At 62.5% G+C, this 54,811-nt stretch carries 65 protein-coding genes and 2 pseudogenes (2 of these 67 only partly in view); 62 read left to right on the top strand and 5 right to left on the bottom strand.

What is annotated here, in order from left to right; translation table 11 throughout:
- The 22 genes and pseudogenes from nifA to DCY11_RS03355 all read left to right on the top strand — a co-directional run.
- Positions 1-33 carry the final stretch of a nif-specific transcriptional activator NifA gene (nifA, locus tag DCY11_RS03460; RefSeq protein ID WP_371515027.1) on the top strand. Its footprint begins 1,662 nt before the window's first position, so 33 of the gene's 1,695 nt are visible here — the last part of the coding sequence; the start codon falls outside the window, past its left edge; its stop codon occupies positions 31-33.
- A gap of 278 nt (positions 34-311) precedes the next feature.
- On the top strand, positions 312-506 hold the full coding sequence (locus DCY11_RS03455) for a 4Fe-4S binding protein (protein ID WP_108681270.1): 195 nt from the start codon (positions 312-314) through the stop codon (positions 504-506).
- Between the two features lie 12 nt (positions 507-518).
- Entirely contained in the window at positions 519-1,280 is a 762-nt protein-coding gene (locus DCY11_RS03450) for a 4Fe4S-binding leucine-rich repeat protein (RefSeq protein ID WP_108681269.1), read from the top strand.
- A 12-nt stretch (positions 1,281-1,292) separates the two neighbouring features.
- On the top strand, positions 1,293-2,804 hold the full coding sequence (gene sufB, locus DCY11_RS03445; RefSeq protein ID WP_108681268.1) for a Fe-S cluster assembly protein SufB: 1,512 nt from the start codon (positions 1,293-1,295) through the stop codon (positions 2,802-2,804).
- 64 nt (positions 2,805-2,868) lie between these two features.
- Positions 2,869-3,627 (top strand): Fe-S cluster assembly ATPase SufC, encoded by a 759-nt coding sequence (gene sufC / locus DCY11_RS03440; protein ID WP_108681267.1) that lies wholly within the window; start codon positions 2,869-2,871, stop codon positions 3,625-3,627.
- 4 nt (positions 3,628-3,631) lie between these two features.
- Positions 3,632-4,966, top strand: coding sequence for a Fe-S cluster assembly protein SufD (gene sufD / locus DCY11_RS03435; RefSeq protein WP_108681266.1), 1,335 nt, complete (start codon positions 3,632-3,634; stop codon positions 4,964-4,966).
- Between the two features lies 1 nt (position 4,967).
- A pseudogene (locus DCY11_RS03430) lies at positions 4,968-6,208 on the top strand (cysteine desulfurase).
- Positions 6,209-6,526: 318 nt separating this feature from the next.
- The gene (gene nifB, locus DCY11_RS03425) at positions 6,527-8,035 is read left to right on the top strand and encodes a nitrogenase cofactor biosynthesis protein NifB (protein WP_174202156.1); all 1,509 of its coding nucleotides are present in this window, start codon (positions 6,527-6,529) and stop codon (positions 8,033-8,035) included.
- A gap of 105 nt (positions 8,036-8,140) precedes the next feature.
- Positions 8,141-8,359 (top strand): annotated as a pseudogene (locus DCY11_RS03420) (4Fe-4S binding protein); the annotation flags it as partial.
- 16 nt (positions 8,360-8,375) lie between these two features.
- Positions 8,376-8,714 (top strand): iron-sulfur cluster assembly accessory protein, encoded by a 339-nt coding sequence (locus tag DCY11_RS03415; RefSeq protein WP_108681263.1) that lies wholly within the window; start codon positions 8,376-8,378, stop codon positions 8,712-8,714.
- Positions 8,715-8,730: 16 nt separating this feature from the next.
- Entirely contained in the window at positions 8,731-9,267 is a 537-nt protein-coding gene (locus tag DCY11_RS03410) for a hypothetical protein (protein WP_108681262.1), read from the top strand.
- On the top strand, positions 9,257-10,087 hold the full coding sequence (locus DCY11_RS03405) for a 4Fe4S-binding leucine-rich repeat protein (protein WP_108681261.1): 831 nt from the start codon (positions 9,257-9,259) through the stop codon (positions 10,085-10,087). The genes DCY11_RS03410 and DCY11_RS03405 overlap by 11 nt, the downstream gene beginning before the upstream one ends.
- Positions 10,084-10,416 (top strand): nitrogen fixation protein NifZ, encoded by a 333-nt coding sequence (locus DCY11_RS03400; RefSeq protein WP_108681260.1) that lies wholly within the window; start codon positions 10,084-10,086, stop codon positions 10,414-10,416. Before DCY11_RS03405 ends, DCY11_RS03400 begins: the two co-directional genes overlap by 4 nt.
- A 59-nt stretch (positions 10,417-10,475) precedes the next feature.
- A complete protein-coding gene (locus DCY11_RS03395) occupies positions 10,476-10,721 on the top strand; it encodes a nitrogen fixation protein NifZ (protein ID WP_069444628.1) in 246 nt (81 codons plus the stop codon).
- Between the two features lie 34 nt (positions 10,722-10,755).
- Positions 10,756-10,965 (top strand): putative nitrogen fixation protein NifT, encoded by a 210-nt coding sequence (gene nifT / locus DCY11_RS03390; RefSeq protein WP_108681259.1) that lies wholly within the window; start codon positions 10,756-10,758, stop codon positions 10,963-10,965.
- A gap of 2 nt (positions 10,966-10,967) precedes the next feature.
- A complete protein-coding gene (locus DCY11_RS03385; RefSeq protein WP_108681258.1) occupies positions 10,968-11,240 on the top strand; it encodes a hypothetical protein in 273 nt (90 codons plus the stop codon).
- Positions 11,237-12,388: a DegT/DnrJ/EryC1/StrS aminotransferase family protein gene (locus DCY11_RS03380; RefSeq protein WP_108681257.1), complete on the top strand. Its 1,152-nt coding sequence runs from the start codon at positions 11,237-11,239 to the stop codon at positions 12,386-12,388. The genes DCY11_RS03385 and DCY11_RS03380 overlap by 4 nt, the downstream gene beginning before the upstream one ends.
- A 15-nt stretch (positions 12,389-12,403) precedes the next feature.
- Entirely contained in the window at positions 12,404-12,709 is a 306-nt protein-coding gene (locus tag DCY11_RS03375) for a 2Fe-2S iron-sulfur cluster-binding protein (protein WP_108681256.1), read from the top strand.
- Between the two features lie 20 nt (positions 12,710-12,729).
- Entirely contained in the window at positions 12,730-12,996 is a 267-nt protein-coding gene (locus tag DCY11_RS03370; RefSeq protein ID WP_371515026.1) for a hypothetical protein, read from the top strand.
- A 13-nt stretch (positions 12,997-13,009) separates the two neighbouring features.
- Positions 13,010-13,936: an SIR2 family protein gene (locus tag DCY11_RS03365; RefSeq protein WP_108681255.1), complete on the top strand. Its 927-nt coding sequence runs from the start codon at positions 13,010-13,012 to the stop codon at positions 13,934-13,936.
- An 18-nt stretch (positions 13,937-13,954) separates the two neighbouring features.
- Positions 13,955-14,446: a hypothetical protein gene (locus DCY11_RS03360; protein WP_108681254.1), complete on the top strand. Its 492-nt coding sequence runs from the start codon at positions 13,955-13,957 to the stop codon at positions 14,444-14,446.
- Positions 14,447-14,481: 35 nt separating this feature from the next.
- On the top strand, positions 14,482-14,727 hold the full coding sequence (locus tag DCY11_RS03355) for a hypothetical protein (RefSeq protein ID WP_108683646.1): 246 nt from the start codon (positions 14,482-14,484) through the stop codon (positions 14,725-14,727).
- Between the two features lie 12 nt (positions 14,728-14,739).
- Here DCY11_RS03355 and DCY11_RS03350 read toward each other — a convergent pair whose 3' ends face one another.
- Both DCY11_RS03350 and DCY11_RS03345 read right to left on the bottom strand, forming a co-directional pair.
- Positions 14,740-15,225 (bottom strand): hypothetical protein, encoded by a 486-nt coding sequence (locus tag DCY11_RS03350; RefSeq protein WP_108681253.1) that lies wholly within the window; start codon positions 15,223-15,225, stop codon positions 14,740-14,742.
- Entirely contained in the window at positions 15,222-15,650 is a 429-nt protein-coding gene (locus DCY11_RS03345; RefSeq protein WP_108683645.1) for a response regulator, read from the bottom strand. The genes DCY11_RS03350 and DCY11_RS03345 overlap by 4 nt, the downstream gene beginning before the upstream one ends.
- 453 nt (positions 15,651-16,103) lie before the next feature.
- On the opposite strand from DCY11_RS03345, the gene nifH reads away from it, so the two are divergent.
- The 24 genes from nifH to modC all read left to right on the top strand — a co-directional run bounded on the left by nifH (position 16,104) and on the right by modC (position 38,044).
- A complete protein-coding gene (gene nifH / locus DCY11_RS03340) occupies positions 16,104-16,991 on the top strand; it encodes a nitrogenase iron protein (RefSeq protein WP_108681252.1) in 888 nt (295 codons plus the stop codon).
- Between the two features lie 82 nt (positions 16,992-17,073).
- On the top strand, positions 17,074-18,540 hold the full coding sequence (nifD, locus tag DCY11_RS03335) for a nitrogenase molybdenum-iron protein alpha chain (RefSeq protein ID WP_069444368.1): 1,467 nt from the start codon (positions 17,074-17,076) through the stop codon (positions 18,538-18,540).
- A 75-nt stretch (positions 18,541-18,615) separates the two neighbouring features.
- Positions 18,616-20,175, top strand: a complete 1,560-nt coding sequence (nifK, locus tag DCY11_RS03330) for a nitrogenase molybdenum-iron protein subunit beta (RefSeq protein ID WP_108681251.1) — start codon at positions 18,616-18,618, stop codon at positions 20,173-20,175.
- A 41-nt stretch (positions 20,176-20,216) separates the two neighbouring features.
- The gene (gene nifE / locus DCY11_RS03325) at positions 20,217-21,881 is read left to right on the top strand and encodes a nitrogenase iron-molybdenum cofactor biosynthesis protein NifE (protein WP_108681250.1); all 1,665 of its coding nucleotides are present in this window, start codon (positions 20,217-20,219) and stop codon (positions 21,879-21,881) included.
- A gap of 6 nt (positions 21,882-21,887) precedes the next feature.
- Positions 21,888-23,261 (top strand): nitrogenase iron-molybdenum cofactor biosynthesis protein NifN, encoded by a 1,374-nt coding sequence (gene nifN, locus DCY11_RS03320; RefSeq protein WP_108681249.1) that lies wholly within the window; start codon positions 21,888-21,890, stop codon positions 23,259-23,261.
- Positions 23,262-23,307: 46 nt separating this feature from the next.
- A complete protein-coding gene (gene nifX / locus DCY11_RS03315) occupies positions 23,308-23,718 on the top strand; it encodes a nitrogen fixation protein NifX (RefSeq protein WP_069444631.1) in 411 nt (136 codons plus the stop codon).
- Entirely contained in the window at positions 23,711-24,211 is a 501-nt protein-coding gene (locus tag DCY11_RS03310; RefSeq protein ID WP_108681248.1) for a NifX-associated nitrogen fixation protein, read from the top strand. The genes nifX and DCY11_RS03310 overlap by 8 nt, the downstream gene beginning before the upstream one ends.
- 34 nt (positions 24,212-24,245) lie before the next feature.
- Positions 24,246-24,452, top strand: a complete 207-nt coding sequence (locus tag DCY11_RS03305) for a CCE_0567 family metalloprotein (protein WP_108681247.1) — start codon at positions 24,246-24,248, stop codon at positions 24,450-24,452.
- Positions 24,453-24,493: 41 nt separating this feature from the next.
- Complete coding sequence (gene fdxB / locus DCY11_RS03300; protein ID WP_069444374.1) at positions 24,494-24,805, top strand: ferredoxin III, nif-specific; 312 nt, start codon at positions 24,494-24,496, stop codon at positions 24,803-24,805.
- A gap of 11 nt (positions 24,806-24,816) precedes the next feature.
- Entirely contained in the window at positions 24,817-25,533 is a 717-nt protein-coding gene (locus tag DCY11_RS03295) for a nitrogen fixation protein NifQ (protein ID WP_245409431.1), read from the top strand.
- 27 nt (positions 25,534-25,560) lie between these two features.
- Entirely contained in the window at positions 25,561-26,076 is a 516-nt protein-coding gene (gene irrA / locus DCY11_RS03290) for an iron response transcriptional regulator IrrA (RefSeq protein ID WP_108681246.1), read from the top strand.
- Positions 26,077-26,236: 160 nt separating this feature from the next.
- Entirely contained in the window at positions 26,237-26,557 is a 321-nt protein-coding gene (locus tag DCY11_RS03285; protein WP_108681245.1) for an iron-sulfur cluster assembly accessory protein, read from the top strand.
- Between the two features lie 27 nt (positions 26,558-26,584).
- Positions 26,585-27,610 (top strand): iron-sulfur cluster assembly scaffold protein, encoded by a 1,026-nt coding sequence (locus DCY11_RS03280; protein WP_108681244.1) that lies wholly within the window; start codon positions 26,585-26,587, stop codon positions 27,608-27,610.
- On the top strand, positions 27,607-28,797 hold the full coding sequence (gene nifS, locus DCY11_RS03275) for a cysteine desulfurase NifS (protein ID WP_108681243.1): 1,191 nt from the start codon (positions 27,607-27,609) through the stop codon (positions 28,795-28,797). Before DCY11_RS03280 ends, nifS begins: the two co-directional genes overlap by 4 nt.
- Positions 28,790-29,953, top strand: a complete 1,164-nt coding sequence (gene nifV / locus DCY11_RS03270) for a homocitrate synthase (protein ID WP_108681242.1) — start codon at positions 28,790-28,792, stop codon at positions 29,951-29,953. The genes nifS and nifV overlap by 8 nt, the downstream gene beginning before the upstream one ends.
- Positions 29,954-30,000: 47 nt before the next feature.
- Positions 30,001-30,750 (top strand): serine O-acetyltransferase, encoded by a 750-nt coding sequence (gene cysE / locus DCY11_RS03265; RefSeq protein WP_108683643.1) that lies wholly within the window; start codon positions 30,001-30,003, stop codon positions 30,748-30,750.
- On the top strand, positions 30,747-31,091 hold the full coding sequence (gene nifW, locus DCY11_RS03260) for a nitrogenase stabilizing/protective protein NifW (RefSeq protein WP_108681241.1): 345 nt from the start codon (positions 30,747-30,749) through the stop codon (positions 31,089-31,091). The genes cysE and nifW overlap by 4 nt, the downstream gene beginning before the upstream one ends.
- Positions 31,092-31,314: 223 nt before the next feature.
- Positions 31,315-32,160 carry an electron transfer flavoprotein subunit beta/FixA family protein gene (locus DCY11_RS03255; protein ID WP_108681240.1) on the top strand — a complete coding sequence of 282 codons (846 nt, stop codon included), beginning with the start codon at positions 31,315-31,317 and terminating at the stop codon, positions 32,158-32,160.
- Between the two features lie 18 nt (positions 32,161-32,178).
- Positions 32,179-33,294 (top strand): electron transfer flavoprotein subunit alpha/FixB family protein, encoded by a 1,116-nt coding sequence (locus DCY11_RS03250; protein WP_108681239.1) that lies wholly within the window; start codon positions 32,179-32,181, stop codon positions 33,292-33,294.
- 9 nt (positions 33,295-33,303) lie between these two features.
- Entirely contained in the window at positions 33,304-34,611 is a 1,308-nt protein-coding gene (locus tag DCY11_RS03245) for an FAD-dependent oxidoreductase (protein ID WP_108681238.1), read from the top strand.
- Between the two features lie 49 nt (positions 34,612-34,660).
- Complete coding sequence (locus DCY11_RS03240; protein ID WP_108683642.1) at positions 34,661-34,954, top strand: ferredoxin family protein; 294 nt, start codon at positions 34,661-34,663, stop codon at positions 34,952-34,954.
- Positions 34,955-35,504: 550 nt separating this feature from the next.
- Positions 35,505-36,266: a molybdate ABC transporter substrate-binding protein gene (gene modA, locus DCY11_RS03230; RefSeq protein ID WP_108681236.1), complete on the top strand. Its 762-nt coding sequence runs from the start codon at positions 35,505-35,507 to the stop codon at positions 36,264-36,266.
- A gap of 24 nt (positions 36,267-36,290) precedes the next feature.
- Positions 36,291-36,959, top strand: coding sequence for a molybdate ABC transporter permease subunit (gene modB / locus DCY11_RS03225; protein WP_108681235.1), 669 nt, complete (start codon positions 36,291-36,293; stop codon positions 36,957-36,959).
- Positions 36,956-38,044: a molybdenum ABC transporter ATP-binding protein gene (gene modC / locus DCY11_RS03220; RefSeq protein ID WP_108681234.1), complete on the top strand. Its 1,089-nt coding sequence runs from the start codon at positions 36,956-36,958 to the stop codon at positions 38,042-38,044. Before modB ends, modC begins: the two co-directional genes overlap by 4 nt.
- 24 nt (positions 38,045-38,068) lie before the next feature.
- Here the strand turns inward: modC and DCY11_RS03215 are convergent, their stop codons facing one another.
- Positions 38,069-39,628, bottom strand: a complete 1,560-nt coding sequence (locus DCY11_RS03215; RefSeq protein ID WP_108681233.1) for an MFS transporter — start codon at positions 39,626-39,628, stop codon at positions 38,069-38,071.
- A gap of 243 nt (positions 39,629-39,871) precedes the next feature.
- On the opposite strand from DCY11_RS03215, the gene DCY11_RS03210 reads away from it, so the two are divergent.
- The 15 genes from DCY11_RS03210 (at position 39,872) to ccoS (ending at position 52,465) form a co-directional block, all read left to right on the top strand.
- On the top strand, positions 39,872-40,147 hold the full coding sequence (locus tag DCY11_RS03210; protein ID WP_159079768.1) for a hypothetical protein: 276 nt from the start codon (positions 39,872-39,874) through the stop codon (positions 40,145-40,147).
- Positions 40,148-40,188: 41 nt separating this feature from the next.
- On the top strand, positions 40,189-40,542 hold the full coding sequence (locus tag DCY11_RS03205) for a hypothetical protein (RefSeq protein WP_108681231.1): 354 nt from the start codon (positions 40,189-40,191) through the stop codon (positions 40,540-40,542).
- Positions 40,543-40,603: 61 nt separating this feature from the next.
- Positions 40,604-42,145: a PAS domain-containing sensor histidine kinase gene (locus DCY11_RS03200; RefSeq protein ID WP_108681230.1), complete on the top strand. Its 1,542-nt coding sequence runs from the start codon at positions 40,604-40,606 to the stop codon at positions 42,143-42,145.
- On the top strand, positions 42,145-42,771 hold the full coding sequence (fixJ, locus tag DCY11_RS03195) for a response regulator FixJ (RefSeq protein ID WP_108681229.1): 627 nt from the start codon (positions 42,145-42,147) through the stop codon (positions 42,769-42,771). Before DCY11_RS03200 ends, fixJ begins: the two co-directional genes overlap by 1 nt.
- A gap of 135 nt (positions 42,772-42,906) precedes the next feature.
- Entirely contained in the window at positions 42,907-43,308 is a 402-nt protein-coding gene (locus DCY11_RS03190; protein ID WP_108681228.1) for a hypothetical protein, read from the top strand.
- Between the two features lie 106 nt (positions 43,309-43,414).
- The gene (locus DCY11_RS03185; protein ID WP_108681227.1) at positions 43,415-44,095 is read left to right on the top strand and encodes a helix-turn-helix domain-containing protein; all 681 of its coding nucleotides are present in this window, start codon (positions 43,415-43,417) and stop codon (positions 44,093-44,095) included.
- Positions 44,092-44,451: a c-type cytochrome gene (locus tag DCY11_RS03180; RefSeq protein ID WP_108681226.1), complete on the top strand. Its 360-nt coding sequence runs from the start codon at positions 44,092-44,094 to the stop codon at positions 44,449-44,451. Before DCY11_RS03185 ends, DCY11_RS03180 begins: the two co-directional genes overlap by 4 nt.
- 310 nt (positions 44,452-44,761) lie before the next feature.
- Complete coding sequence (ccoN, locus tag DCY11_RS03175; protein ID WP_108683641.1) at positions 44,762-46,315, top strand: cytochrome-c oxidase, cbb3-type subunit I; 1,554 nt, start codon at positions 44,762-44,764, stop codon at positions 46,313-46,315.
- A 10-nt stretch (positions 46,316-46,325) separates the two neighbouring features.
- Positions 46,326-47,060 carry a cytochrome-c oxidase, cbb3-type subunit II gene (gene ccoO, locus DCY11_RS03170; protein WP_069444389.1) on the top strand — a complete coding sequence of 245 codons (735 nt, stop codon included), beginning with the start codon at positions 46,326-46,328 and terminating at the stop codon, positions 47,058-47,060.
- A gap of 10 nt (positions 47,061-47,070) precedes the next feature.
- Positions 47,071-47,247, top strand: a complete 177-nt coding sequence (locus DCY11_RS03165) for a cbb3-type cytochrome c oxidase subunit 3 (protein WP_108681225.1) — start codon at positions 47,071-47,073, stop codon at positions 47,245-47,247.
- Positions 47,248-47,250: 3 nt separating this feature from the next.
- On the top strand, positions 47,251-48,117 hold the full coding sequence (gene ccoP, locus DCY11_RS03160; RefSeq protein ID WP_108681224.1) for a cytochrome-c oxidase, cbb3-type subunit III: 867 nt from the start codon (positions 47,251-47,253) through the stop codon (positions 48,115-48,117).
- A gap of 19 nt (positions 48,118-48,136) precedes the next feature.
- Entirely contained in the window at positions 48,137-49,609 is a 1,473-nt protein-coding gene (gene ccoG, locus DCY11_RS03155) for a cytochrome c oxidase accessory protein CcoG (protein ID WP_108681223.1), read from the top strand.
- On the top strand, positions 49,606-50,109 hold the full coding sequence (locus DCY11_RS03150; RefSeq protein ID WP_108681222.1) for a FixH family protein: 504 nt from the start codon (positions 49,606-49,608) through the stop codon (positions 50,107-50,109). Before ccoG ends, DCY11_RS03150 begins: the two co-directional genes overlap by 4 nt.
- Positions 50,106-52,301, top strand: a complete 2,196-nt coding sequence (locus DCY11_RS03145) for a heavy metal translocating P-type ATPase (protein ID WP_108681221.1) — start codon at positions 50,106-50,108, stop codon at positions 52,299-52,301. Before DCY11_RS03150 ends, DCY11_RS03145 begins: the two co-directional genes overlap by 4 nt.
- Entirely contained in the window at positions 52,298-52,465 is a 168-nt protein-coding gene (gene ccoS, locus DCY11_RS03140) for a cbb3-type cytochrome oxidase assembly protein CcoS (RefSeq protein ID WP_069444393.1), read from the top strand. Before DCY11_RS03145 ends, ccoS begins: the two co-directional genes overlap by 4 nt.
- Before the next feature lie 36 nt (positions 52,466-52,501).
- Here ccoS and DCY11_RS03135 read toward each other — a convergent pair whose 3' ends face one another.
- Positions 52,502-53,656 (bottom strand): fatty acid desaturase, encoded by a 1,155-nt coding sequence (locus DCY11_RS03135; protein WP_108681220.1) that lies wholly within the window; start codon positions 53,654-53,656, stop codon positions 52,502-52,504.
- 191 nt (positions 53,657-53,847) lie between these two features.
- Here DCY11_RS03135 and DCY11_RS03130 point away from each other — a divergent pair, with 191 nt between their 5' ends.
- Positions 53,848-54,693 carry an SDR family oxidoreductase gene (locus tag DCY11_RS03130; protein WP_108681219.1) on the top strand — a complete coding sequence of 282 codons (846 nt, stop codon included), beginning with the start codon at positions 53,848-53,850 and terminating at the stop codon, positions 54,691-54,693.
- 2 nt (positions 54,694-54,695) lie between these two features.
- On the opposite strand, the gene DCY11_RS03125 is transcribed toward DCY11_RS03130, so the two are convergent.
- On the bottom strand, positions 54,696-54,811 hold the 3' end of the coding sequence (locus DCY11_RS03125) for an RND family transporter (protein ID WP_108681218.1). Its footprint extends 2,239 nt past the window's final position; 116 of the gene's 2,355 nt are visible here — the last part of the coding sequence; the start codon falls outside the window, past its right edge — the gene reads right to left on this strand; its stop codon occupies positions 54,696-54,698.

The following is a 54,811-nucleotide window of genomic DNA, read 5'->3' as shown; positions in this document are numbered from 1 at the left end:
AAGAAGCACGGCATCGAAATCAAACGCTTCTGATCGAGCCTGTCGGGGTTCCGACATTGTCTGGGGTCTGACAGGCAGCGCGCGTTCAGCGTCACAATAAAACTGTTCTAATTCAACGAATTATCGACTGGCATGGCGCTTGAAAGACGCTTCATGTCCGGTTCGCGTGCGAGCCATGGTCGCTGGATGTCGTGCTGTCCCTGCATGCCCGCGACCGCCCCCTCGTTCCGAGCCGGACTCGTCCTGCAGCCGGTGCTTCGACGGTTGGCGTCGCTAGACCGGGCTGGAAGGGAAGGAAGGAGCCACGAGCCATGGCCTATAAGATTGTCGCCTCGCAATGCACCGTGTGCAGCGCCTGCGAATTCGAATGCCCGAACGCCGCGATCTCGCTGAAGAACGACATGTACGTGATCAATCCTGATCTGTGCACCGAGTGCGAAGGTCAGTACGACACGCCGCAATGCGCCGCGGTGTGCCCGGTCGAAGACACCTGCATACCGGCCTAGGACCTCCCTGACGTGGTCTCGGCAAGCAGCAATACGGCGGAAACCGATCCGGTCGACTGGGAAGGTCACCCCGTCTCCTGCCGCGATTGCCCGCACGACCTGATCCGTGCGGAGGAGCGTTGCGATTTGGGCCGCATCTGCGTACGTGACAGGCGCGCCCGCCGCATTGATCGCTTCTTTGCCCAGAACCCGAAAGAGGCCGACAACTACCTCGACCACCCCTATTTCGAAGCGCGTGTCCTCGCGGCCAAATACGCCAGCATCTTTCTGCTGCCGCGGCTACTGCACGACCCGGAACCGGATGTCCGTGCAATGGTCGCCCATCGGTTGCCGGCCAATCGCGTTCTTCAGTTGCGGCACGATCCCGACCGCAAAGTGCGGATGGTCGTGACCCAGCGAGTCGAAGGCGAGGCGCTCGTATCGATGTTTCAAGACCCGGACTATTGGATCCGGGTCGTCGCCGCCCGGCGCGTGACCCCAGACGTTCTTCCCATCGCGATAAACGACAAGGACCCCCAGGTACGCCGCGAAGTCGCCCGGCGCATCAAGCCGGAGTTTCTTACCGGCATGATGCGCGATGCGGACTCGCTCGTGCGCGTGACGGTTGCCGAGCGGCTGGAGCCGGACCAGCTGACACCGCTGGTGGACGACGAGGATTTGCGCGTGCGCTTCGCAGTAGCCGAGCGCGGCACGCGGGAAGCGTTATCGAAACTCATCGACGATCCCGATCCCGAGGTGCGCCGCATCGCACGGGAACGATACGAGCAGACCTAAGCGGAGGCCAACATGGCGGCAGTACAAGAGACCGTAGAACAAGTTCGAAAGATCGACGTCGATCAGTACAAGTACGGTTTCGTCACCGACATCGAATCCGAGAAGGCCCCGAAGGGCCTGTCGGAAGACGTCATTCGCTACATTTCCGCGAAGAAGAAAGAACCGGAATGGATGCTCGAATGGCGGCTTGAGGCATACAAGCGTTGGAAGACGATGCAGGAGCCCACATGGGCGCGTGTCGACTATCCCCCGGTCGATTTTCAGGATCTCTACTACTATTCGGAGCCCAAGAAGAAGCCGGCCCTGAAGTCGCTCGATGAGGTCGATCCCGAGATTCTCGCGACCTACGAAAAGCTGGGTATCCCGCTGAAAGAGCAGAAGATGCTCGCCGGCGTGGTCAGTGATGAGGGCGACGAGGAAGACGGTGCGCCGGCTCAGCCGCGCACCAGGGTCGCCGTCGATGCCGTGTTCGACAGCGTGTCGGTTGCCACCACGTTCAAAGAGGAGCTGGCCAAGGCCGGCGTCATTTTCTGCCCCATCTCCGAAGCGCTGCGCGAACACCCCGATCTGGTGCGGAAATATCTAGGGACGGTGGTGCCGACCTCCGACAACTTCTATGCGACGTTGAACTCTGCGGTGTTCTCCGACGGCTCGTTCGTCTATGTGCCCGAGGGCGTTCGGTGCCCCATGGAGCTGTCCACCTATTTCCGCATCAACGAGGCCCAGACGGGTCAGTTCGAACGGACCCTCATCATCGCCGACAAGGGCTCCTACGTGAGCTACCTCGAAGGCTGCACCGCGCCCATGCGTGACGAGAACCAGCTCCATGCCGCGGTCGTGGAACTGGTCGCGCTCGACGATGCCGAAATCAAATACTCGACGGTGCAAAACTGGTATCCGGGCGACGCGGACGGCAAGGGCGGAATCTACAACTTCGTCACCAAGCGCGGCGACTGTCGCGGCAAGAACGCGAAGATCTCCTGGACGCAGGTTGAGACCGGTTCCGCCATCACCTGGAAATATCCGTCCTGCGTTCTGCGTGGAGAGAACAGCCGCGGCGAGTTCTACTCGATCGCGATCTCCAACGGGCGCCAGCAGGTCGATAGCGGTACCAAGATGATCCATCTCGGCAAGAACACGTCGAGCCGTATCATCTCGAAAGGCATTTCGGCGGGCCGGTCCCAGAACACTTATCGCGGGCTTGTCTCGGCGCATCGCAAGGCCTCGGGCGCGCGGAACTTCACCTGCTGCGACTCGCTCCTCATCGGGAATGAATGCGGGGCGCACACGGTCCCCTATATCGAGGCGAAGAATTCGTCCGCGATGTTCGAGCACGAAGCGACGACCTCGAAAATTTCCGACGACCAGCTGTTCTATTGCCTGCAACGGGGCCTCTCCGAAGAGGAGGCCGTTGCCCTGATCGTCAACGGTTTCGTCCGCGACGTCCTTCAGCAACTGCCGATGGAGTTCGCGGTCGAGGCGCAAAAGCTGATTTCAATCAGTCTTGAAGGGAGCGTCGGCTAGGGGGGACTTCCCGCGCCGCGATGGATGCTGAGATGAAACATTCGCTGAGAAAAGGACGCGCACGATGACACCCCTTTTGGAAGTCAAGAATCTCCACGCGGAGATCGACGGCAAGAAGATCCTGAACGGTCTCGATCTCGTCGTGAACCCGGGCGAGGTCCACGCGATCATGGGTCCCAACGGCGCCGGCAAGTCGACGCTCTCCTATGTCCTGTCGGGCCGGGACGGTTATGAGGTCACGGAAGGTGACATTCTCCTCAACGGGGAGAGCATGCTCGACATGGAACCGTCGGAGCGCGCCTGCGCAGGTGTATTCCTCGCGTTCCAGTACCCGATGGAAATTCCCGGCGTGGCGACGATGACATTCCTGCGGGCGGCGCTTAATGCCCAGCGCAAGGCGCGCGGCGAACCGGAACTCTCCTCTCCCGATGTCATCCGCAAGGTGAAGGAGGTCGCCGCCCAACTCGGCATCAATATGGAGATGCTCAAGCGTCCCGTGAATGTGGGCTTCTCCGGCGGCGAGAAGAAGCGGGCCGAGACCATGCAGATGGCCTTGCTCGAGCCGAAGCTGTGCCTCCTCGACGAAACGGACTCGGGGCTCGACATCGATGCCCTCAAGGTCGTGTCAGAAGGCGTGAACCGCTTGCGCTCTCCGGAGCGAGGCTTCGTGGTCATCACGCACTACCAGCGCCTTCTCGACTACATCGTGCCCGACATCGTGCATGTGCTGTCGGCCGGAAAGATCGTGCGGACAGGCGGCAAGGAGCTTGCCCTCGAACTCGAAGCCTCGGGCTATGCCCAGTATCAGCAGGAGGCCGCGTAGTCCGATGGGCGAGAACGTGACCGCGAACAGGACGGTGGCCGAGTTGGGCCTCGCCGAGGCCTTCGCCTCGGTCGGCTCGAAACTGCCAGGCGACAGTGGCGTCAGAGCCAAGCGTGAAGACGCCTTTGCGCGCTTCGGCACCGAAGGGTTGCCTCATCGCCGGGTGGAGGCGTGGCGCTATACCGACCTCAAGTCGCTGCTGCGCGAGGCAAGGCCGCTCGCGGCGCCGCCATCGGCGGAAGCGAAGACGGCCGCCTGGAACGCGGAGTCCATCTTCGCCGGCATCGGCGCGCGGCGCATCGTCATTGTGGACGGCTCGGTTGTCCCCGAACTGTCCGATCTCGATGGGCTGGAAACGGGACTGAGTATCGCCACGATGGCGAAGGCACTGGCAGATGGCGACCCGCTCGTTGCCGGGTATCTCGGCACCGTCGCGCCCGTCGAGGATGCGGCCGTCGAACTCAACACCGCGTTCATGGGCGATGGCGTCGTCATCCATGTTGAAGAGGGCGCCCGGATCGAACGCCCCATTCATCTTGCCTTCGTGGCGACAGGAGCCGTACCGGCGTCCGCCTTCGTCCGCTCCCTGGTCGTTGTCGAGAATGGCGCGGCGCTGACGCTCATCGAGAGTCACCAGGCGCTGGACGATGCCGAATACCAGCCCAATATCGGGCTCGAACTCGTCATCGGTGACGGGGCACGCGTCGACCACGTGAAGTGCCTGCAGGAGGAGCGGACGTCTCTGCACCTGGCAAGCCTCATGGCATCGCTCGGCGCGCACGCGACCTTCAATCATTTCGCGCTGACGACCGGCGGAGCCGTCGTGCGCAATCAGCTCTTCCTCGAGATGAAAGGCGAGGGTTCCTCGACCGACATTCGTGGCGCCAGCCTTCTGCGCGGAAACCAGCACGCCGATACGACACTCGTCGCCAATCACATCGCGCCCGGCTGCGTGGCCCGCGAGGTCTTCAAGTCCGTCCTGGCCGACGAGAGCCGCGGCATTTTCCAGGGCAAAATTTCCGTCGCGCCGGACGCACAGAAGACGGATGCCAAGATGATGGCCCAGGCGCTGCTCCTGTCCGAAACCGCGGAGTTCGATTCCAAACCCGAACTCGAGATCTTTGCCGACGACGTTCAGTGCGGTCACGGCACCACGGCGGGCGCACTCGACGAGGATCTGCGCTTCTATCTCATGGCGCGCGGGATCGCTGCGGACGATGCGGAGTCCTTGCTGATCCAGGCTTTTGCCGGAGAGACGCTCGAGAACATCGCCCATGAGGGCTTGAAGACGCTTCTGATGGACGCCGTGGCCGATTGGCTGCAAGCCGGAGACGAGTAAGATGCATGAGGCCGTGCAGAATGGCGCCTATGACGTGGCGCGTGTTCGAAAAGACTTTCCGATCCTCGACCTCGAAGTCGAAGGAAAGCCGCTGATCTATTTCGACAACGCGGCGTCCGCGCAGAAACCGACGGCGGTGCTCGACCGGCTGAACACGGCCTACACCACCGAATACGCCAACGTGCATCGCGGCCTGCATCACCTCTCCAATGTCGCGACGGAAGCCTATGAGGCCGCGCGCGGCCGGGTGGCGACGTTTCTAAATGCCAAGCGGAACGAGGAGATCGTCTTCACGCGCAGCGCCACCGAAGCGATCAATCTCGTTGCATCGACCTTTGGCCGCGACTGCATCATGCCCGGCGACGAGATCGTGCTCTCGATCATGGAGCACCATGCCAACATCGTTCCCTGGCATTTCCTGCGGGAGCACTACGGCGCCGTCATCAAATGGGCACCGGTCGACGACGAGGGCAACTTCCTCATCGACGAGTTCGAGAAGCTCCTTACCGATCGCACGAAGATGGTCGCCATCACGCAGATGTCGAACGTTCTGGCTCGGTCGTTCCCGTCAAGGAAGTGACCCGCATCGCGCATGCCCGCGGCATCCCGGTGCTTGTCGACGGTGCGCAGGGCTCCGTCCATCTCGATGTGGATGTGCAGGATATTGACTGCGATTTCTATGTGATCACCGGGCACAAGCTGTATGGCCCGACGGGCATCGGTGCGCTCTACGGCAAATACGAGCACCTCGCGGCGATGGCGCCGTTCAACGGCGGCGGTGAGATGATCCGCGAAGTCTTCCAGGACACCGTCACCTATGGCGAGCCGCCGCATAAGTTCGAGGCCGGCACGCCGCCGATCGTGCAGGCCATCGGTCTGCACGCGGCGCTCGACTACATCGACTCGATCGGTAAGCCCCGCATCCGGGCACACGAAGCAGAGCTCATGGCCTACGCGCAGGAGCGCCTCCGCGAGATCAATTCCTTGCGCATCATCGGCAATGCCGAAGACAAGGGCGCCATCATCTCCTTCGAGATGAAGGAGGGGCACCCGCACGACTACGCGACCCTGATCAACAAGTCCGGAGTTGCCGTGCGGGCGGGGACGCATTGTGCCATGCCGCTGCTCGAACGCTTCGGCGTCTCAGCCACCTGCCGTGCCTCGTTCGGCCTCTACAACACGAAGGCGGAAGTCGACGCCTTCGTGACGGCGCTCGGCAAGGTGCAGGCGCTCCTTGCCTGACGCTGCCGCTCACGTCGATCAGTCCTCGTCCAAAGCCTTGTGATGCCTACGACAATGTCGCTTTTCGCACAGCTACAGCTTCGGCGCCGACCAGCGATGTCGGCATCGCGACAGCACGGACGCTCGAAAAACTTGATCTCGATCAATGGTCTAGGGGGCGCGGGAACGCTGGCACGCGAGTTGCGTAGAGTCTTTCTAAGACGTGCGCGGCGCGCCGTGTGGGGCACGAGGCCCTAGGTCACCCGGATCAGCGAGGACCCGAACATGGACGGATTGATTGAGCAGCCTGAGACCGAAACGGCGGAAGCCGTATCGGACATGGACGACATCATGCAGAAGATTGCCGAGCACAAAGGCTGCGGCACCAGCGGCGGCGACGGAAAGGCCAGTTGCGGCACGGGCGCCGGCGAAACGGACCTGCCGCCGGAAATCTGGGAGAAGGTCAAGAACCATCCCTGCTACTCAGAAGAGGCGCATCATCACTATGCGCGCATGCATGTGGCGGTCGCGCCTGCCTGCAACATTCAATGCAATTACTGCAATCGCAAATACGATTGTGCGAACGAGTCGCGCCCGGGCGTGGTGAGCGAACGCCTGACCCCGGAGCAAGCGACCAAGAAGGTCCTGGCCGTCGCCTCGACCATTCCGCAGATGACGGTGCTCGGCATCGCCGGCCCCGGAGATGCGCTGGCAAACCCCGCCAAGACCTTCAAGACGTTCGAAATGATCATGGAGACGGCACCTGACATCAAGCTGTGCCTGTCGACGAATGGTTTAGCGCTGCCCGACTATGTCGACGAGATCGCGAAGTACAATGTCGACCACGTCACGATCACCATCAACATGGTCGATCCCGAGGTCGGCGCGAAGATCTATCCCTGGATCTTTTGGGAGCACAAGCGCGTCACCGGCGTCGAGGCGTCGCGGATCTTGAGCGAACGCCAGCTCAAGGGCCTCGAAATGCTCTCTGAGCGGGGCATTCTCTGCAAGGTCAACTCGGTGATGATCCCGGGCATCAACGACGAGCATCTCGTCGAGGTGAACAAGGCCGTGAAGTCGCGCGGCGCCTTCCTGCACAACATCATGCCGCTCATCTCCGCACCGGAGCATGGCACCGTCTTTGGTCTGAACGGCCAGCGCGGACCCTCGGCCCAGGAGCTGAAGGCCCTTCAGGATGCCTGTGAAGGCGAAATGAACATGATGCGGCACTGCCGTCAGTGCCGGGCCGATGCCGTCGGTCTTCTCGGTGAAGACCGCAGCGCCGAGTTCACCACCGAGAAGATCATGGAGATGGACGTCGAATACGATCTCTCCTCGCGTCAGGCCTATCAGGCCAAGGTGGAAGAAGAGCGCCAGGCAACAGTCTCGGCGAAGAAGGACGAGCTCGAGTCGCTCGCCGGCGAGCATAGCGACATCAATATCCTCATCGCCGTCGCCACGAAGGGCGGCGGCCGGATAAACGAGCATTTCGGCCACGCCAAGGAGTTCCAGATCTACGAGGTGTCGACCGCGGGCGCCAAATTCGTCGGTCACCGCCGCGTCGATCTGTACTGCCAGGGCGGCTATGGCGAGGAAGACGCGCTCGAAACGGTGATCCGCGCGATCCAAGACTGCACGGCGGTGTTCGTGTCGAAGATCGGCGGCTGCCCCAAGAACGATCTCAAGGAAGCGGGCATCGATCCAGTCGACGAATACGCCCTCGAGTTCATCGAGAAGTCGGCCATCGCCTACTTCAAGGACTATCTCGCGAAGGTGAAGAGCGGCGAGATCGAGCACACCCAACGTGACGACGCCACCATTCGCCAGGGAGCCTATATCGCCGCCTGACCACGGGACGATGAGGCGCGGGGCGGCGTTGTTTGTACGGAGCCCGCCGCCCCGCAAATCGTCCAACGCCAAGGCGGTATTTGCTGAGAGAGGAACCCAAGAACAATGTCCTACAAAATCGTCGCTTCGCAATGCACGGGCTGTTCGGCTTGCGAACCCGAGTGTCCCAACGTCGCCATCTACGAAAAGGGCGGCACGTTCATCATCGATCCCAAGAAGTGCACCGAGTGCATCGGCTATTTCGACACGCCGCAATGCGTCGCGGTGTGCCCCGTCGACGACACCTGCGTCATCGACAATTCGGTCCCGCGCTATCAGCCCCCGCCTAAGGAGGAAAGGCATGAGTTTCACCGTTACACCGGCCGCCGAGAAGTTTATCCGCCGACTGCTTATGTTTGACGGCGGTCCCGGAAGTGCCCTTCGTCTCGCCGTGAGCCCTGGCGGATGTTCCGGGCTTTCGGCCGAGTTCGATGTCGAAAGCGCGCCCCGCGAAGGCGACAAGCTCGTTGAGGTCGGGGATCTTCGCTTCTTCCTGCCTGCCGAAAGCCGCCTGCTTCTGGAAGGCGTGACCATCGACTTCGCCGAGACGCCGACGTCCAGCGGCTTCGTCTTCCTCGATCCCAATGCCGCATCTTGCGGTTGTTCGACGGAAGATGCGGCCGAAAGCGTAGCAGGCTGACGGGCAGGGCAGGGCGATGTCGGCGGTTCAGACCGGAGATTTGGCGGATTTCGCCCTCGACGTCACGGCGGCCGAGGCCGTTCTGGGCGGCGGGTTGCCCGCGGAAGCCGAGCAGCACCTGAACCTCGCCGGCCTCGCCTACCAAGACGACGCCCTGGCGGAGCAGCATTTGCGCGAGGCGCAATCGCTGGCGCCGGAGCACGTCGCTGTGCTGATCGGGCTCTATCGGTTCTACTTCTACAAGGGCCGTTTGGCCGATGCGCTGGGGATCGCCGAGATCTGTCTCGACAAGGCCGCCCGCGCCAACGAGCTGCCGCTCGACTGGAGGGCCGTGCGTCCCGGCGATGCGGACTTTTCCAGCTTCGAGGCGATCCTGCCGCGCTTCTATCTCTTCACGCTCAAGGGCTGTGCCTATCTGCACATGCGCCTTGGCGACACGGACGCGGGGCGGGAGATCGTCGACAAACTGCTTGAACTCGATCCGAGCGACAAGCTCGGCGCGCACGTCTTGCTGGGTGTGCTCGAGCGGATGGGGCAGGGCGATGACGACTGACATCCAAGAGACTCTCGATTGGCAGGGCCAAGAGATCGACTGCGGCGCTTGCGCTCATGAGGCCCTTCGCAGCGAAGACAAGTGCGAGCCTCGGAAGGCCTGCGTCCAAGACCGCTATGCGCGCCGGATCGACCGCTTCTTCGATCAGAACCCGTCGCTCGCGGACGGCTACCTCGCCCATCCCTATTTCGAACTTCGGGCCGTGGCCGCGAAACACGCAACGGTCTTCAGACTGCCCCCGCTGCTGAAGGATTCCGAGGAAACCGTGCGCTGGAGCGCCGTGCGGCGTTTGCCGTACCGCTACCTGCTCGATCTTCGGGCCGATCCCCATCGCGAGGTCCGCATTCGGATCGCCCTGACGCTGAACGACGACGATCTGCCCTCGATGATGTACGACCCGGACTACTACGTTCGCACGGTCGTGGCCCGGCGCATCTCGCCGAAACACCTCACCTCGATGATGCACGACAGCGAGGCGGCCGTCCGTCGCGTCGTCGTCAGCCGCGTCGAGGAACGGTTCTTGATGCAGATGGCCAACGATGCGGAACCGAGCGTGCGGCTCGAGGCCGCGCGGCGGCTGACACCCCGTCAGCTCGTTCTCCTTCGCCGGGATCCGGATTGGCGCGTTCGCTTCCACGTGGCGAGCAATATCGAGGGAGAAGCGCTCGCGGCGATGCAGGACGACAGCGATCCCGTGGTGCGGCAGCTCGTCTATGCCCGTCTCACGCGCCCGGACAATGGTGCGGTCACGGAGGATGAGGCAACCGAAATACTGAATGCCGAAAGTCCGGAGGACGAAATGCTGGAGCGTACCTCATGACGAATATCAGCCGTGACAGCAGCGTAGTCGAGATCAACGACCCACCGACATTCAGCTACGGCGAACGTGTGCGCTCCAGACGGACGATCCGCAACGACGGGACGTTTCCGGGAAAAGACATTGGCGAAATTCTCGCGAAGAAGGGCGAGGAGGGTTACGTCACCTCGATCGGAACCTTCCTCCAGCAGTTCTACATCTACGGCGTCGAATTCATGGAAACGGGCTACCGGGTCGGCATGAAGCGCAAGGAGCTCGAGTCCGTCGACAATCCGATCGAGCCGCAAAAGCCCAAGACCGCGACCAAGACGAAATCGGAGGACGTGACGTGAGCGACCAGGACGCGACCGAACAAGCAGAAAAGGCCGCCGCGCCCGAAGCGCGTGCGCCGATGATCGAACCGCGCCTCCCCAAATACGACTGGGGGCAGCGTGTTCAGGCGACGGAGAATCTCGTCAATGACGGCAGCTATCCGGACAAGGCGCCCGATGCGCTCCTGGTGAGCGCCGGCGAGAACGGTGAAATCGTTCAGGTCGGTCGGCATGAGGAATCGAACACGCCTGTCTATCTCGTCGAGTTTTCACCCGACCGCGTAGTCGGCTGCCTCGAAGAAGAAATCGTGCCGGTCGAGGCATGACGGAAACAACCAAACCAAATAGGAGCGCCAACCCGTGAAGGTCATGATCCGCAAGGACTACGAAGGCAAACTCTCAGCCTACGTTGCGAAGAAGGATCTCGAAGAGCCAATCGTCGCCATGGAGAAGCCCGACATGTGGGGCGGCACGGTGACGCTCGCCAATGGCTGGGAGCTCGAACTGCCCGCCATGGCGCCGGACACATCCCTGCCGATCACGGTGAACGCAAGGCGGCTTAGTCAATAACCATGGTCCTCGCCCCCGACGATATCGCGGCGATTGAAGGCTTGCTTGGCCAGGCGGAAGGCGAACTTGGCGCGGTGGATGCCGTGCGCGCGCAATTCCCCGACCTGTCCATGACACGCTGCGATCAGTCCGACGTCGATGCGGAGGATCCTTTCCGGGAGTATCCGGCCTTCAACCTCTATCTCGTCGACGGCACGGACCATTGCTGGCGCCTGACGGCGGATGCGTCGGCGGCGACCGGGATCGTCATTGCGAAGAAGAGGGGGCAGTCGTGAAGCCAACCGACATTCCTCTGTCCGATCCCGACATCACCACGGCGGAACTCGAAGCGCTCAACGCTGTCTTGTCGTCGCCGCGGCTCTCTTCGGGTCCTGCTGTCGAGGCCTTCGAGGCGGCTTTCGCCGAATATACGGGCCGCAAATACGCCGTCGCCACCGCAAGCGGACGGCTCGCCATGATCCTGGCGCTCTACGCCCATGGCGTCGGGCCCGGCCAGGAGGTGATTGCCTCGCCATTTTCCTGGCGGGAGACTGCAGCGGCGATCGTGCACACGGGCGCCAACACGGTCTTTGCCGACATCGACTATTGGTCGGGAACCATCGTTCCGGACAAGGTATCCAAGGCAGTCAATGCCAGCACCTACGCGATTGTCGCCGCGAACACGAACGGTCACCCGGCCGCGTGGACCGAACTGCGGGAGATCGCGAACGAGTACGGCCTCGTACTCATCGAGGATTCCACCGAAGCCATCGGCTCCGTCTACAAGGGCGAGAAGGTCGGCAGCTTCGGCGATTGCGCGGTGTTCGATTTCTCTCAGCCCGGTCCGCTCATTTGCGGCGAGGGCGGGATGGTCGTGACGGACGATCCTGACATCGCTTCCGCCCTGCGGCGCTACCGCTCCCATGCACCCGACGAGCGAAGCTCCGTGGTGATCGGCGGCACGCCGGCGCTCGGTGCAGGGATGAGCGATTTGGCCGCGGCGCTCGGGCTCGCGCAACTCAATCGCATCGAGGAGATCCTCGAACGGCGCAAGCGCATCGAGCATTGGTATGCGAAGTCCGTGCAGACCTTCGAGGGAATCAAGCCGCCTTATGTGGGCCCTGACGTGGACGAGGTGCACTGGTTCCTGTTTCTTGTCCACCTCGGCACGCGGTTCACGCGTTCAAGCTGCGAGGCCATTGTCGAGGACCTCCGTACCGAGAACGTCGAAGCGGCGATCTACAGCAGTCCGCTGCATCTGCAGCGCTACTATCTCGACAAGGGCTACCGCAAGGGCGACTTCTTCGTGACGGAGAAAGTCGCAGACCGTGCCGTAGCCCTGCCGTTCCATATCCACTTAACCGAAGAGCAGATCACCTTCCTCGTTTCGACGATGAAGGACGCGTCCATCAATGTGGGCGCGGGTGCTGCGATTTACCTCTGAGAGAAGGGCTGGGCAATGCCAACACTGACCATCATGCCGTCAGGCAAGACTATCGAAGCAAATGAAGGCGCGAACGTTCTCGAAGTGCTGCTCGGAGCGGGCGAGCCGATCAACCACAAATGCGAGGGCAAGGCCGAATGCGGCTCCTGCCACATCTTCGTGCAGGAAGGCCGCAAAGGCATTTCCCGGATGACCCCTGAAGAGAACGCCAAGCTCGATACGATTATCGGTGTCGGCTCCAAGTCGCGACTGGCCTGCCAGATCACGCTGGGGACCGAGCCGGTGACCGTAGAGCTGCTTGGCGAGTTTTCGGGATTCTAAAAGAAGAGGAGCGTAGAGCCATGGCTAAGGAAGAGAAGACAGAGACGGACGAGGCCGCGGAAGCGGCGCCGGCCAAACCGGCTGTCACGATGATCCACGTGCGGTTCTCGGCCGACGGCAGCGTGAACGAAATCGGCGAGCGGCCCACCAGTCTGACGCCGCAGGACTGGTTCAACCGGTTGAGCGACAAGGCGGGTACGAAATTCCAGCCGCTCTCAGGCGGACGGGGAATCTTCCGTCTTCCGCCGGAAGAGGTCGAAGCGCTCAAGACCATGACTGCGAACTAGAAAGGCGGACGAAATGTCGGCTGAACTGATCGATGAAATCCGCGCGGCTTTCGATGAAGGCCTTGCGATCCCGTATCTCGGACCCGGCGTGCTGGAACTGGCGGGAGACGCCTGCACCGTTCCAGCCTCACCGGCCGCGCTCGTCGCGCGGCTCACCGAGAAGGCCAGCGTGCCGCACAAGATCCGCGACAATCTGACGGCAGCGGCGCAGTTCATCGAAAACTTCAAGCACCGCAACACGGTGAAGGCCGCGATGACCGAAGCCTTCACCAACGAGATGGAGCCGACGGATTTCCATCGCTACCTGGCGGCGCTACCGAAGCTGCCGCTGCTGGTTCATGCCTGGTACGACGATCTCCCTAACAAGGCGCTGGCAAGCCGCTCCGAGCCTTGGGGCGTTGCCCAGGGGATCAGCCAGACGGAGCACTACGGCCATTGGATTCACTATTTCGAATCGGACGCTACGCTCTTGCCGAATCCACCGGAAAGTAAGTTCAGCGTGGAGAGTTGCGCCCCGGCGATGGCGCCGGACGAAGTGAAGCGCTGGGCGACACTGCTTTACGAACCGCTGGGATCGATTGCGCCGGCACAGAACTATCTCGTCTCGGATACGGACTTTGTCGAAGTGCTGACGGAGATCGATATTCAGACGCCGGTGCCTGAGCCCGTGCGCGACATCCGGAAGGGTAGGCATTTCCTATTCCTCGGATGCCGTTTCGGCAAACAGCTCGACCGGCTTTGGGCCCGGCAAGTCTCCAAGCGGTCGTCCGACTTCCATTGGGCGGTGCTCCCGGGCGAGTTGACGAAGAACGAACTGCGCTTCCTCGAAGAGAAGAACATCAAGCGCATCGACATGACGCTTGAGGCCTTCGCAGAAGCCCTCATGGGAAGCGGCGCGAAGGTGGAAACCCAACAACCCGAAATGGCGCTTGGCGCCTAATCGTCCGGAGATGAGATCATGAGACTGGCTGAAGGTTTTGCGTCGGCGTCGCTCGACGAGTTGAAGGCGGCCCTCGACGGAGGATCGCTCGTTATCTATTCCACGGGGCGCCCCCCGCTCCCCGACCACGATGTCACCCGCAGCGGCGTGCTGGCGACCTTCACCTTTGCGTCGCCCGCATTCGGTGCGGAACCGAGCGGCGAGGACGACGACGGCGCCGTCGCGCCGGCCTTCGCAGAAGATTCCGTGGAGGCCGTGAATGTGGGCACGCCGAGTTTCGCGCGGGCACTGAAGGCCGACGGCACCGTCGTGGCCGACTTCTCGGTCGGCCCCGGCAAGACCGAGGTCAAGCTCTCGGAAGTGTCCGCCACGGGGGGTCACCCGATAGCCGTCACCAGCATGCGCATGCCACTGCCGGCCGAAGAGGTCAGCTGGGAGAAGACCGGGTTCGGCCATGTCTACATGACCAGCGGCGACGACCCCCGCAGAAAGATGTCTGTCCGCGGCTAGTGCCAATAACAAGGTCAAGCCAAAGGAGAGTGGACGTGTCCAGCGCGCTCGGGTTCTTCGTGGATTGGGACGGCAACCTCCGCAGTACGGCGGATCCCGGCGGCGGCTATCTGTGCGATGTCGATGGCGTCGCGCGCTATGTCGCCGTCACGACGAAGACCGGAACGCTGGTTCACGAGGCAACGCTATACAGAACATTGGATGCCGTCGCCAAAGCCGGGATCACCGCGAGCTTGGTCGACGGCTCCGTTCCTTGGGGCAAGAAATCCGAAGGCATTTAAGTGCGACGGCTTCTAGAGCCCGTCGGCAAGGTCCGCGATGACGGGCCAGCCGACGGTGCCGGTGGGATCGAGTATCGCCAGATGCTCGAGGATGGCGCGCGCCCCGTCGCTCTCGCCGCGCCGGAGATAGATGAACGCAAGCGCCTTGAGCGTGTAGAGGGCGAAACGCCCGGCACCATCGGGAATTGGGTTCTGCGGCGTCCACATGCACCAGGCTTCGGGCCAGCCGGCTTGGCGTGCCGCTTCTCGCGTGCCGCGTTCCGCGATGGCCTTCGCTTCGTCGAGACTGCCTTGATAGGTGTGGATCTTGTAGAGGCAGTAATAGACGGGGAGCGAGTCCGGCGCTGTCTCCAGGGCTTGGCGGAATACACGGTCCGCAGCCGGCTTGTCGTGGCGATAGGCAACGACACCTTCCTGCAGAAGCGCATCGATCGTTTCGGGCAGGGGCCCGAAATCGATCCCATCCCCGCCGCCGAGAACCTCCGCAGCCGCGCTCACTTCAGCATGTCCAGTGGAACCATCGGCAATTCGCGCCGCCCCAGGACCACATCGACCTTGAAGCGCACACCCTCGATGGTGAGTGGCTTGGGGATGATGCCGGCGGCGCCGGCGTCCAGTGTGGCCTTGGCCGTCGGATTGTCGGCGCTTTCCGCGATCAGCACGACTTGGGCGCCGGGGACCTTGTCCTTGATGTCGCCCAGCACATCCGCGCCCTGTTGCTCGACAATGTCCTGACCGAGAAGGATCAGGTCCGGCCTCCAGTCACAGGCCTTTTCATAGGCCTGGTCGAGAGTTGCGAGCTCATGCGTCTCGTTCTCGTCATGCAGCATGAACTGCAGGGCTGCGCGAACGATCTCGTCGTCGACGACAACGAAGATCCTCTTGTTCTCGACCGACCGGGCCGTCTCAACACCGATTTGCATGTTGTCTCCCACACCTTTGTTGGCGGGGAGAAAGAAGCAATTTCCGTACCGCTGTAGCGGTCAATCGCGAGCGTGAACGGATTTGCTTGCAAGGCTGGGACTTCCGGCTCAGCGCCTGCCCAGGGCTCGAATTTCAGTTGTTCCAATCCCGACAGACCAAGAGGGGGATGTCCGGCGATCCGGCCCCGATGTCGGGTTCGGTACACGCCTCCGATCGGGGGCGGAACTTCAGGCATGACCCTGATTTAGAACGATTATTGGCGCCCGAAAGCGTTTGGCACACCCGTTGCACCAGTGATCGGTGCAAGGCGAGTGGTTGCTGGCAAAGCGGCCCGGAGCAAAGTCCGCAAGCTGCGCGCCGCGCGACAGAGTCAATGGAGACGACAGGCTACCCCGCGACCGGTGCAGGTGCATCGGTCCAACGGCAAACGCTTACGAAGGAGATTATCGACCATGTCACTGCGGCAAATCGCATTCTACGGCAAAGGTGGTATCGGCAAGTCCACGACTTCCCAGAACACCCTCGCCGCTCTGGCCGAGATGGGCCATCGCATTCTGATTGTTGGTTGCGACCCCAAGGCCGACTCGACGCGCCTGATGCTTCACGCCAAGGCGCAAGACACGATCCTGAGCCTCGCAGCCCAAGAGGGCAGCGTCGAGGACCTCGAGATCGAGGACGTGATGAAGATCGGTTACAAGGACATCAAGTGTGTTGAGTCCGGTGGCCCGGAGCCGGGCGTCGGCTGCGCCGGCCGTGGCGTCATCACCTCGATCAACTTCCTGGAAGAGAACGGCGCTTACGAGGACATCGACTATGTGTCCTACGACGTGCTGGGCGACGTGGTGTGCGGCGGTTTCGCCATGCCCATTCGCGAGAACAAGGCCCAGGAAATCTACATCGTCATGTCCGGCGAGATGATGGCCATGTACGCGGCCAACAACATCTCGAAGGGCATTCTCAAATACGCCAACTCCGGCGGCGTCCGTCTCGGCGGCCTCGTTTGCAACGAGCGTCAGACCGACAAGGAGCTGGAACTGGCCGAGACCCTGGCCAAGCGGCTCGGTACCGAGCTGATCTACTTCGTGCCACGCGACAACATCGTGCAGCACGCTGAGCTGCGGCGCATGACCGTCATCGAGTATGCGCCCGAATCTGGGCAGGCACAGCACTATCGTAACCTCGCGAAGAAGATCGACGCCAATGCGGGCAAGGGCATCATCCCGACCCCGATCACGATGGACGAGCTCGAGGACATCCTCATGGAGCACGGCATCATGAAGACGGTCGACGAGAGCCAGGTCGGCCTGACCGCCGCCGAACTCGAAGCAGCGAGCGCCTAACCAGCAGACCAACCAACCGGTCCCTCCATTCGCGGAGGGACCGGTGCCCCGATCAACTTTCTAGACGAGATGAGGTAGCGCCATGAGCTTGGCGACAGCTGAGAAGCTTGAAGACATCAAAGCGAGAAACAAGGAACTGGTCGACGAGGTCTTGGAGGCTTACCCCGCGAAAGCGAAGAAGAAGCGCGCCAAGCACCTCAACCAGTTCGATGAAGGCAAACCCGACTGCGGCGTGAAGTCGAACGTCAAGTCGATCCCCGGCGTCATGACCATTCGCGGTTGCGCCTATGCCGGGTCCAAGGGTGTGGTGTGGGGTCCGATCAAGGACATGATCCACATCAGCCACGGTCCGGTCGGCTGCGGCCAGTACTCCTGGGCGGCCCGCCGCAACTACTATATCGGCACGACCGGCATCGACACGTTCGTGACGATGCAGTTCACCTCCGACTTCCAGGAAAAGGACATCGTCTTCGGCGGCGACAAAAAGCTCGCCAAGATCATGGACGAAATCCAGGAACTGTTCCCCCTCAACAAGGGCATCACGGTTCAGTCCGAATGCCCGATCGGTCTGATCGGCGACGACATCGAGGCCGTCTCGAAGTCAAAGTCCAAGGAGTATGACGGCAAGACCATCGTCCCCGTCCGCTGCGAGGGCTTCCGGGGCGTGTCCCAGTCGCTCGGTCACCACATTGCCAACGATGCCGTTCGCGATTGGGTGTTCGACAAGGCAGGCGACAAGCCGGCCAAGTTCGAATCGACCCCTTACGATGTTGCGATCATCGGCGACTACAATATCGGCGGCGATGCGTGGTCCTCGCGCATCCTTCTCGAAGAAATGGGCCTGCGGGTGATCGCTCAGTGGTCCGGCGACGGTTCGATCGCCGAACTGGAAGCCACGCCCAAGGCCAAGCTGAACGTCCTGCACTGCTACCGGTCGATGAACTACATCTCCCGGCACATGGAAGAGAAGTTCGGCATTCCGTGGGTCGAGTACAACTTCTTCGGCCCGTCCAAGATCGCCGAAAGCCTGCGCAAGATCGCCAGCCATTTCGACGACAAGATCAAGGAAGGCGCCGAGCGCGTCATCGCCAAGTACCAGGCGCTGATGGACGACGTCATCGCCAAGTACCGCCCGCGCCTCGAAGGCAAGAAGGTCATGCTGTTCGTCGGCGGCTTACGCCCCCGGCACGTGATCGGCGCTTACGAGGATCTCGGCATGGAAGTCGTCGGCACGGGCTACGAGTTCGGCCACAACGACGACTATCAGCGTACCACGCACTACGTGAAGGACGGCACGCTGATCTACGACGACGTCACGGGCTACGAGTTCGAGAAGTTCGTCGAGAAGATCGAGCCTGACCTTGTCGGGTCCGGCATCAAGGAAAAGTACGTCTTCCAGAAGATGGGTGTGCCGTTCCGGCAGATGCACTCTTGGGACTATTCCGGCCCGTATCACGGCTATGACGGCTTCGCCATCTTCGCCCGCGATATGGACATGGCGATCAACGCGCCCGTCTGGAAGCTGGCCCAAACCCCTTGGAAGAACTGAACCGATGAGCCTCTCCCGCTTCGGCACGGCCGGAGCGGGAGACCCTAACAGCGCACCCGCGCAAGGACAGATGTCATGACCCAGAACGCTGAAAACGTCCTTGACCACTTCGACCTGTTCCGGCAGCCCGAATACAAGGAGATGCTGAAGAACAAGAAGGAGAAGTTCGAGGATCCCCATCCCGAGGCGGAAGTCGAGAAGATCCGCGAGTGGACGAAGACCCCTGAGTACCAGGAGAAGAACTTTGCCCGCGAGGCCCTGACGGTCAATCCGGCCAAGGCCTGCCAGCCGCTCGGCGCGGTGTTCGCCGCCGTGGGCTTCGAAGGAACCATCCCCTTCGTGCACGGCAGCCAAGGCTGCGTCGCCTACTACCGCAGCCATTTCTCGCGCCACTTCAAGGAGCCGAGTTCCTGCGTGTCGTCATCCATGACGGAAGACGCGGCGGTCTTCGGTGGCCTCAACAACATGGTCGATGGACTCGCGAATACCTATTCGCTCTACGAGCCGAAGATGATTTCGGTGTCCACGACCTGCATGGCCGAGGTGATCGGTGACGACCTCAACGCGTTCATCAAGAACGCGAAGGAGAAGGGCTCCGTTCCCCAAGAGTTCGACGTGCCGTTCGCACACACGCCGGCCTTCGTCGGCAGCCACATCACCGGCTACGACAACGTCATGAAGGGCATTTTCGAGCACTTCTGGGACGGCAAAGCCGGCACCACGGAGAAGCTCGAGCGCAAGCCCAACGACAGCATCAACTTCATCGGCGGCTTCGACGGCTACACGGTCGGCAATTTGCGCGAGATCAAGCGCATCTTCGACGTGATGGGTGTCGAGTACACCATCCTTGGTGACAACAGCGACGTCTGGGACACCCCGACCGACGGTGAGTTCCGCATGTATGACGGCGGCACCACGCTCGAGGAAGCAGCCGAGTCCCTTCATGCAAAGGCGACAATCTCCATGCAGGAATACTGCACGGAGAAGACGCTGCCTTTCATCAAGGGTCACGGCCAAGAAGTCGCGTCCTTCAACCATCCGGTTGGCGTCTCGGCCACGGACAAGTTCCTGATGGAAGTCTCCCGCCTGACGGGCAAGGAGATTCCGGAAGAGCTGGCCAAGGAGCGCGGCCGCCTGGTGGATGCCATCGGCGATTCCTCGGCGCATATCCACGGCAAGAAGTTCGCGATCTACGGCGATCCGGACCTGTGCCTCGGCCTTGCGGGCTTCCTCTTGGAACTCGGCGCGGAGCCGACCCACATCCTTGCCACCAACGGCAGCAAGGGCTGGGCGAAGAAGGTACAGGAACTGCTGGACAGCTCGCCATACGGTGCGAACTGCCATGTCTATGCCGGCAAGGATCTGTGGCACATGCGGTCGCTGCTCTTTACCGAGCCGGTCGACTTCCTGATCGGCAACACCTACGGCAAGTATCTCGAGCGCGATACGGGCACACCCCTGATCCGCATCGGCTTCCCGGTGTTCGATCGTCACCACCACCATCGCCGTCCCGTCTGGGGCTACCAGGGTGGCATGAATGTTCTGATCACGATTCTCGACAAGATCTTCGACGAGATCGACCAGAACACGAATGTTCCCGCCAAGTCCGACTTCAGTTTCGACATCATCCGCTAGCGGAACGATCCACTCTTAACTGAAACGGCGAGGGAAGAACGATGAGCTCATTGGCAGACAAGGTACAGGACGTCTTCAACGAACCTGGCTGTGCCAAGAATCAGGGCAAGTCGGATAAGGAACGCAAAAAGGGCTGCACCAAGCAGCTCCAGCCTGGAGGCGCAGCCGGCGGCTGCGCCTTCGACGGCGCCAAGATTGCACTCCAGCCCATCACCGATGTCGCGCATTTGGTGCATGGGCCCATCGCCTGCGAAGGCAACTCATGGGACAATAGAGGTGCGAAATCGTCCGGGTCGCGCCTCTACCGCACCAGTTTCACCACCGACATCAACGAGACCGACGTGGTCTTCGGCGGCGAGAAGCATCTGTTCAAATCCATCAAGGAAATTCTCGACAAATACGACCCGCCGGCCGTGTTCGTGTATCAGACCTGCGTACCCGCCATGATCGGGGACGACATCGGCGCCGTTTGCAAGGCGGCGACCGAAAAGTTCGGCAAGCCGATTGTGCCTGTGATCTCGCCGGGCTTCGTTGGGCCGAAAAACCTTGGCAACAAGCTTGCGGGCGAAGCGTTGCTTGACCACGTGATCGGCACGGAAGAGCCCGAATACACCACCCCTTACGACATCAACATTATCGGCGAGTACAACCTTGCGGGCGAGCTCTGGCAGGTGAAGCCGCTGCTCGATGAACTCGGCATCCGCATCCTCTCGTGCATTTCGGGAGACGCGAAGTATCACGAGGTCGCCAGCTCCCACCGTGCGAAGGCCGCGATGATGGTCTGCTCGAAGGCCATGATCAATATCGCCCGCAAGATGGAAGAGCGTTACGACATCCCGTTCTTCGAGGGTTCGTTCTACGGCATTGGCGACATGAGCGACTCGCTGCGCGAGATTGCGCGGCTTCTGATCGAAAAGGGCGCCGATCCGGAACTCATGGATCGCACCGAGGCTGTGATCGAGCGCGAAGAGGCGCGCGCCTGGCAGCGCATCGCACCCTACAAAGAGCGTCTCACCGGCAAGAAAGTTCTGCTCATCACGGGTGGGGTCAAATCGTGGTCCGTCGTCGCAGCCCTGCAGGAAGCCGGGTTGGAACTAGTCGGCACCTCGGTGAAGAAGTCCACCAAGGAGGACAAGGAGAAGATCAAGGAACTCATGGGGCAGGACGCCCACATGATCGAAGACATGACGCCGCGCGAGATGTTCAAGATGCTGAGCGACGCACAGGCCGACATCATGCTCTCCGGCGGCCGCTCCCAGTTCATCGCGCTCAAGGCGAAGATGCCGTGGCTCGATATCAACCAGGAACGCCATCATGCGTTTGCCGGCTACGAAGGCATGGTCGATCTGGTCAGTGAGATCGACAAGGCGCTGTACAATCCCATTTGGGACCAGGTGCGCAGGGCCGCGCCCTGGGACGACGGCGAGGAGAGCTGGGAGAGCCGCGCGCTGGCCGAAGCCGAAGCGGAAGCCGCCGCTATTGCCGCCGACCCGGTACTCGCCGAGGAGAAGCGGCGCGGCACCCAAATCTGCAACTGCAAGACCGTTGATACGGGAACGATCGAAGACGCCATCAAGGCGGATCACCTGACGACCATCGACGAGGTCACAGCGGCCACCAATGCCGGCGGCGGTTGCGGCGGCTGCCACGAACGGATTGCCGGAATTCTCGCGGGGCTGACCGCGGACAAGGCGGAGGCCGCGTAGAGCGTCATGGCTGAGGTCCGCAATTCCAAGAAGGCCTGTACGGTCAATTCGCTAAAGATGAGCCAGCCCATTGGCGGTGCACTCGCCTTCATGGGCCTCAATGGGGCCATGCCGCTGCTGCACGGTAGCCAGGGGTGTACCTCGTTCGGCCTGGTGCTGTTCGTGCGCCATTTCCGCGAAGCCATCCCCATGCAAACGACGGCGATGAGCGAGGTGGCGACGGTGTTGGGCGGGCTCGACAATGTCGAGCAAGCCATCGTCAATATCGCCAAGCGCACCAAGCCCGCAATCATCGGTATCTGCTCGACGGGTGTCACCGAGACCAAGGGCGACGATGTCGACGGCTACATCAAGCTCATTCGCGACAAGCACCCGGAGCTCGACGACATCGCGATCGTCTATGTCTCGACTCCCGACTTCAAGGACGCGTTCCAGGATGGCTGGGCGCGCACCGTCACGCGGATCATCGACGAGATCGTCGAGACCGCGGCGCCCGAAGCACAGCGTTCCGACAGGCGCATCAATGTGCTGCCGGGCTGCCATTTGACCCCCGGGGACCTCTACGAAATTCGCGACATCATCGAGTCCTTCGGGCTGGAGCCGATGTTCCTGCCGGACCTGTCGGGTTCGGTCGATGGACGCATCCCGGACGAATTTACGCCGACAACTCTTGGCGGGATCACGGTCAAGGACGTCGCAAAGCTGGGATCCTCGGCCTGGACGATCGCGATCGGCGAACAGATGCGTGCCGCCGCCGAAGCCCTCGAGGAGAAGTCCGGCGTCCCGTTCACGCTCTACGACAGGCTGACCGGGCTCGCGCCCAACGACGATCTCATCGCCTTGCTGTCGCGGCTGAGCGGGAAGCCCGTGCCGCAGAAATGGCGGCGCCAACGCAGCCAGCTCGTCGACGCGATGCTGGACGGGCACTTCTTCTTCGGCAACAAGCAGATCGCTATCGGCGCCGAGCCGGATCTGCTCTGGGCCGTCTCGTCCTTCCTGACCGAGATGGGTTGTGACATCGAAGCGGCGGTGACGACGACGCACGGTCCGCTGCTCGAACAGATCGAGACGGACGAAGTCCTGATCGGCGACCTCGAAGATCTCGAAGAGCGTGCCCAAGGCTGCGATCTGCTCATAACCCATAGCCATGGGCGGCAGGCCGCCGAGCGTTTGGACATTCCGTTCTTCCGCATGGGGCTTCCCATGTTCGATCGGCTGGGCGCCGCGCATCTAACCACGGTCGGATATCGCGGCACGCGCGATCTCGTCTTCGACATTGGCAACATCTTCATAGCGAACGCGCACGAGCCCAATACGGAAACGTGGCGCCACACCGCAGAGGTTTCGGATGACACAAGTGAGGCGTTTGCGGCTCATTGAGAGGAGGTCGAGACTAGCCATGGAAGCGACGAAAGAGACCGGTACGTTGAAGGTTGCGTTCTCGACGCAAGACCTGAAGCACGTCGATGCGCATTTCGGCTGGGCGAAGAATCTCGCCATCCACGAGATCTCTGCGGATGGCCATCGCTTCATCGAGGCGATCCAGTTCGACGGCGACCTTCAGGAAGACGGGAACGAGGACAAGCTCCTTCCCAAGATCGAGGCCATCAAGGACTGCGCAATTCTGTACGTCGCCGCCATCGGCGGGTCGGGCGCGGCGCGGGTGGTCGCGAACAACATTCACCCCATCAAGGTCACGCAGTCCGAGGAGATCGACATGCTCCTCGACAAGCTCTGCGGCGTTCTTCAGGGCACGCCGCCGCCCTGGCTGCGCAAGGCGCTGCTCAAGGGCAAGGAACGGACATTCGATTTCGAAGACGAGGTGCAACATGGCTGAAGCCGCAGAAGCAATCGCTGAAACCGACGAGAGCGCGCCCGCGCCCGAACAGACGATCCCGACGGACTCGCCGTTCTTCCAGGAACTCATCAAGCAGTGGCGGGCGCAGGACACCCATGGCGTCTGGGAAAGCAAGAGCGATCTCGAACTGCTCGAGCCCTATGTGCTCGACAAGGAAAAGCGCAAGCAGATCCCGATCATGGGCGATCCGGATCCGGAGACGTTGTGGCGGCTCGAGCTTTATTACAACGCCATCGGCCTCGCCATCGAGCGCGAGACCGGGATCATGGTCTCGCCGATGATGAAGATGCATCACGAAGGTTTCGGTCGGATGATCCTGGCCGCCGGCCGCCTGATCGTCATCAACAAACATTTGCGGGACGTACACCGCTTCGGGTTCCCGAGCTTCGAGAAGCTCGCCTCGGAAGGCGACAAGGCCGTGGCCTCCGCCGTGGAAATGATCGGCAAGTTTCCCGAGGTCGCGAACTACTAGGGACCGAACACGCACAAGGAGAAAGGAAGTCGTTATGTCCGATGTCGAGGAACTTAAGACCAAGATCAAGAAGCTGTCGTCGCGTGCCGTGACCCAGAAAATGAACCTGCACGACCTCGCCGAGGATCTGCCGATCGACTGGACGAACATCATGTCCGTGGCGCAGCAGGCCTACGACGCCTACGAGGCTCTCGAGGCGGCTCGTAAGGAACTGAAGGAGCAGGAAGCGCTCGCCTCGTAGCGGGGGAAGCCTCTCTCCAGACCCAAGGAAGGGACGAAGCAATGTTCACAAGGCGAGACGGGAAGCCCTGGGAGCCCACCTATCTCACGGCGATCAATTCGGAAACCTGCATTGGGTGTGGGCGCTGTCACAAGGTTTGTGGCCGGGACGTCATGAATCTTCAGGGCATGACCGAAGACGGCGACCTCGTTCCCTTCGACCCGGAAGACGATGACGGTGACGATTACGATCGTCTCGTCATGGTGATGGAGAATCCGGGCAACTGCATCGGTTGCTCCGCCTGCAATCGCGTGTGTCCGAAGGATTGTCAGAGCTTCACGCCTGCGAGCGAGCTCGAATCCGCCGCGGCCTAGGGACAAGCACCGTGACAAAGCCTGTTATTCTCCCCGAGGGATTCGAAGTTGCAGCGGATGGACCGTGGCCCCCGCTGAAGGGCAAGGACTCCAACGCGGCCGGGCTCGGTATTGCGACCTATCGCATGTTGACGCGGCGCGATCCGAGCGACCTCTGGACGGTCGACGACGAAAACTTCGACGCGCATGTCTTCGCCTCCATTCTGGCCGTGTCTGCGACCGAAGACGGCAAGGTCGCGGGTCAGGCCGGGTTGACCGCGTCCGACCTCGATCTTCTGCTCTGGCGCTGGTTCTCCCACGCCGTACCGCTGGCGACCGCGTGGTACCCGGATGGCGCAACGGAAGACGAAGACGAGATCGCGATGGTGCGCGAGCTTCTGCTGGCGAACCGCTCGAGCGAGGGAGAGGCCGGCCGCCTGCTGGCGCATATGATTGCGCGGCGCTGCATGGAGCCGAGCCATCTATGGGAAGATCTCGGCCTGCGCGATCGCAAGGAGCTTGTGCGCCTTCTGGAACGTCACTTCGCACCACTGGCCGCAGGCAATACCCAAAACATGCGCTGGAAGCGCTTCTTCTACCGCAAGCTCTGCGAAGGCGAGGGCTTCACCCTGTGCAGCACGCCGGTGTGCTCCGACTGCAACGAATTCGACCTGTGCTTCGGCGAGGAGACCGGCGAGAGCCGTCTGGCCGCCGCCCGCCGGGCTGAAGACCTCGACGAAGCGACGTAAGAAAAGACCCGAAGGGCGGAAACGACGATGCAACCAGACTTCAAAAAGTTCTCTGTCGATGAAACCTCGGCGGAGGAGTCGCGTCCAGGGGCGGCCTTGCGCGCCGGGCTGTCTGGCTGCCCCTGGCGCGATTATGAAGAGATGCTGCGTGCCGTCAATCTCAGGCCGACCCGCCAGCGCATGGCGCTCGGCTGGTTGCTGTTCTCGAAGGGTGGCCGGCACATCACCGCAGAGCTTCTGCGTGAAGAGGCCGTCAGGGCGAAGATCAACGTATCGCTGGCCACGGTCTACAACACGCTGAACCAGTTCACCGAGGTCGGCCTGTTGCGGCAGGTCGGCGTCGATGGTGCCAAGTCCTACTTCGATACCAACCCTACCGACCACGACCACTTCTTCGTCAGCGGCGAAGAAGTGCTGTTCGACATCCCGGACGGTGACGTCGAGTTCGGCAAGCTGCCGGTCGCGCCCGATGGGTTCGAAATCGACCGGGTCGACGTGGTGGTGCGCTTGCGCCGGAAGAAGGACGCGCCCGAGACCGCGTGACCCGACATCGTCGCGTATCCGACGCATGTCACGAACCCGACAATCGAGCGCCGGAATAACTCACGTAAATTCAACAAGTTAACGGATGGCACGCGGATTGCTCCGTCAAGGGTCAAGAGACACGACTTGTGTCTGAGGACATGACCTGGAGGTGCCGTCGATGATTAACCTGACGCCGGAAGCCGCGACCGCCGTGAAAGGCGCGATGGAGCGTGCTGGCAAGGTGGGTGCGGGCTTCCGCATCATGGTGGAGACCGGTGGCTGCGCCGGCCACAAATATCTGGTGGGCCTCGACACCGAGCCTCGCGAGGACGACGCGGTGTTCGAGTCCTCGGGCGTCAAAGTCTTCGTCGATCCCGACTCCCAGCCGCTCCTTTCGGGCATGACCGTCGGCTTCGTCGACAGTCTGCAGGGGTCTGGCTTCGTTTTCGAGAATCCGAACGCGGCGTCGCAGTGCTCCTGCGGCAAGTCGTTCGGCTGACCGTTCGGCCCGGCAAGGAGAGCGTGCATGTGGCAGTGCTCCGATAAAGTCCAAGATCACTTTCTCAACCCGCGCAATGTCGGCGTCCTCGAGCAGGCCGACGCGGAAGGGCAGGCGGGTACGATCGCCTTCGGAGATGCCCTGAAGATCGCCATCAAGGTCGACCCGGACTCGGGCGTCATAACGGACGCGCGCTTCAAGTCGTTCGGCTGCGGCGTGTCGATTGCCGCCGCCTCCGCGCTGACGGAGATTGTCATCGGCAAGACGATCGACGACGCGAGCGCTGTCTCGGACGCCGACATCGTCGACTATCTCGGCGGACTGCCGGACGACAAGATGTACTGCGCCGTGCTGGGCCAGGAAGCGCTGCAAACGGCCATTGCGCATTATCGCGGCCAGAACGGCGCGGATGACTCGGAGACGATCTGCAAGTGCTTCCCAGCGCGCAAGGCGTTTCTCGAGCGCATCATCCGCGCCAACAAGCTGACACTGCCGGGCCAAGTCACGAACTACACCAAGGTCAGCGGCGGCTGCCAGAGCTGCAAGAAGCCGATTGAGGCGCTGCTCGCCGAAGTCAACGCCGACATGGTGGAAGAGGGCATCCTCGCCGCGGCCGACGCCTACCAGGCACCGGTGAAGGCCTCGCACTTCATGCCGGCGAAGTTCCAGATGAACGGCAATGGCGCGCCGGCGAAGCCAAACGGTGTGACCGAGGCCAACGGGAAGTCGATCGGTCCGGGGATTGCGAGACCGAATGCGGCGCCGACCAGCGGCCAGGAGGCGCAGCCGACACCCCAAGGCATGGCCGCGTTCGCCAAACTCAATCAGGAAGAGCGGATCGAGGTCGTCAGTAAGGCCATCGATGAGCTCCGTCCGCACCTCAAAGCGGACGGCGGGGATTGCGAGCTCGTCGAGGTCAAGGAGAACACGGCCTATGTGAGGCTCACCGGCGCCTGCATGGGATGTCAGATGGCCTCGGTGACCTTGAGCGGGGTGCAACAGCGGCTCATCGAGAAGACCGGCATGCCGCTGCGCGTGGTGCCTGTGCAATGACCATTTATCTCGACCATAACGCGACGACCAGCGTCGATCCCGATGTGCTCGCCGCCATGCTGCCGTTCTTCACCGAGACCTTCGGCAATCCGTCCTCGAAACACGGTCCCGGCGAAGCGGCCGCCATGGCCGTGCAGAAGGCGCGCACGCAGGTGCAGTCTCTGCTTGGTGCGGACTATCCCCACGAGATCATGTTCAACTCCGGCGGAACCGAGAGCGTCAATTCGGCGATCGTCTCGGCGCTGGAAAGCGCGCCACTTCGCCGCGAAATGATCATCAGCGCGATCGAACATTCCGCGGTGCGGACGCTCGCCGACTGGCTTGCGAAGAACAAAGGCATTCGCGTTCACACGATCCCCGTCGACAAGAATGGCCGCATCGATGTCGTCGCCTACAAGGAAGCCTTGTCAGAGCGGGTCGCGGTCGTCTCCATGATGTGGGCGAACAATGAGACCGGCACGATCCTGCCGGTCGTGGAGCTTGCGGAGATGGCCAAGGAAGTGGGCGCCGTCTTCCATACGGACGCCGTTCAGGCCGTCGGTAAGATTCCGATCGACCTGAAAGCTACGCAGATCGACATGCTCTCGCTCTCGGGTCACAAGCTGCATGGGCCGAAAGGCGTGGGCGCCCTCTACTTGCGGAAGGGCTTGCGGTTCCGCCCGCAGATCAAAGGCGGCCACCAGGAGCGCGGGCGCCGCGCCGGAACGGAAAACGTGCCGGGCATTGTGGGGCTGGGCAAAGCCGCGGAACTCGCGGGCGAACGCATGGCCGCCGATGCCGACTACCTGAAGCCGTTGAGAGCAAAGCTGGAGGCAGGCCTTCGCGATATCCCGAACGCTTACATCGTTGCCGCAGACAACGACCGCCTGCCGAACACGACGAGCGTGGCTTTCGACTACATCGAGAGCGAAAGCATCCTCTTGCTGCTCGACAAGGAAGGCATCGCCGCCTCATCCGGCTCGGCGTGTTCGTCCGGCTCCTTCGAACCGTCGCACGTGCTTCAGGCGATGAGTGTTCCCGAGACGGCCGTGCGCGGCGCCGTGCGCTTTTCCCTGTCGCGAGACAACACCGAAGCCGAGATCGATCGCGTGCTCGACGTGTTGCCGGGCATCATCGCGAAGCTGCGGGAAATCTCTCCTTACGGGGAGGCAAGCGATACGGCTACCCAGGAGACCGCTTATGCTTGACCGTCCGACGACACCGCTGCCGGTCGTGCTCAACGACACAACCCTGCGCGATGGCGAACAGGCGCCGGGCGTCGCCTTCAGCCTTGAGGAAAAACTGGCAATCGCCTCGGCCCTCGCCGACGCAGGCGTTCCGGAGATCGAGGTCGGCACGCCGGCCATGGGCGCACAGGAGATTGCCGCCATTCGTGCGGTCGTCGAGGCGGGCTTGCCCGCGACGCCGATCGCCTGGTGCCGCATGAGCTGCGACGACGTCGATGCGGCGTTGGCGTCGGCCGTGCCGATGGTCAATCTGTCGCTTCCCGTTTCCGACGTTCAGATCGCCGCGAAACTTCATGGCGGCCGGCAGCAGGCGCTCGATAGGCTCGTGCACGTCGTTGGCTATGCGCGCGAGCGCGGCCTCGACGTCGCGGTCGGCGGGGAGGACTCATCGCGCGCCGATCCGGCCTTTTTGATTGAGGTGGTCAAGGCAGCCGAACAGGCCGGAGCGCGACGGTTCCGGGTCGCTGATACCTTAAGTGTGTTGGAGCCCTTCGCAGCCTACAGCCTTGTCGCGGCGTTGCGCGCCGAAACCGCGCTGGAACTCGAGATTCATGCCCATGACGATCTGGGGCTTGCGACCGCAAATACGCTGGCGGCGATCCGTGCCGGCGCCACCCACGCCTCGGTCACGGTCATCGGGCTCGGCGAACGGGCAGGCAATGCGCCGCTGGAAGAAGTGGCTGTCAGCCTTCACCATCTCTACGGTTGCGATACGGCCGTCGATATGACGGCGTTGGGTTCCATCGCGTTCCTGGTTTCGGCCGCCGCCGCGCGTCCGATCCCACTCAACAAGGCGATCGTCGGCGATCATGTGTTCACCCATGAGTCGGGTATTCACGTCGATGGCCTGCTGAAGGATGCGCGGACGTACCAGTCGTTGGACCCGTCCACCCTCGGACGGTCCCATTCCATCGTCTTGGGCAAGCATTCCGGCTTCGCGGCGCTCGCCGCCTCCCTGTCCAACCTCAACCTGTCCGCCAACGGACTTGAGTTGCGTGCGATCCTCGAGCGCGTGCGCGAGCAAGCTGCCACCACCAAGAATCCCGTCACCGCCGAGGACCTCACCGAGATCTGGGAAGAGGTCCATCGTGAGTCGGTGCTCGAAGTTGCGATGTGAGGCCGGCCGTGACCGATAGCGTGAACATCACCGAGAGCGATGCGGATGTGCCGATCGAGGATTCTTCGACCTCCGGCGAGGCGGCTGAGCAACTGTCCCTGCTGCGCCTGCTCCGCGAAGACCTTCGCTGCGTGAAGCTGCGCGATCCGGCCGCGCGGGGCGAGCTCGAAAGCCTGCTCACCTATCCCGGCGTCCACGCCGTGATCTGGCACCGCCTCTCCAATAGGCTTTGGCGGCGAGGATGGCGCTTCCCGGCCCGGTTCCTGTCCTGGCTCGGACGGTTCCTCACCAATGTGGATATTCATCCGGGCGCGACGATCGGGCGGCGCTTCTTCATCGATCACGGTGCCGGCGTCGTCATCGGCGAAACAGCCGAGATCGGTGACGACGTGACGCTCTATCACGGCGTGACGCTGGGCGGAACGACCTGGTCGCCGGGGAAACGGCACCCGAGCCTCGAAGACGATGTGGTGGTCGGCGCGGGCGCCAAGATACTCGGCCCCATAACCGTCGGCCGCGGAACCCGCGTCGGCGCCAACTCCGTCGTCGTGAACGACGTGCCCGCGGATGTGACCGTGGTCGGCATCCCGGCGAAGGTCGTTTATCCGGACGGCGCGGGCAAGAAGGTCGGCCGCATCGATCTCAATCACCACTTCATGCCCGACCCTGTCAGCGCGGCGCTGTCGCACATCATCGACCGGGTTGATTTCGTCGAGGCGAGGCTTGGGCTTCTGCAACGGCATGTGCGCGAAGAGCGGTCTGACGAAAAGCACGATCAAGAGGAGCCCTGCTCATGACGACCTCCGATGGAAACATTCTCGCCAAACTGAACGATGCGTCAGCGGCGGAAGAGTTCTTCGACATTCTCGGCGTCGGGTACGACCCCAAGGTCGTGAACGTGGCGCGGCTCCATATCCTGAGAAGGATGGGGGAGTACCTCGCAAGCGAGGACCTCGACGGCGTGTCGGATGCGGACGTCGAAGCGCGCTGCAAGGCGGTTCTCGAACGCGCTTACGAGGATTTCGTGAAGTCCTCGCCGATCGATGAGCGCGTTTTCAAGGTGCACAAAGAGGCCATCGCGCCGAAGGCCGAGCCCGAAGCGCCGGCGAACTTCGTCTCTTTAGACTCGCTCAAATAAGGCGCGGCATTCGCAGTCGCCCGCTTCCCATCGCGCGACTGTCGCGTTCCCGACAAGCCCGTTCGAATGCATGCGCAGCCGGACCTGTCGGGTTTCGAACGGTTCGGTCGGGGTTCAGTATAAAGCATTGGAATTGAATGATTATTTTGAGCGGAGAGACCTTGGCACGCCGTTTGCTCATCTATTCTCCAAGGCCGCGTGGCCTCGCTAGGAGAAGATCCCGATGCATATCGTCGTTTGCATAAAACAGGTTCCGGACTCGGCGCAGATCCGCGTTCACCCCGTGACCAATACGATCATGCGCCAGGGCGTGCCCACGATCATCAATCCCTACGACCTGTTCGCCGTTGAAGAAGCGCTGCGTCTCCGCGACACGCATGGCGGCGAGGTCACGGTGCTGACCATGGGGCCGCCATCGGCCGAGGACTCCTTGCGCCGCGTGCTCTCGTTCGGCGTCGACCGCGCGGTCCTTCTCACGGACCGATTCTTCGCAGGCTCCGACACGCTGGCCACGACCTATGCGCTGGCCACAGCCATCAAGAAGATCGGTGAAACGTTCGGTGCGCCCGACATCGTCTTCACCGGCAAGCAGACGATTGACGGCGACACGGCCCAGGTCGGACCGGGCATCGCCAAGCGCCTCGACCTCCGGCAGCTGACCTACATTTCCAAGATCGATTCCGTCGACACGGACGCCAAGGAGATCGTGGTCGAGCGCCGTTCCGAGGCCGGCGTTCAGGTGCTGAAGAGCCAGCTGCCCGTTCTCGTCGCCATGCTGGAAGGCACGAACGACTTGCGGCGCGGCACGCTGGAAGAAGCCATCGCGGCGGCGCGTGCGGAGGTCGTCCGCTGGAGCGCGGCGGATGCCGGTATCGAGGACATGCAGAAATGCGGCCTTCGCGGTTCGCCGACGATCGTCAAGAAGGTGTTCGCGCCGAGCGCACGCTCGGAGAAGGCGGCTTTCATCGAGACCGAGGACCAAGTGCCGGCCGAAGCGCTGATTGACGAGATCTTCAAGCGGCAGCCCGCCCTTGAGGACGATCTCTCCGCGCTCGCGAGCGGTTATTGAGGGGAAGAAGGACGACGCATGGCTGACGCTCCCAAAACACCTCCTGCCAAGCCTCAAGCCGGCGGCCGCGCGGCTTCGAAGAAAGAATTGCCGGACCACTTCAAGCCCTACAAGCACGTCTGGGTTTTCGTCGAGCAAGAGCGTGGCCAGGTGCATCCTGTTTCCTGGGAGCTGCTGGGTGAAGGCCGCAAGCTCGCGGACAAGCTGGATGTGGACCTCGCCGCAGTCGTTCTGGGGCCCGAAGGCGCGGAAACCCAGCACGTGGTGGCCGAGGCGTTCAACTACGGCGCCGATCTCGCCTATCTCGTCGCGGACCCGCTGCTCAGGGACTACCGTAACGAGCCTTACACCAAGGCGATGACCGATCTGGTCAACACCTACCAGCCCGAGATCCTGCTTCTCGGCGCGACCACGCTCGGCCGCGATCTGGCGGGCTCGGTCGCGACCACGCTGAAGACCGGACTGACCGCTGACAGCACCGAGCTCGACGTGGACGACGACAAGTCGCTTGCGGCGACGCGGCCGACCTTCGGCGGTTCCCTTCTGTGCACGATCTATACGCTCAACTATCGGCCGCAGATGGCGACGGTGCGCCCCCGCGTGATGCCGATGCCCGAGCGCGTCGAGCGGCCCGTCGGAAAAGTCATCACCCACCCGCTGGGGCTGGTCGAGGACGACATCGTCACCAAGGTGCTGGATTTTCTTCCGGCCCGCGACGCGGCCACGTCGAACCTTGCCTATGCGGACGTGGTGGTCGCGGGGGGAATGGGTCTGGGGTCGCCGGAGAACTTCCAGCTGGTCAAGCAGCTCGCGACGACGCTCGGCGCCGAATACGGCTGTTCCCGTCCCCTCGTGCAGAAGGGTTGGGTGCCGAGCGATCGGCAGATCGGGCAGACCGGAAAGACCATCCGACCCAAGCTCTATATCGCCGCTGGCATATCAGGCGCGATTCAGCACCGGGTGGGAGTCGAAGGGTCCGATCTCATCGTTGCGATCAATACGGATAAGAACGCGCCCATTTTCGACTTCGCCCATGTCGGCCTCGTCGCGGACGCCATCAAGCTACTGCCGGCGTTGACCGAGGCGTTCCGCCGGCGGTTGTCGCCCCACAACCGCGACAAGCTGGCGAGCTAGGAGAGCGAGATGATCGACGAAAGATTCGATGCAATCGTTGTCGGAGCCGGCATGGCCGGAAACGCCGCGGCTTACACCTTGGCCGAGCGTGGACTTAAAGTCCTGCAGCTCGAGCGCGGCGAGTACGCCGGCGCTAAGAACGTCCAAGGCGCCATTCTCTATGCGGACATGCTGGAGAAGATCATCCCGAACTTCCGCGAGGATGCACCGCTCGAGCGGCACCTTGTCGAGCAGCGCTTCTGGATGATGGACGACCGCTCCCACACGGGCATGCAGTACCGGTCCGATGACTTCAACGAGGAGAAGCCGAACCGCTACACCATCATCCGCACCCAGTTCGACAAATGGTTCTCTCAGAAGGTGCGCGACGCCGGTGCGCTGGTGATCTGCGAGACGACTGTCACCGGGCTTGTGCAGAACGGAGAGGGCCGGGTCATCGGCGTGAAGACCGACCGCGCCGATGGCGAGGTGCATGCTGATGTCGTGGTGCTGGCGGAAGGCGTCAGCGGTCTGCTCGGCTCGCGCGCGGGACTCCGCGACCGGCCGGAGGCCGACAAGGTGGCGCTTGCCGTGAAGGAAATGCACTTTCTGCCCAGCGAGACGATCGAGGCGCGCTTCAACCTCAAGGGCGACGAAGGTGTCGTCATCGAAGCCGCCGGTACGATCTCGCAGGGCATGACCGGCATGGGCTTCATCTACACGAACAAGGAGTGCATCTCGCTTGGGATCGGTTGCCTCGTTTCGGACTTCCAGAGCACGGGCGAGACACCTTACGACCTCATCGAGCGCTTCAAGAAACATCCGTCCGTGGCGCCTCTCATCGAGGGCTCCGAGGTGAAGGAATACTCCGCCCACCTCATTCCCGAAGGCGGCTACAAGGCCATTCCCCAACTCTTCGGCGACGGCTGGGTCATGGTCGGCGACGCCGCGCAGCTTAACAACGCGATCCATCGCGAAGGCTCGAACCTCGCCATGACCTCAGGGCGCCTCGCGGCAGAGGCGATCTTCCAGGTGAAGTCGCGCCGCGAGCCCATGACTGCGGAGAACTTGTCGCTTTACAAGACGATGATCGACGACTCGTTCGTGATGAAGGATCTGAAGAAGTACAAGGATATGCCCGCATTGCTGCATACGCAGTCCAAGAACTTCTTCCTCACCTATCCGCAGCTTGTTTCGAAAGCGATGCAGGACTTCCTGCGTGTCGACGGCACGCCGAAGGCCCAGAAGGAAAAAGCGACTCTGAAGTCTTTTGTGTCCGCGCGTTCATGGTGGGGACTGGCCGGCGATGCCGTCCGCCTTGCCCGCGCGTGGCGCTGAGTTGATCTGATGATGTGTGTGGCCACAACCCAAACCGGAGGTGCCGGAAATGACTGATCTCTCCGTTCGAGTGGAAGACAAGCTTTACCAGAACCGCTACCAGGTCGACGCGGGCAAGGTGCATATCAAGGTGCGCGAACACGATACGCCCACCGAGCCGCTCCGCGCGCTGCTCACCGCCTGTCCGGCCCGCTGCTACGAGCTGAATGACAAGGGGCAGGTGGAACTCACCGCCGATGGCTGCATCGAGTGCGGAACCTGCCGGATTATCGGTGAGGCGTCGGGCGACATAGAGTGGAACTATCCGCGCGGGGGCTACGGCATCTCGTTCAAGTTCGGCTAGGCTCGAAGTAGTCGGGGGCTGCGATGTCGCGCCACACAAGGCTCGTGCCACCGCACACGGGCTACTCGGACAGCCGCTTGATCGCCAAACTCTCTGGAGTGGAGGCGCGGCAAGCCGATTTTGAGCGGCCCTCGCGTCTCGCCGGCGCCGGCAGGAGCATGATGGTCTGTTCCTGTCAGCAGATCTGCGAGAGGGACATCCATGATGCTGTCGCGTCGCTGCGAACGCTCGACCCAGGAGTGGTGCTGACGGCGGGGCTGATCTGCCGGGCTCTCGGCAAACGCACGGACTGCGGTAGTTGCCTCCCACAAATGATCAAGATCATACTTGGCCTCAATGATGACGAAGAAAGTCATGATTCTTTGATCTCGTGCAGAGCATCTTGCGACGAAGCCTGCACATTGGACTGATCGGGCGCACGGCCCGGAACCAACCAACAAGCCAATACCGCAAAGTATTGTGCGTAAGGCTGCGGCACTGACGGCTCTTGTCACGTCCGATGACGCCTGCCAATGCTGCGGCCATCGGCTTTCCTGTGCGACGGAGTACAATGACACACACACTGCTGAGATTCTGTTTTGGTCTCGTCGTGGCGACGCTGGCGTGCCTGCCGGTAACGACTGTCCGTGCCGCGGACGCGACTATTGCCGTTGCCGCTAATTTCACATCGGCCGCGAAGGAACTCGGTTCGGCCTTCGAGGAGTCGACCGGCCACCACGTCGAATTCAGCTTCGGCTCGACCGGGCAACTCTTCACCCAGATCGCGCACGGCGCCCCGTTCGATGCCTTCTTGGCGGCGGATGAAGCGCGGCCCGAGCGGGCGGAAACAGAAGGGCTCGGCGTTGCGGGAACGCGTTTCACTTATGCAATCGGTGTTCTCGTTCTTTGGAGCGCGGATCCGGATCGGATCGACGGCACCCCGGCGGTTCTGTCCGACCCGACCCTGCGCCATGTCGCGATCGCCAATCCGGCCACCGCACCCTATGGCGCTGCTGCTGTCGAGACCATGAAGGCACTCGGCGTTCTCGAGGCGCTTGAACCGCGCCTCGTTGAGGGAAAGAATGTCAGTCAGACCTACCAGTTCGTGTTTACCGGTAATGCGCAGGTGGGCTTTGTTGCGGCCTCGCAGGTCAAGGACAACGACACGGGTTCGAGTTGGACCGTGCCCGACGACATGTATCGCCCCTTGCGGCAAGACGCGGTTCTCTTGGCGCATGGCAGTGAGAATGAGGCCGCCAAGGCCTTTCTGGAGTTCCTGAAAGGCCCCGAAGCCGTCAAAGTGATTGAGGGGTTCGGTTACAAGATGCCGTGAGAGGACTAACGGGGGAGAACGGACATGTTCGATGCAGCGCTGATCGAGACAATCCTGCTCACGCTGCAGCTCGCGGTGGTCACCACGTTCGTTCTTCTCATCCTCGGCATCCCGCTCGCGTGGTGGCTCGCGCGCAGCAAGGCACGGGGCAAGGAGATCGTGGCGGTTCTGGTCGCGCTCCCCATCGTGTTGCCGCCGACCGTCCTCGGATTCTACCTGCTCATCGCCATGGGGCCGAATAGCCCCATCACAGCGCTGATCGGCCGGTCGCTCCCCTTCACCTTCGAGGGGCTCGTGGTGGGCTCCGTACTTTATTCTATGCCCTTCGTCGTGAATCCGATTCGCACAGCGTTCGAGGCGATGGGCGAGCGCCATTGGGAAGCCGCCGCGACCTTACGGGCGCGGCCCCTGGACGCCTTCATCAACGTGGCCTTGCCATTGGCGCTGCCGGGAATTCTGACCGGCGCTATTTTGGGGTTCGCGCACACGATGGGCGAGTTCGGTGTCGTGCTGATGATCGGCGGGAGTATCCCGGGCGAGACCAGGGTCCTCTCCATCGCCATCTTCGACTTTGTGGAAACGCTGGAGTGGGGCAAAGCGCATGTGCTGGCCGGTGCGATGCTGGTGCTGTCCTTCGCGGTGATCCTCGCGATGCGAATGGTCGAAACGCGTTTCAAGAGCGAGCGCCCGTGATCGAGGCCCAGTTCTCAGGTCAGCAAGGCAGCTTCAAGCTCGATGTGGAGTTTGCCGCGCCGAGTGAAGGGGTCACGGCATTGTTCGGCCCCTCCGGTTGCGGCAAGACGACGGTGTTGCGCTGCGTGGCCGGTCTCACGCGCTTGGCGCAGGGCAAACTCGTGGTCGACGGCGAGGTGTGGCAGGAGGGACGGCGCTTCGTGCCTGTGCACCGCCGCGCGATCGGCTACGTGTTTCAGGAAGCGAGCCTGTTTCCGCATTTGTCGGTGCGCGACAATCTCGCGTTCGGGCAGAAGCGCGCCAAACGGGCCAAAGGCGGCAGGCAGACGATCAACTTCGACGACGTGGTCGAGCTTCTTGCCATCGCGCCGCTGTTCGATCGGCCCACGTCGCGTCTGTCGGGCGGCGAACGCCAGCGTGTCGCTATCGGCCGCGCGCTGCTGTCGCAGCCCCGTCTGCTGTTGATGGACGAGCCGCTGTCAGCGCTTGACCGTATGGGGCGCGAAGAGATCCTGCCTTATCTCGAGCAACTGCACCGAGCTCTATCGATCCCGGTACTTTATGTGAGTCACGATATCGGCGAGATCGAACGACTGGCAGACACTCTGATTCTCATGCGGCATGGTGGAGTGCGCGCCGCGGGCCCCATCGCCGAATTGCTGTCCGATCCGAGCTTGCCCTTGGTGCGCATGCCGGAGCCGGCCTCTGTTCTCGATGGCACCGTCATGGAGTACGACCCGGGCTACGGGCTCGCGACCGTTGACGTGCCCGGCGGCACGCTTCTCGTTGCGGGCGATATCGGGCCAACAGGATCGGCCCGGCGATTGCGGATCGAGGCCAGCGACGTGAGCCTCAGCCGCGAGGCGTTGAAGGACAGTACGATCTTGAATGCGCTGCCGGTCCGCATCGATACGGTCCAGCCCATCGGCGACACGCAGATGACCGTCCGGCTCAAGCTGGGGGAAGACGGAAGTGGGGCGCCGCTCCTCAGCCGCGTCTCGCGTCTGTCGTGGGACCGGCTCGGGTTCAAGCCAGGTGACACGGTCGTGGCGCAGATCAAGGCCGTCGCACTCGCACGGACCTAGCGCAGCGGTCGCCGAACGCGGTCGCTAGGCCGGCGTCTTCCGAGAGCGGATAAGGACAGCGCAGAGAACCACGCCGATCAGCGCGGCTGCGGTCATGAGAATCATGACGCCGGAGAAGCCGGCATCGAACGCTTGCAACAGGGCCGATTGAACCTTCGCCGCGTCCCCGGCCGGGAGTTGCGCCAGGGCCTTGGTGACTTGGCTTTCGGAGCCGTGGACCAACGTGACTTTCAACGCATGCGCATCGGGCAGCGCGCTGCCGACGCCGTCGATAAACGGATCGATGATGCGGCGCTTGGTTTGGAGCGCGACGACGGCGCCGAGCGCCGTTCCGACCGCCAGTCCCGAATACAGGCACGTATTGACGACACCGGAGCCTTGCCCCGCGTTGGTGTCGGGCAGGGCGTCCAAACCGATCCGGGGCAGGAGCGTCATCGTCAGCCCCACGCCGACGCCGATGAAGGTCAGCCTCCACCAGATGTCCTCAAACGGGGTCTGGTGATCGACGCCGTGCATCAGCCAGAAGCCGATCGCAAGGGCCACCATGCTGACGGTCGCCCAAATGCCATAGCGCTTCGGTGAAATAGTGTGTGGCGCCACAAGGGAGACCACGAACATCACGGCCGTGAAGGGCAGGAGCGCGAGTCCCGCCTGCAGGGCACTGAAGCCCAGGCCCTCCGGGGCCTGAATGTAATAGTTGACGAAGAAGAGAATTCCGATCTGCGTGAACCCGCTCAAGAACATGCCGGCCGCCGCCGCCGAATAGTTCCGGTAGCGGAAAAAGTCGAAACGGACGAGCGGGTCCGCCGAGTAGAATTCCCGGGCCGCGAACCCGGCGCCGGCCAATAATGTGAGCGCAAACAGACCGAGCGCTTGCAGCGAGGTCCAGCCGTATAGGGGGCCGCAGGTCAGGGCGTAGAGGAATGCCGCAAGCGTCACGAACAGTAGCGCGATGCCGGCAAAGTCCGTCCGCTTGCCCCCCTCGAGCACGGCCGGCGTCAGTCCGGCGCGCATGACCCACAGGCACAGTAGGGCAGCCGTTCCGAGAATCGCCAGATCGAGCACGAAGATCGCACGCCAGCTGATGCCATCGGTCAGCGCGCCGCCGATCAGCGGCCCGAGAGCGAAACCCAAGGCCACGGCGGCCGCCCAAACGCCGTGGGCGGATGCGCGCTGGTCGGCGGGGGTCGATCGGCTGATCAGAGCGACTGAAGCGGCCATGACCGCGGCGATGCCAAGGCCTTGAAAGGCCCGTCCCATGAGCAGCAGGATCGCCCCGTCCGCAACGGCGATGGTGATCGAGCCGAGTGCAAAAAAGGCAATGCCGCACAGGAAGATACGGGCCATGCCGAACGTGTCGCCGAGATGGCCCATGGCCGCCAGCGTCGCCGCGCCGAACAGCATGTAGATGTTGATCACCCATTGCAGCGTGTCGAGATCGAGATCGAGTTCCGACTTCATTGCCGGGAGGGCAGTCATGACGGCGGTCGTGTTGTAGGCGACAGCGAATGCGCCCACGCAACCCGCCACGACAACCAGCCAGAAACTATGCTTCCGGCCGGCTGGATCGGTCGCCGATGTCATGAAGTCCCCCTGATGCTCGCTCGCCCCGACCCCCGTCTAGCACAGAGTAATGACTATTGCGCGCGGCCGCACGCTTGCCGGGATCATGCGACCTATGGCAAATCGCCTATGAGGCTCCGTGAGCGGCACCGTTGAGGCGCAATATCTTGACTGGCATCAACGCCAGGAAGAGAGAAGAGCGTAGGTGTGACCGACGCCGCCCCGGGGGAGCAGCACGAAGACAACGGGGAGGACAATTCCGTTATGAAGAAATTTGTCATCGTCGCGATCGTTTCGTTCTTGGCGGGTGCGGCCCAGATGGGCGTCGCCAACGCCTCCGCCTATAGCGATGCGGTGCGCAAGTACTGCCGGGCCGATTACAAGAAGTATTGCAGCGAGTATGGACTCGAAACCAACGCCTTGCGCAATTGCATGAACCGGCACGGCGACAAATTGTCGGACGCATGCGTGCGTGCGCTGGTCCAGTCCGGAGAAGTGAGCCAGCGGGAAGTCGACCGGCGCAGAAAGAAGTCACGTTAGGATCGCCAAGCGGGCCGATGAACCCCAGGGGAGAAACATCCATGACAAAGCACGAACAATTCCTCGGCATCTTCGCCGCGATGCTTCTGACGCTGTTGAGCGTCAGCGCCGTGGTCGCCGGCGACTGGGCCGGGAAATATGTGACCGAGGATACGAAGGGCAACACCTTCACGATCACCCTCGGGGCTGATTCCAAAGCGCACGGCGAAAAGCAGGGCCATGTCCTCGAAGGGGCGTGGTCGGTGGACGGCGCAAGCGCCGTCATCAAATGGACCACCGGCTGGACGACCAAGCTCACCCAAGACGGCGATGGTTACTCCAAGACCGCCTATCGGCCCGGAACACCGGTCACGGACGAAGGGGCGAAGGCGACCCCTGTCAAACGGGTAGAGTAGGGCACCCGAGGGACCGACGCCCGGCCTTCGCGCGCCGCGCGAAAGTGCTAATGTCCGGGCAATGCATGGACCTGTATCGAACAAGCGCCCCCTCGGCTCAGTCGAGCGGCTACGGCGTGCGATCCTGAACCCGGAGACGGGCGCCGTACATTACGGCGTCGCTGTCACGGCCGTGGTGGGCATGGCCTGCCTTGCCTGGGGACTGTATCCGTGGCTCGAAGGGCGCGCGTCCTTCCTCATCTTCATCCCCGGCCTTGCCATCGCGGCTGGATTCGGTGGCATCGGCCCCGGTCTCCTGGCGACGTTTTTGTCGGCGGCAATCGGCTATGCGCTGATTCCGCACAGCACGGCCGACCTTCCGGATCTGGCCGAGCTCGGCATTTTCACCGGCGTGGGAATCGGGATCGCCTGGTTGGGCGAGTTGCTGCGGCGCACGCGGTTGCGCAGCCGCCGCAGCGCCAAAGAGGTCCGCGCGCGCGAGGCCCATCTGCGGTCTATCTTGGACACCGTTCCCGATGCCACCGTCGTCATCGACGAGACGGGCATGATCCGCTCCTTCAGCGCCGCGGCCGAACGGCTCTTCGGACACAAGGAGATGGAAGTCGCCGGGAAGAACGTGGCGGTGCTCATGCCCTCGCCATTCCGCGAAGAGCATGATGCCTACATCTCGCGCTATCTTCATACCGGGCAGAAGCGCATCATCGGCTTCGACCGGGTGGTGACCGGCGCGCGCAAGGACGGATCCACCTTTCCGATGAAGCTCGAGGTCGCGGAGATGCGATCGGGTGAACAGCGGTTCTTCACCGGCTTCATTCGCGACCTGACGGAACGTCAGAGAACGGAGAAGCAACTACAGGATCTGCAGACTGAGTTGGCGCGGCTGTCGCGCCTGACCGCCATGGGCGAGATGGCCTCGACCTTGGCGCATGAGGTCAATCAGCCGCTGACGGCCATCTCCAACTATCTGCAAGGCTGCAACCGTCTGCTGGAATCCATTGAGGATAAGAAAGTCGCCATGGTGCGCGAGGCGCTGGCCGCCACGACAAAGCAGACATTGCGCGCCGCCGATATCGTGCGGCAGCTCCGCGATTTCGTGACGCATCACGAAACCGTTCGCCAACCGGAAAACATCAACGATCTTGTCGAGGAAACCAGCGCCTTGGCGCTCATCGACGCCAAGGACGAGGGCGTGAAGCCCAGATTCCAGTTCGATCGCTCCGTCTCGGATGTGATGGTTGTCAAGGTACAGGTCCAGCAAGTCCTTCTGAATCTGATGCGCAATGCCATCGAGGCGATGGAAGGCTGCGATCCGAAAATCCTCTTGGTCTCGACCGCCCGATCCCCCACGGATACGTACGAGACGGGGGAGCCGATGGTGCAAGTGACGGTCGCCGATACCGGAAGCGGCATCTCCGATAAGATCGCCGACCAGCTCTTTCAGCCCTTCGTGACAACCAAGACCCATGGCATGGGTGTGGGGCTGTCGATCTCCAAGCGTCTGGTCGAGGCGCACGGGGGACGCATGTGGGTCGAGAAGAACCCCGGCGGCGGCACGGTTTTCCGGTTTACGCTGGAGCCGGCCAGAAGCGAGGAAGCCGTGTGATGCCTGCCAATCCCGTCGTGCATATCGTCGATGACGACGATGCGGTTCGCCAGTCCCTGGCGTTCATGCTCGGCTCGGCGGGGCTTCCCGTCCGGCTCTACGATTCGGCCAGTGCATTCCTGGAGGCCCTCGATCCGATGCTGTGCGGATGTCTCGTCACGGATGTCCGCATGCCGGATATGACGGGGATCGAACTGCTCGGCCGGCTCAAAGACAAAGTGCATTGCCTGCCGGCGATCGTCATCACGGGCCACGGCGATGTTCCGCTTGCGGTCGAGGCCATGAAGGCCGGCGCGGTGGACTTCATCGAGAAGCCCTTCGAGGACGAGGTGCTGCTCAGGGCAGTGGAATCCGCGCTCAAGAGGGCCGGCGGAGATGGCGACAACTCAATGCAGGAGGTCTTGAGCCGGCTCGCCAGCTTGTCCGAGCGTGAGCGTCAGGTCCTTGAGGGCCTGGTGGCGGGTCAGGGCAACAAGACCATCGCCGCCGCCTACGGCATCAGCCCGCGAACGGTTGAAGTCTACCGTGCGAACCTCATGACCAAGATGCAGGCGAAGAGCCTCTCCGAACTGGTGCGCATGGCGGTCCTTGCCCACGTGGGCCCCGCCGGCGACAGCGCCGGCTAAGGCCGCAAAGACGCACACGTTTTCGATCTCGATCTCCATTTGACGTGGCTCAATGCCGCACCGGCGCCGCCGCCTAGTCTGCGGGCATTGGCACGGGGTGAACCGCTGGGCGAGGGCCGATGTTGGGGGAGGCATATGAGCCAGACTGGTACGGTGCTGATTGCCGTTGGCGATGGGATACTCGCCGATAGCCTGCGATTTTCGTTGGAGCTCGAAGGATATGAGACACGCTTCTGCGATGAGCACGCACTTTCGCCCCTCTTGCGGGCGCCCTGTGTCCGCAGCGCCTGCGTGGTGCTGGACCAAGACGTCTTTTCGCGCGTCGCAGACGCTGGCGACAAGAAGCTCCCCTGCGATTCCTGTGTCCCGATCATCCTCATGGTCTCGCAAAAGACCGAGCGGCTCCTTGCCAAAGCGAGGCTAGGCGGGGTCACCACGGTCCTCGAGAAGCCGATCCTCGGCGGGGTCATGCTTGAGACCATCCGGCAAGCGATTGAATCTAAGAGGGATTTTGGCCGGTCGAAACTGCCGTCCTGATGAGCGCCGGGCTACGTAGTTTCCCTTAGGGAGCCGGCCCGAATTTTGATCGAGCGCAAACATCTCTATCTCTGACGTTAGTCAAATTATCCTTTCGGGGGTTATCATGCTGACGCCAAATCCTGCCGTCGACCTTCCTCAGAACCAGGTGCTGCCCGCACGGTCGGTTGTTCCGCAGCCGCGCGACGAAGGTGACTTCCACACATCGAGCGTTCCGCTCAATTTCGCGCGCAACAGCGAGATCTTCGCCGAGGGTGAAACCGCCGGCTACGTCTACAAGATCGTCTCGGGCGTTGTCCGTGTCTCGAAACTTCTGCCGGACGGTCGCCGGCAAATCAGCGCCTTCCATCTTCCGGGCGACATGTTCGGCTTCGAAGTGGATGATGTGCACCACGTATCGGCCGAGGCAATCGGGCCGGTGAAGGTTCTCGCCTATAAATGGCAGAGCCTGGTCAGCACCACGCCTTCGAGCGGTTTTGTGCGCGAACTGCTTAACCGCACCATGATCGGCTTGCGGCAGACCCAGGATCACCTGCTGCTGCTTGGCCGAAAGAACGCGCTGGAACGGCTTGCGGCCTTTCTTATCGAGATGGTGCGCCGCACAGGTTCCGATCGCTCACTGCAACTGGCCATGCCGCGCCACGACATTGCGGACTATCTCGGGCTAACCCTTGAGACGGTGTCGAGAATGTTTGCCGAACTGAAAGACGCCGGTATCATCAAGCTCGAATCGGCCCGGCAGGTCTCGGTGCTCGACATGCAGAAGCTGGAGGCAATGGCTACATGATTTTTCGCGGATTTCGGCAATCGCTTGGCTTTAGCGCTCTCCTGGCAGTCGGACTACTGGTTGGATTTGCTTCAGGGGCGCAAGCGGAAGAGCCGGTCGCGAACAAGCAGCGCCTCGAGCAAGGCAGGGCGGTTGCCGAGAGCGTCTGCTCGAATTGCCATCTGGTCTCCAGCGAACAGACCAAAGCCGTCGCCGACGTGCCGAGTTTCCAAGAAATCGCAGACCAGCCCGATCAGACCGAGGGCGGTATCATAGCGCGGATTGCCATCCCCAAGCATCCGATGCCCGTTATCCCGATTACCAAGCATGAGCTTGAGGACGTCGCAGCTTACATCATGAGCTTGCGAAACGAATAGGCGGCAAGCGGACACTCCTACTATCGTATGGGATCGCCGAAGCTTGCGCTGGATCAAGGTAGGCCGGCAGCGGTCGGCGTGTAACGAAGCTGTAATGAACCGCGATGGCTGACGCGGTTCTGACGACGTTTCCGGGGCTCCGCGCCACCGGTGGGGATCTGGGCAAGGCTTGAGATTAAGGGGTTGGGAACATGGCCGCATCGACTCAGCGGGATGAGTGGAAAGCGCTGTCGGACATTCTCGCGATTGGGCCGCAGCGTTTCTCGTTATCATCGGTCTCGTCCTCGCAGTAGCAGGCGACGGCTTGGCCATGAAGTTTCATGGCTGCGTTCTGCTCGGCGCATCGGGCCTTGCACTTCTTTATATGCTGACCCAGTTCGTCGAGGCGCGTGAGCCCGCGGACACCAGCGGCTATGCCGACGGCGTCGTCCGGGCCGGCGTCATCGCGACGGTGTTCTGGGGCATTGCCGGCTTCATCGTGGGCGACCTCATCGCCTGGCAGCTGGCGTTTCCGGCCCTGAACTTCGATCTGCCGTGGACGAGCTTCGGTCGCCTGCGGCCGCTCCACACATCGGCGGTCATTTTCGCGTTCGGCGGCAATGCGCTGATCGCGACCTCGTTCTACGTGGTGCAGCGCACCTGCCGCGCGCGCCTCGCGGGCAAGTGGTCCCCGTGGTTCGTGTTCTGGGGATATCAGCTCTTCATCGTTCTGGCGGCCACCGGCTACCTGCTCGGCGTCACACAGAGCAAGGAATACGCAGAGCCCGAATGGTACGTGGATCTGTGGCTGACGCTCGTTTGGGTCGTTTATTTCCTTGTCTTCATCGGCACCATTGCCAGGCGCAAGGAACCGCACGTCTACGTCGCGAACTGGTTCTACCTGGCGTTCATCGTCACCGTCGCCATGCTGCACATCGTCAACAATCTGGCGGTGCCGGTGTCGCTGCTGGGGACGAAGAGTTACATCCTGTACTCGGGCGTCCAGGACGCCATGACCCAGTGGTGGTACGGCCACAACGCGGTGGGTTTCTTCCTAACCGCCGGCTTCCTAGGCATGATGTACTACTTCGTGCCGAAGCGCGCCGAGCGGCCCATCTATTCCTACCGCCTGTCGGTGGTCCATTTCTGGTCGCTGATCTTCATCTATATCTGGGCCGGTCCGCACCACTTGCACTACACGGCGCTGCCGGACTGGGCGCAGACGCTGGGCATGACCTTCTCGATCATCCTGTGGATGCCGTCCTGGGGTGGCATGATCAACGGTCTCATGACGCTGTCCGGCGCCTGGGACAAGCTGCGCACCGATCCGGTGATCCGCATGCTGATCGTGGCCGTCGCCTTCTACGGCATGTCGACCTTCGAAGGCCCGCTGATGAGCATCAAGTCGGTGAACTCGCTGTCGCACTACACCGACTGGACGATCGGTCACGTGCACTCCGGTGCGCTCGGCTGGGTCGCCTATATCAGCTTCGGCGCGCTCTATTGCCTCGTGCCGTGGCTGTGGCACCGCAAGGCGCTGTACTCACAGCGCCTGGTCGAGTGGCACTTCTGGATCTCCACGCTCGGCATCGTGCTCTACATCACCTCCATGTGGGTCTCGGGAATCCTGCAAGGTCTGATGTGGCGCGCCTACAACTCGCTCGGCTTCCTCGAATACTCCTTCGTGGAGACGGTCGAGGCCATGCACCCGTTCTACATCATCCGGGCCATTGGCGGATTGCTCTTCGTCCTTGGCGCTCTGTTGATGGCTTACAATCTGTGGCGCACGGCCCGTGGCGATCAGCCCGTCGATGCGACCGATCAACCGTCCGTCGCTGCGGCTCCTGAGTTCCGGCCCGGCGAATACACGGCGCCGGCGGAGTAGGGAGAGGACAATGAGCTGGGGAAGACACGAGGTCCTTGAAAAAAGCCCGATGCTGATGCTGATCGGCATCCTCATCGTCGTGAGCATTGGTGGTCTGATCGAGATCGCGCCGCTGTTCTGGCTGAGTTCGACGGTCGAGAAGGTGCAAGGAATGCGGCCGTACTCGCCGCTGGAGCTGGTGGGCCGCAACATCTACGTCCGCGAAGGCTGCTATCTGTGCCACAGCCAGATGATCCGTTCTCTGCGCGACGAGGTCGAGCGCTACGGGCACTACAGCTTGGCCGCCGAGAGCATGTACGATCATCCGTTCCAGTGGGGATCGAAGCGCACGGGCCCTGATCTCGCCCGTGTCGGCGGGAAGTATTCGGACGAGTGGCATCGTGAGCACATGATCAACCCGCGTGCGGTCGTGCCCGAATCCGTGATGCCCGGCTATCCGTTCCTGGCGGATACCGCCCTGGACTATGACGACATCCAGGAACAGTTGAAGACCAACGTGGCGGTCGGCGTGCCGTACACGGAGGAGATGATCGAGTCCGCGAAGGCCGATCTCGAGGCGCAGGCCGGAAAAGAATCCGGTGACGTGGAGGCGCTGCTCGCCCGCTATCCGAAGGCGCAGACAGGGCCGTTCGACGGCAATCCGGACGAAATCTCCGAGTTGGATGCTCTGATCGCATATCTGCAGATGCTCGGGACACTCGTCGACTTCGCAAGCTTTGACGAAGCCGGCCCCAATCTGAGGTGAGGACGGGACGATGGATTACGAACAAGTTGCTTCGATCAGCCAGGTAGCCGCGCTCATCTTCTTCATCGTGCTTTTCGCCGGTGTCGTTCTCTACGCGTTCTGGCCCGGCAACAAGAAGCGCTTCGACGAGGCGGCCAGGCTGCCTTTGGAAGACGACCCAGAGTCCGACAACGGGAAAGACAGCTGAGCCATGGCCAACAAGGAACCCAAAACCTCGGAGGAGGTCGGAACCACCGGTCACGAGTGGGACGGCATTGAGGAGTGGAACAACCCGCTGCCCAAGTGGTGGCTTTACGTCTTCTACGCCTGCATCGTCTGGGCAATCGGCTATTGGATCGTCTATCCGGCGTGGCCCACGGCCTCGACGTATACGAAGGGATTTTTCGGCTACAGCCAGCGCGGCCAGGTATCGGACGACGTGGCCGCCTCGCAAGCCGAGAAGGCGGTCTTCCGGGACAAGATCGCCGATAGCGATCTCGAGGCGATCAAAGCCGATCCGGAGTTGCTCAACTTCGCGCTGGCCGGTGGTCAAGCAGCATTCGGCGATAACTGTGCGCCGTGCCACGGTCGCGGTGCCCAGGGCGCCTTCGGTTACCCGAACCTGCGCGATGACGCCTGGCTGTGGGGCGGCTCGCTCGAGGCGATCCATCAGACCATCCAGCACGGCATTCGCTCCGAGGATTCGGCCACACGCATGAGCATGATGCCGGCTTTCGGCAAGCTCGGCATGCTGAACCGCGAGCAGGTTTCCGACACTGCCGAGTATGTGATGTCGCTGTCCGGCAATGAGGACGATGCCGAGGCGGCAGCGCGCGGCAAGGAGATTTTCGCGACCAACTGTGCCGCTTGCCATGGTCCGGACGGCGGCGGGAACCAGGCGCTCGGCGCCCCAGATCTCACGGACGAGCTCTGGTTGTACGGCGGTGACAAAGACACCGTCGTCGAAACGATCACCAACGCCCGCGCCGGTATGATGCCGGCCTGGTCGGGCCGGCTCGATCCGGCAACGATCAAGGAACTGGCGATCTACGTACACTCCCTGGGTGGCGGTCAGTAGCGTCCGGGCGTAACTTGGAATGAAGATGGCAAATGTCGAGCTGGGCAGCGGCGACGGTGCGTCTTCCTCGAAAGAGGCAACGCAGCTCTACGCGGGCCGGACCAAGATTTATCCGAAAGAGGCTCATGGCCGGTTCAGGACGACCAAATGGATCGTCATGGCGGTTACGCTCGGCATCTATTACCTGCTGCCCTGGATACGTTGGGACCGCGGGCCGTACCTCCCCGACCAGGCCGTCCTGATCGATCTGCCGGCGCGCCGCTTCTATTTCTTCTTCCTCGAGATCTGGCCGCAAGAATTTTATTACATCACGGGCCTGCTGGTGCTGGCGGCGCTGGCGCTGTTTCTCATTACGTCGGTGGCCGGGCGCGTGTGGTGTGGCTACACCTGCCCGCAGACGGTTTGGACCGATCTGATGATCGCCGTGGAGCGGTTCTGGCAAGGTGACCGCAACTCGCGCTTGCGTCTCGACAAGCACCCTTGGGCATTCGAAACGGTCTGGAAGAAGGGCGCCACGCACCTGACCTGGCTTGCGATCGCGGTCGCCACCGGCGGCGCGTGGGTCTTCTACTTCGCCGACGCGCCGACCCTCGCCAAGCAACTTGTCACGTTCAGCGCGCCCGCCGCGGCCTACTTCTTCATCGGCCTATTCACGCTCTCTACCTATGTGCTGGGCGGCATCGCGCGTGAGCAGGTGTGCATCTACATGTGCCCATGGCCGCGGATCCAGGGGGCCATGTTCGATCGCGATTCCCTGCTGATCTCCTACCGCTCCTGGCGCGGCGAACCGCATGGGCCGCACAAGACGGGTCAGTCGTGGGAGGGCAGGGGTGATTGTATCGACTGTCATCAGTGCGTGGCGGTTTGCCCCGCCGGCATCGATATTCGTGACGGGGCGCAGCTCGAATGCATTCAATGCGCGCTCTGCATCGATGCCTGCGACGAAATCATGGACAAGGTCGGCAGACCCCGCGGTCTGATCGCTTACGACACCATTCGCAATCTCGATGCCGGTGCGAAGGATGCCGAGCCGTTGCGGCTGTGGCGGCCGCGCGTCCTGCTCTATGCCGGCGCCATTGCCCTGGTCAGCATCATCATGATCGTCGCGCTCGCAATGCGGCCCGTGCTCGAGGTCAACGTCCTGCACGACCGCAATCCGCTCTATGTGAAACTCTCCGATGGTGGCGTGCGCAACGGCTATGAAGTCAAGCTTCTCAACAAGCAGTACGTCCCGCGTGCCTTCAAGATCGGCGTCTCCGGTCTGACGGGCGCGAGCGTCCAGATGGTCGGCCATGAGGGCGGTGTCGTGCCGGTTCCGCCGGACCAGTTGCAGGCCGTCAAGCTCTACATCACCCTGGACAAGGCCGGCGTCCGCGCGCTGCCCGAACAGGCGACGCCGTTCCAGCTCGTCGTGACCGACATCGCGACAGGAACGAGCACCGAACATGGCGCGACCTTTCAGGGGCCGCCTAAGCCCGAGGCAAGACGATGATGGCGGCCGCGCCGTTCCCACGGAGCGTGACGGGCCGTCATGTGCTAATCGGCCTCGTCATCTTTTTCGGCATCATGTTCGTGGCCAACGGTTTGCTCGTCTACTACGCGGTCTCCACGTTCAGTGGTGGTGATCGCCCAAACCCGTATCGCAGTGGCCTCAACTACAATGAGACCATCGCCGAAGCGGAGCAGCAGGCCGCGTTGGGCTGGTCGGCTAAGGCGGACTATGACAAGAGTGCCGCACGGGTTACCTTGCACTTTGCCGATTCCGCCGAGGCGCCCGTCACGGGACTCGCGCTTTCCGGCAAGCTTGTCCGGCCGACCGTCGACAGCGACGATCGCGTCGTGACGTTCCGGGAATGGCGCGAAGGGGTGTACGTCTCCGATGTAACCCTCGATCCCGGCAATTGGATTCTCAGTGTGGAATCCGCGAAGCAGGATGGCGGTTCACCGGTCTATCGCCTGAAAAAGCGATTGATCGTTGCCGACGGGCCATGACGGACGCCCATAGCGCCCAGCTCAAAGAGTCCGGGTCGCGCGCACAGCCTATCCAAAAGGCTGAACCTTCCACCATGACGCTCGCCGTCGAGGACATGCATTGCGGCGGTTGCCTGCGCTCCGTCGAACGGGCCGCCATGCGTGTTCCGGGCGTCGCGACGGCGCGAGCCTCGCTCGCCGCCAAGCGGCTGACGGCGACCTACGACCCGGCCGCCACGTGCGAGGCCGACGTCATCGCGGCGCTGGACCGTGTCGGGTTCGAAGCCGCGACCTTGGAGGAATCCAAGGAGGATCGCGGGGACCAGCGCCAGAAATATCTGCTCCGGCGTGTCGCGGTGGCAGGCTTCGCCGCCATGAACATCATGCTCATCTCCATCGCCGTGTGGTCCGGCGAAGGCGGCGACATGGATCCGGCGCTTGCACAAATGTTCCGCTGGCTGTCCGCGCTGATTGCGTTGCCGACGGTCATCTATGCCGGCGAGCCCTTCTTCGTGTCGGCTTACTCGGCGCTCAAGGGGCGTCGGCTCAACATGGATGTGCCCATCTCGCTCGCCATCATCCTGGCGACGGGCATGAGCATCTACCAGACCATGGAGGCAAGTGAGCAGGTCTATTTCGATGCCGCCGTCACGCTACTGTTCTTCCTTCTCGTCGGCCGCTATCTCGACGAAGCCTTGCGGGTCCGCGCGCGGGGCGAAGCACAGAATCTCCTCAGCCTCCAGAACGGGATCGTCACGCTCGTGGCCGAAGACGGGAGCCAAACCAAGGTCCCGGCCAGCGCGCTTCGTCCGGGCGATCGAATTCTCGTCGCCGTCGGCGAACGCGTCGGCGCCGATGGTGTGGTCGCGCATGGGACCGGCGAGGTCGATCAAAGCTTGATCACCGGCGAGACGATGCCCGTCGCCGTCACCGACGGGGCGGAAGTCTACGCGGGCACGCTGAACCTCACACGCAGCCTCGAGATCGAGGTGACCGCTGCGGACGACGCCACGCTGCTCGCCGAGATCAGCCGTTTAATGATGGCCGCGGAGCAGGGAAAGGCCCGCTATCGCGTTCTGGCCGACCGGGCGGCGCAGATCTATGCACCGGCCGTGCACGGGCTGGGGCTCGCGACATTCGTCGGTTGGCTCGTCTTCGGCGCCTCTTGGCAGACGGCGCTCACCTACGCCATCGCGGTGTTGATCATCACCTGTCCCTGCGCGCTCGCGCTTGCCGTGCCCGTGGTTCAGATCGCGGCGGCCTCGCGGCTGTTCAAGCGCGGGGTCATGGTCAAGGTTCCCGACGGGCTCGAGCGCATCGCCGAGGTCGATACCGTCGTCTTCGACAAGACGGGGACGCTGACGCTGGGCGAGCCGCAACTGCTGGATGCCGAGGCAGTTCCGGCGGAGACACTCGCCGCCGCTGCGGCGCTTGCGAGCGGAAGCCGCCATCCGTTTTCGCGGGCCCTTGTCGCGGCAGCTGAGGAACGGCTCGGGTCCGTCGAGATCGCAAGAGACGTCGAGGAGACGCCGGGCGAAGGCCTGTCGGTCAAGACAGCCCACGGAGAGGAGCGCCTTGGTTCGGCCGCTTGGTGCGGTGTCGAAGGTGCCGGCGGACATACGGCTGAGGTTTGGTATCGGCGCGGCGACGATGAACCGGTCTGCTTCCGGTTCGCGGACCGGCTGCGCCCCGATGCCGCCGAGACCGTCGCGGCGCTCAAGGCGCGGGGACTTGCGGTTGCCCTCCTTTCCGGAGACCGGGAGGGAGTGGTCGCGCGCACGGCCCGCGAAGCCGGGATCGACGACTTCGTCGGCGAACTCAAGCCGGCCGGAAAGATCTCGTGGCTCGAGGATCGCGCCAACGAGGGCCGCAAGGTGCTGATGGTGGGCGATGGGCTGAACGACGCGCCTGCGCTCGCCGCGGCCCACGCCTCCATGTCGCCGGCGACCGCCGCCGACATCAGCCAACGGGCCGCCGATTTCATCTTCCAGGGTCGGGCGCTGTCGCCGGTCGTCGAGGCGGTGGAGACGGGCTCCCGCGCCCGCGCCATGGCATTTCAGAATTTCGGTGTGGCCCTGGTCTATAATGCGATCTGCGTGCCCCTTGCGATGGCTGGGTTCGTGACGCCGCTCATCGCGGCCATCGTAATGTCGAGTTCGTCCATTCTTGTGACGCTCAATGCGACCCGGCTGGCCGGAGGACCGAGATCATGACCGCACTTGCCTGGCTTGTTCCTGCCGCGCTCTTTCTCGGGGCCTTGGGGCTCGGGGCCTTCCTCTGGGCGCTGCGGTCCGGACAGTTCGAAGATCTGGATGGCGCGGCATACCGCGCGCTCGAGGATGTCCCTCCGGACGACGAGGACGCATCGCGCGACTAGGCGATTGATCGGCGCGCAACCTTGCCTGCGCGGGAATCACTCCGCGATTGAGGGGTTCTCGACAGGCCGTTCGGTGACTTCCCAGCCTCGGGACCGCATGATCTCGAGCTCGGCGTCGCTCGCAAAGCGCGTATCCCAGTCCGCAAGCAGTGGCTGCATGATGTACCGCCAGACCGGGTACACAAGCGCGAACGTCGCCATCGTCTGATAGCCGTAAGGAAGCATCGGCACGTCTTCCGCCGTGTCCAAACGCCAGAAGGGTTTGGTCGCGAACATGTGGTGATCGGAGTGCCGCGGCAGATTGTAATGCAGCACGTTCGAGAGCCGGTGGTAGCAGTCCCAGCTATGACGCGGCCGGATCGGCGCATTGTCGGCGCGGACGATGCCGTAATGCTGCACGTAATTGATCAGCTCGTGGAAGAACCGCCCCAGCAGCGCGGCCAGAACGAAGAGCAAAAGCGCGGAAGCACCTCCGATGAGCACCACGACGACGACGATGGCAAGAGGTGCGGCCAGAGCCTGTATGAATCTGTTATGGCCGGACCAGACGGGGAGCCCCTTGCGGCGAAGCCGCTCCGCCTCGACGTTTGCTGCCTGCGCATACTGCCCATGGATGGCGCGCAGCAGGAACGGGAAGAGCCGCTCGCCGCGGCGGGCCGTCGAGGCCTCGTCGTAGCTGCCCACCCGGCGGTGATGCACGTGGACATGGTAGATGACGAAGGACGTGTTGAAGGTGAAGCCCAGCAATACGTGCGCGACCGTCTGGGGAATTCTCCCCTGCCGGTGCGTGAGTTCGTGGCCCACCGTGGCGCCCACCAGGGCGAAGAGATAGCCGACAACCCAGATTACCCCGACCGTCTGCAGCGGGTGGTCGGTGATGGTGGTGTTTCTTGCATACACCGCCAGCAGCACGGCCAGCAGACACATGAGCGGCAGCGCCAGGTAGAGATTGACGTTGTAGAAGCTGCGGGCGCCGTCGCCCAACCGGTCCAAGTCTTCGCCGCTGAGCTCATCGGCGAAGGACCCGAACACCATGATCAACAGGATGACCACGAACGGCATCCAGCCGCCGACGAGCAGCGAGATGGATCCCAGTAGCAGTAGAATGTTTGCCGACGCGTACTGCCCGGCGGCGAGAATGCCGGACCCCCAAGTCCGGCGTGTCTTCGCCTCATTGGTGGACGAAACCACGGCCCTTCTCTTCGTGCGCTCTTAGGTTTGCTTGTGCCTACGGTCCCTATGCTACATATCTCGAAGCTGGGGAAAAGCCATAGTTTGACGTCTGACAGCACGGCGGCTGTTTTCGAAAAACCATGCCGGCCGGTATTGCGCTGCTTGGGCGACAGGCGGTCATGACCACAGCCTGACGGGCACGGAGTGCTATGCGAACGGTACTGATCACAGGGACGTCTACGGGCATTGGTCGGATAACGGCCAAGGTCTTGGTATCAAAGGGCTGGCACGTCTTCGCCACCATGCGGAATCTCGACAAGAAAGGACCGCTGGAGAAGATGGTGGGCGAGGCGGACGGCCCCGGCCGCCTGACGTTCGTGGCGCTCGACGTGACCGATCCGGCCTCGATCGATGCTGCCGTGGAGGACATTTTGCCCCAGACCGGCGGCACGCTCGACGCGGTCGTGCACAATGCGGGGGTCGCGATTGCCGGGGCCCACGAAGACCTGCCCGACACCGAAATCCGGCGTGTCATGGAAACGAACTTCTTCGGCGTACTCGGACTGACCCGCGCGCTCTTGCCGACGTTCCGTGCGCAAAAGCACGGCCGGATCGTCTGTATCTCCAGCCAGTCGGCTTTTGCCGGCCAGCCCACCAACTCGATCTATTGCGCGTCGAAATGGGCCTTGGAGGGTTGGGCCGAGTCCATTGCCTACGAGCTGGACCCGTTCGGCATCGACGTCGTTCTCATCGAGCCCGGCCCCTACAAGACCGAGATTTGGGAGGCGACCGAGCGGGTCACGCCGCCTGGCGGTCCCTATACCAATTGGGTGCGCCTGGTGATGCGCGGCGCCGATGCGCATGCGGCCAAGAATGCACGTGATCCCAAGGAAGTCGCGGACGTCGTGGCCAAAGCACTGGAGACGCCGCATCCGAAGTTCCGGTATCCGGTCGGCTTCTTCGCCAAGCTCGATTTCTTCCTGCGCGGCAAAGTGCCGAGCCGTTTCATCCGGCGCGGCACAACGCGCTATCTCGGCATTCCACGCACGCGCTGAGCTTACGCGGACTTCGCCCCGGGCTCTTCGGTCTCGTCCGACGCTGCCGTGGCTTCGCGATTCTCGCGTGAGGGCCAGTAGCGCTCCATCGTCGACATGACGGCCGGCAGGAACAACA

This window comes from Methyloceanibacter sp. wino2 (assembly GCF_003071365.1).
In the GTDB taxonomy this organism is placed as follows: domain Bacteria; phylum Pseudomonadota; class Alphaproteobacteria; order Rhizobiales; family Methyloligellaceae; genus Methyloceanibacter.
The sequence above is the reverse complement of the archived record's forward strand: the minus strand, read 5'-3'. Positions and strand labels throughout refer to the sequence as shown.

Excerpts from the sequence above, each read along its gene's own strand:
- ccoP (WP_108681224.1), top strand. The coding sequence starts at position 47,251 with ATGGCCAACAAGGAACCCAAAACCTCGGAGGAGGTCGGAACCACCGGT.
- sufC (WP_108681267.1), top strand. The coding sequence starts at position 2,869 with ATGACACCCCTTTTGGAAGTCAAGAATCTCCACGCGGAGATCGACGGC.
- DCY11_RS03240 (WP_108683642.1), top strand. The coding sequence starts at position 34,661 with ATGACTGATCTCTCCGTTCGAGTGGAAGACAAGCTTTACCAGAACCGC.
- DCY11_RS03400 (WP_108681260.1), top strand. The coding sequence starts at position 10,084 with ATGACGAATATCAGCCGTGACAGCAGCGTAGTCGAGATCAACGACCCA.
- DCY11_RS03130 (WP_108681219.1), top strand. The coding sequence starts at position 53,848 with ATGCGAACGGTACTGATCACAGGGACGTCTACGGGCATTGGTCGGATA.
- sufB (WP_108681268.1), top strand. The coding sequence starts at position 1,293 with ATGGCGGCAGTACAAGAGACCGTAGAACAAGTTCGAAAGATCGACGTC.
- DCY11_RS03365 (WP_108681255.1), top strand. The coding sequence starts at position 13,010 with ATGTCGGCTGAACTGATCGATGAAATCCGCGCGGCTTTCGATGAAGGC.
- ccoO (WP_069444389.1), top strand. The coding sequence starts at position 46,326 with ATGAGCTGGGGAAGACACGAGGTCCTTGAAAAAAGCCCGATGCTGATG.
- DCY11_RS03185 (WP_108681227.1), top strand. The coding sequence starts at position 43,415 with ATGCTGACGCCAAATCCTGCCGTCGACCTTCCTCAGAACCAGGTGCTG.
- nifV (WP_108681242.1), top strand. The coding sequence starts at position 28,790 with ATGCTTGACCGTCCGACGACACCGCTGCCGGTCGTGCTCAACGACACA.
- DCY11_RS03345 (WP_108683645.1), bottom strand. The coding sequence starts at position 15,650 with ATGCAAATCGGTGTTGAGACGGCCCGGTCGGTCGAGAACAAGAGGATC.
- DCY11_RS03370 (WP_371515026.1), top strand. The coding sequence starts at position 12,730 with ATGGCTAAGGAAGAGAAGACAGAGACGGACGAGGCCGCGGAAGCGGCG.
- nifD (WP_069444368.1), top strand. The coding sequence starts at position 17,074 with ATGAGCTTGGCGACAGCTGAGAAGCTTGAAGACATCAAAGCGAGAAAC.
- DCY11_RS03250 (WP_108681239.1), top strand. The coding sequence starts at position 32,179 with ATGGCTGACGCTCCCAAAACACCTCCTGCCAAGCCTCAAGCCGGCGGC.
- ccoG (WP_108681223.1), top strand. The coding sequence starts at position 48,137 with ATGAAGATGGCAAATGTCGAGCTGGGCAGCGGCGACGGTGCGTCTTCC.
- nifB (WP_174202156.1), top strand. The coding sequence starts at position 6,527 with ATGGACGACATCATGCAGAAGATTGCCGAGCACAAAGGCTGCGGCACC.
- DCY11_RS03245 (WP_108681238.1), top strand. The coding sequence starts at position 33,304 with ATGATCGACGAAAGATTCGATGCAATCGTTGTCGGAGCCGGCATGGCC.
- DCY11_RS03180 (WP_108681226.1), top strand. The coding sequence starts at position 44,092 with ATGATTTTTCGCGGATTTCGGCAATCGCTTGGCTTTAGCGCTCTCCTG.
- DCY11_RS03405 (WP_108681261.1), top strand. The coding sequence starts at position 9,257 with ATGACGACTGACATCCAAGAGACTCTCGATTGGCAGGGCCAAGAGATC.
- fdxB (WP_069444374.1), top strand. The coding sequence starts at position 24,494 with ATGTTCACAAGGCGAGACGGGAAGCCCTGGGAGCCCACCTATCTCACG.
- nifE (WP_108681250.1), top strand. The coding sequence starts at position 20,217 with ATGAGCTCATTGGCAGACAAGGTACAGGACGTCTTCAACGAACCTGGC.
- ccoN (WP_108683641.1), top strand. The coding sequence starts at position 44,762 with ATGAAGTTTCATGGCTGCGTTCTGCTCGGCGCATCGGGCCTTGCACTT.
- modA (WP_108681236.1), top strand. The coding sequence starts at position 35,505 with ATGACACACACACTGCTGAGATTCTGTTTTGGTCTCGTCGTGGCGACG.
- nifH (WP_108681252.1), top strand. The coding sequence starts at position 16,104 with ATGTCACTGCGGCAAATCGCATTCTACGGCAAAGGTGGTATCGGCAAG.
- DCY11_RS03385 (WP_108681258.1), top strand. The coding sequence starts at position 10,968 with ATGGTCCTCGCCCCCGACGATATCGCGGCGATTGAAGGCTTGCTTGGC.
- DCY11_RS03205 (WP_108681231.1), top strand. The coding sequence starts at position 40,189 with ATGACAAAGCACGAACAATTCCTCGGCATCTTCGCCGCGATGCTTCTG.
- nifS (WP_108681243.1), top strand. The coding sequence starts at position 27,607 with ATGACCATTTATCTCGACCATAACGCGACGACCAGCGTCGATCCCGAT.
- DCY11_RS03415 (WP_108681263.1), top strand. The coding sequence starts at position 8,376 with ATGAGTTTCACCGTTACACCGGCCGCCGAGAAGTTTATCCGCCGACTG.
- DCY11_RS03305 (WP_108681247.1), top strand. The coding sequence starts at position 24,246 with ATGTCCGATGTCGAGGAACTTAAGACCAAGATCAAGAAGCTGTCGTCG.
- nifK (WP_108681251.1), top strand. The coding sequence starts at position 18,616 with ATGACCCAGAACGCTGAAAACGTCCTTGACCACTTCGACCTGTTCCGG.
- DCY11_RS03255 (WP_108681240.1), top strand. The coding sequence starts at position 31,315 with ATGCATATCGTCGTTTGCATAAAACAGGTTCCGGACTCGGCGCAGATC.
- DCY11_RS03190 (WP_108681228.1), top strand. The coding sequence starts at position 42,907 with ATGAGCCAGACTGGTACGGTGCTGATTGCCGTTGGCGATGGGATACTC.
- DCY11_RS03395 (WP_069444628.1), top strand. The coding sequence starts at position 10,476 with ATGATCGAACCGCGCCTCCCCAAATACGACTGGGGGCAGCGTGTTCAG.
- DCY11_RS03215 (WP_108681233.1), bottom strand. The coding sequence starts at position 39,628 with ATGACATCGGCGACCGATCCAGCCGGCCGGAAGCATAGTTTCTGGCTG.
- DCY11_RS03310 (WP_108681248.1), top strand. The coding sequence starts at position 23,711 with ATGGCTGAAGCCGCAGAAGCAATCGCTGAAACCGACGAGAGCGCGCCC.
- nifN (WP_108681249.1), top strand. The coding sequence starts at position 21,888 with ATGGCTGAGGTCCGCAATTCCAAGAAGGCCTGTACGGTCAATTCGCTA.
- DCY11_RS03200 (WP_108681230.1), top strand. The coding sequence starts at position 40,604 with ATGCATGGACCTGTATCGAACAAGCGCCCCCTCGGCTCAGTCGAGCGG.
- DCY11_RS03455 (WP_108681270.1), top strand. The coding sequence starts at position 312 with ATGGCCTATAAGATTGTCGCCTCGCAATGCACCGTGTGCAGCGCCTGC.
- DCY11_RS03285 (WP_108681245.1), top strand. The coding sequence starts at position 26,237 with ATGATTAACCTGACGCCGGAAGCCGCGACCGCCGTGAAAGGCGCGATG.
- DCY11_RS03375 (WP_108681256.1), top strand. The coding sequence starts at position 12,404 with ATGCCAACACTGACCATCATGCCGTCAGGCAAGACTATCGAAGCAAAT.
- DCY11_RS03280 (WP_108681244.1), top strand. The coding sequence starts at position 26,585 with ATGTGGCAGTGCTCCGATAAAGTCCAAGATCACTTTCTCAACCCGCGC.
- irrA (WP_108681246.1), top strand. The coding sequence starts at position 25,561 with ATGCAACCAGACTTCAAAAAGTTCTCTGTCGATGAAACCTCGGCGGAG.
- DCY11_RS03360 (WP_108681254.1), top strand. The coding sequence starts at position 13,955 with ATGAGACTGGCTGAAGGTTTTGCGTCGGCGTCGCTCGACGAGTTGAAG.
- DCY11_RS03145 (WP_108681221.1), top strand. The coding sequence starts at position 50,106 with ATGACGGACGCCCATAGCGCCCAGCTCAAAGAGTCCGGGTCGCGCGCA.
- ccoS (WP_069444393.1), top strand. The coding sequence starts at position 52,298 with ATGACCGCACTTGCCTGGCTTGTTCCTGCCGCGCTCTTTCTCGGGGCC.
- fixJ (WP_108681229.1), top strand. The coding sequence starts at position 42,145 with ATGCCTGCCAATCCCGTCGTGCATATCGTCGATGACGACGATGCGGTT.
- modB (WP_108681235.1), top strand. The coding sequence starts at position 36,291 with ATGTTCGATGCAGCGCTGATCGAGACAATCCTGCTCACGCTGCAGCTC.
- sufD (WP_108681266.1), top strand. The coding sequence starts at position 3,632 with ATGGGCGAGAACGTGACCGCGAACAGGACGGTGGCCGAGTTGGGCCTC.
- DCY11_RS03165 (WP_108681225.1), top strand. The coding sequence starts at position 47,071 with ATGGATTACGAACAAGTTGCTTCGATCAGCCAGGTAGCCGCGCTCATC.
- DCY11_RS03210 (WP_159079768.1), top strand. The coding sequence starts at position 39,872 with ATGAAGAAATTTGTCATCGTCGCGATCGTTTCGTTCTTGGCGGGTGCG.
- DCY11_RS03150 (WP_108681222.1), top strand. The coding sequence starts at position 49,606 with ATGATGGCGGCCGCGCCGTTCCCACGGAGCGTGACGGGCCGTCATGTG.
- nifW (WP_108681241.1), top strand. The coding sequence starts at position 30,747 with ATGACGACCTCCGATGGAAACATTCTCGCCAAACTGAACGATGCGTCA.
- DCY11_RS03410 (WP_108681262.1), top strand. The coding sequence starts at position 8,731 with ATGTCGGCGGTTCAGACCGGAGATTTGGCGGATTTCGCCCTCGACGTC.